Origin of the sequence: Natrinema sp. CGMCC1.2065, assembly GCF_051225675.1 — an archaeon.
In the GTDB taxonomy this organism is placed as follows: domain Archaea; phylum Halobacteriota; class Halobacteria; order Halobacteriales; family Natrialbaceae; genus Natrinema; species Natrinema thermotolerans.
The window spans coordinates 447230-504176 of record NZ_JBPJSJ010000001.1; the positions used below are offsets into that span (position 1 = coordinate 447230).

The window sequence follows — 56947 nt, forward strand, 5'->3', positions numbered from 1 at the left end:
GCAGAACAGATCCGAGAAGCACGACGCATCGGCGATGTCTCCGAGATGGTCAACGTCTCGGTCAAAGACCGCACCCGCGAAGTGATCGTCAACGCCGACGCCGGCCGCGCGCGACGACCGCTTCTGGTCGTCGAGGACGGCGAACCGCGCATCTCCGAGCAGGAAATCGAGGCGCTCCAGGAGGGTGATCTCGAGTTCGAAGATCTGGTCGATCACGGCTACATCGAATTCATCGACGCCGAGGAGGAAGAGGACATCCTCGTGGGCGTCGACGAGGACGATCTGACCGAGAACCACACCCACCTCGAGATCGACCCGTCGCTGATCTTCTCGATCGGTGCGGGGATGATCCCCTACCCCGAACACAACGCCAGCCCCCGCATTACGATGGGGGCGGGGATGATCAAGCAGTCGCTCGGCCTGCCGAGCGCGAACTACCGCATTCGGCCGGACACGCGCCAGCACCTGCTGCATTACCCGCAGCTCTCGATGGTCAAGACCCAGACGACCGAACAGATCGGCTACGACGAGCGGCCCGCCGCCCAGAACTTCGTCGTCGCCGTGATGAGCTACGAGGGGTTCAACATCGAGGACGCGCTGGTCATGAACAAGGCCAGCGTCGAGCGTGCGCTCGCTCGCTCCCATTTCTTCCGGACCTACGAGGGCGAGGAACGCCGGTATCCGGGCGGCCAGGAGGACCGCTTCGAGATCCCCTCCCAGGACGTTCGCGGGGCCCGCGGCGAGGAAGCCTACAACCACTTGGACGAGGACGGACTGGTCAACCCCGAGACGACGGTCGACGAGAACTCCGTCCTGCTCGGGAAGACGTCCCCGCCGCGATTCCTCGAGGAGCCCGACGACATGGGTGGACTCTCACCCCAGAAACGACGCGAGACCTCCGTCACAATGCGCTCGGGCGAGTCGGGGATCGTCGACACCGTCACGCTCATGGAGGGCGAGGACGGCTCGAAGCTCTCGAAGGTCTCGGTGCGTGACGAACGGATCCCCGAACTCGGGGACAAGTTCGCCAGCCGCCACGGCCAGAAGGGGGTCGTCGGCCACCTCGCACCCCAGGAGGACATGCCCTTCACCGAGGAAGGTGTCGTCCCCGACCTCGTGCTGAACCCCCACGCCCTGCCGTCCCGGATGACCGTCGGCCACATCCTCGAGATGATCGGCGGCAAACTCGGCTCGATGGAAGGTCGCCGCGTCGACGGGACGCCCTTCCTCGGCGAGGACAAGGACGAACTCCGTGAGGGGCTCGAGGAGGCCGGCTTCGATTCCGCCGGCAAGGAGACCATGTACTCGGGCATCACGGGTGAGAAGATCGAGGCCGAGATCTTCGTCGGCGTGATCTTCTACCAGAAGCTCTACCACATGGTCTCGAACAAGCTGCACGCCCGCTCGCGCGGGCCGGTGCAGGTGCTGACCCGCCAGCCCACCGAGGGGCGGGCCCGCGAGGGCGGGCTCCGTATCGGGGAGATGGAACGCGACGTGTTCATCGGCCACGGGGCGGCCATGACGCTGAAAGAACGACTCCTCGACGAATCCGACCGTGAGTTCATCCACGTCTGTGCCAACTGTGGGATGAGCGCGGTCGAGAACGTCGAACAACGGCGTGTCTACTGTCCGAACTGCGACGAGGAGACCGATATCCACGAAATCGAGATGAGCTACGCGTTCAAGCTCCTCTTGGACGAGATGAAGGCGCTGGGTATCGCACCGCGACTCGAACTGGAGGACGCCGTCTAACCCATGCAAGACACGACACCCAAAGACATCGGAGCGATCAACTTCGGGCTCATGGAGCCCGAGGAGTACCGGGAGATGAGCGCGACGAAGATCATCACCGCCGACACCTACGACGATGACGGCTTCCCCATCGACATGGGGCTGATGGACCCGCGGCTGGGCGTCATCGACCCCGGCCTCGAGTGCAAGACCTGCGGGAAGCACTCGGGTTCCTGTAACGGCCACTTCGGTCACATCGAGCTGGCCGCGCCGGTGATCCACGTCGGCTTCACGAAGCTCATCCGACGGCTCCTGCGTGGCACCTGCCGGGAGTGTTCCCGCCTGCTGCTGACCGAGGACGAGCGCGACGAGTTCCACGACCAGCTCGACGAATCGCGGAAGCTGAGCCGGGATCTCAACGACGTGACGAAGGCCGCCATTCGGCAGGCCCGCAAAAAGGACCGATGTCCGTTCTGCGGCGAAATCCAGTACGACATCGACCACGAGAAGCCCACGACCTACTACGAGGTCCAGCAGGTCCTGACCAGCGAGTACTCCCAGCGAATCGCCGGCGCGATGCAGGGCGACGAGGAAGAGGGCATCGAGCGGACGACGCCGGACGAACTCGCCGAGCAGACCGAGATCGAACTCACTCGGGTCAACGAGATCCTCTCGGGCTCGTTCCGTCCCCGGGAGAGCCAGCGCAAGGCCATCGAGAAGGCCCTGGACATCGACCTGACCGAGGAGGACACGAACAAGCTGATGCCGAGCGACATCCGGGACTGGTTCGAAGCGATCCCGGACGAGGACATGGAGGTTCTGGGGATCAACCCCGAGCGCTCCCGTCCCGAATGGATGATCCTCACCGTCCTCCCGGTACCGCCGGTCACCGCGCGGCCGTCGATCACGCTCGACAACGGCCAGCGCTCCGAGGACGACCTCACGCACAAGCTGGTCGACATCATCCGGATCAACCAGCGGTTCATGGAGAACCGTGAGGCCGGCGCGCCCCAGCTGATCATCGAGGACCTCTGGGAACTGCTGCAGTACCACGTCACGACGTTCATGGACAACGAGATCTCGGGAACGCCGCCGGCGCGACATCGCTCCGGCCGCCCCCTCAAGACCCTCTCCCAGCGCCTGAAGGGCAAGGAGGGTCGCTTCCGCGGCTCGCTGTCCGGGAAGCGTGTCAACTTCTCCGCCCGAACCGTCATTTCGCCGGACCCGACCCTCTCGCTCAACGAGGTCGGTGTCCCCGATCGCGTGGCCAAGGAGATGACCCAGACGATGAACGTCACCGAGCGCAATCTCGAGGACGCCCGGCGGTTCGTCTCCAACGGGCCGGAGGGCCACCCCGGCGCGAACTACGTCCGACGGCCGGACGGTCGTCGGCTGAAGGTGACCGAGAAGAACTGCGAACAGCTCGCGGAGAAAGTCGAGGCCGGCTGGGAGGTCAACCGGCACCTCATCGACGGCGACATCGTCATCTTCAACCGCCAGCCGTCGCTGCACCGGATGTCGATCATGGCCCACGAGGTCGTGGTCATGCCGTACAAGACGTTCCGGCTGAACACCGTCGTCTGTCCGCCCTATAACGCCGACTTCGACGGCGACGAGATGAACATGCACGCGCTGCAAAACGAGGAAGCCCGCGCCGAAGCGCGCGTCCTCATGCGCGTGCAAGAACAGATGCTCTCGCCGCGGTTCGGCGAGAACATCATCGGGGCCATTCAGGACCACATCAGTGGGATGTACCTCCTGACCCACGACAACCCCCGGTTCAACGAGACGCAGGCGCTTGACCTGCTGCGTGCCACCCGTATCGACGAACTGCCCGAACCCAGCGGCGTCGACGACGAGGGCGAGCCGTTCTGGACCGGTCACGACGTCTTCTCGGAACTGCTTCCCGACGACCTCGATCTGGAGTTCACCGGCACCGTCGGCGACGAAGTCGTCGTCGAGGACGGCCAGCTCCTCAAGGGGACCATCGCCGAGGACGAGGTCGGCGAGTTCGGCGGCGAGATCGTCGACACCATCACGAAGGTCTACGGCAACACCCGCGCCCGGATCTTCGTCAACGAGGTCTCGACGCTTGCCATGCGGGCGATCATGCACTTCGGGTTCTCGATCGGGATCGACGACGAGACCATCCCAGATGAGGCCGAGTCCCGCATCGACGAGACGATCGCGGACGCCAACGACCGCGTCGAAGAACTGATCGAAGCCTACGAGAACAACGAACTCGAGAGTCTCCCCGGGCGGACCATCGACGAGACCCTCGAGATGAAGATCATGCAGACGCTCTCGCGTGCGCGTGACAATGCGGGGAACATCGCTGACGAACACTTCCAGGACGACAACCCCGCGGTCGTCATGGCCAACTCCGGTGCGCGTGGGTCGATGCTCAACCTGACCCAGATGGCCGGTGCCGTCGGTCAGCAGGCAGTTCGGGGCGAGCGGATCAACCGCGGCTACGAGGACCGCACCCTCTCGCACTACGAACCGAACGACCTCTCGGCCGAGGCCCACGGCTTCGTCGAGAACTCCTACACCAGCGGGCTCACGCCTCGGGAGTTCTTCTTCCACGCGATGGGTGGCCGCGAGGGCCTGGTCGACACTGCAGTCCGGACCTCGAAGTCCGGCTACCTGCAGCGGCGGCTGATCAACGCCCTCTCGGAACTCGAGACCCAGTACGACGGGACGGTCCGGGACACCTCGGATACGATCGTCCAGTTCGAGTTCGGCGAGGACGGCACCTCGCCGGTCAAGGTCTCCTCCGACGAGGACAACGACATCGACGTCGAGGCGATCGCCAGCCGCGTCCTCGATTCGGAGTTCGACTCCGAGGAAGACCGCGAGGAGTTCCTCGGCTCCAAGCCGCGCCCGACGAACCTCTCGGAACACGCCGACGATCGACTGACCGAGGGCACGGAGGTGAGCTCCGATGACTAACGTCGAGTACGACGTCGACGACGACACCATCGCGGTCGTCGAGGACACCGACCTCCCGCGGCGACTCAAGGACAACGTCTACGAGACCCTCGAGGACCGCGGCGACGCGACCGTCGAGGACGCCGACGAACTGGCGAAGGCCGTCGAGACGCGGTATCTCGACACCCGCGTCGATCCGCTCGATCCCGTCGGCACCGTCTCGGCCCAGTCGATCGGCGAACCCGGGACCCAGCTGACGATGAACACGTTCCACTACGCGGGGGTCGCCGAGATCGACGTGACTCAGGGGCTTCCCCGGCTGATCGAGCTGGTCGACGCCCGGAAGACCCCGGACACGCCGATGATGACCGTCTACCTCGAGGGCGAGTACGCCACCGAGCGCGAGAAGGCCCACGAGGTCGTCTGGAATATCGAGGCGACGCAGATCCTCGCGCTGGGTGACGTCTCGACGAACGTCGCGGACATGCGCGTCCAGATCTCGCTCAACGAGGACACCCTCCGAGAGCGGATGATCACGCCCGAGGAAGTCGCCGAGATCATCGAGGACTCACTCGGCGTCAAGACGGTCCAGCAGGGAACCGAGATCCAGTTCGGCCCCGAGGAACCGTCCTACCGGGACCTCCTCCAACTCGTCGAGGAACTGCGCGACATCACGTTCAAGGGAATCGAGGAGATCTCCCGCGTCGTCATCCGCCGCGAGGAACTGGACAACGGCAACGAGGAGTTCGTCCTCTACACCGAGGGATCGGCCTTCGGCGACGTCTTGGAGATCGAGGGCGTCGACGCCTCACGAACGACGTGTAACAATATCCACGAGATCCATCGAAACCTCGGCATCGAGGCGGCCCGCGAGGCCATCATCGAGGAGACGAACAACACGCTGGCCGAGCAGGGTCTCGACGACGTGAACGTCCGCCACCTGATGCTGGTCGCGGACATGATGACCAACCGCGGCGAGATCGAGTCGATCGGTCGCCACGGGATCTCGGGCTCGAAGGAGTCCGTGCTGGCCCGCGCGGCGTTCGAGGTGACGGTCAACCACCTGCTCAACGCCGCGATCCACGGCGAAGTCGACGATCTCGACGGCGTCACGGAGAACGTCATCGTCGGCAAGCCGATCAAGCTCGGCACCGGCGACGTCGATCTCCGGATGGGGTCGACCACCTCCGGCAGCGGTCAGGCCGACTGATCGATGGACGTTACCCTCGACGACGACGCCCGGCAGTATCTGGCGGCCTTCGAGGACGTGACCGGTGTCGACGGGCGGGACTGTCTCGTCACCGACGGCGGTGACAGTCTCCTGATCGTCGTCGAACGCGGCGGCATGGGCGAGGCGATCGGTCCCGATGGCCGTACCGTAAAGCGGTTCGAGGATCGTGCCGATGCGCAGGTCCGACTCGTCGAAGACGCCGACAACGCCGCGGAGTTCGTCGCCAACGCGCTCGCACCGGCGGCGGTCTACAACGTCACGATCAGCGAAAACGACGATACCGTCGCGTACGTCGAGGTCGCGCAAGCGGACCACGGCGTCGCGATCGGCACGAACGGTCGCACGATCGACGCCGCCCGCACCCTCGCAAAGCGCCACTTCGGAATCGACGACATCCAGCTGTTGTAGCCCGTTTTTGGTTTCTCTCTCGAGGCGGAGCGACGCGACCTCCGACGCGGAGGTCGGCCGATCAGAACGCTTTTCGCCGCGATTCCCAGCCCAAGTCGCCGACGTTCGCGCCGCAACCGCCACAGCCGCGGCCGGCGTCACCGAAGACGTCCTCGTTCCACTCGGTGACCTCGGGATCGTCCGGAACCCAGTCGGGGTCGAGGTCGAGGGTCTCGATCTCGTGTTCGACCAGTGCGGCCAGTAGTTCCGCGAGTGCGGCGTAGAACGCCCCGTCGTCGTGGCTGCCGACCTCGTCGGCGAGCCGCCAGTACCACCGGCCGAGGTGGTCCTCGAGGAACGAGCGCCGCGCGTCGACGACGATCGCGACGCCCTCGTCGTCGCCCCTCTCCCGGAGCGAGGCCTCCCGGAGACAGAGCGCACTCAGGAACTCCGTCAGGTAGCAGACGTGATCCCCGCGGTCGGTCCCCTCGTCGGCCAGTGAGAGGTCGAACGCCTCGTAGCCGTCATCGTGCCCTCGTTCGAGCGGATCCGCCGGACGATCCCCTTCGAGATCGGATCGCTGCCGTCGGGCAGTTCGATCGCCCGGAACGGCTCGAGGGAGTCGCTCTGCTGTGCCATATCGGCGTGTAGGCCACACAGCGCGTAAAAACCGGACTCGCGTTCCCGCCGGGTGAAAAACGGCTGTCGCGGGTTTCGATCCACTGCGTGTCCGATCGTTTTCGGGACCCGCTCGCCCGGCGAGCGGCGCTGGGCCACCTTTTCCAGTCGCTCGAGCAGCGAAACTCCCAGCGTCGGCGGGGGCATGCATCTCGGACGATCCCGATAGTCCGCTATCGTGAATGTCGGATCCAAATGAATAAGCCGGGCCCACCGATAGGCAGACTCACATGACGAATACGAGTGCAGAATCAGCCGACGAGATCGCCGTCGATGGCCTCGAGATCGCGCCGGAAACCGGCTGGAACGCCCTGTATCTCGACGGAGAGTGGGTTCCCGCGGGTGACCGTGACCTGATCGACGTCGAAAACCCCGCGACGCGGACGTCCCTGACGACGGTCCCCTCGGGCACCGAGGACGACGTCGACGAGGCATACGCGATCGCGGAGGAAGCGCAAGCGGAGTGGGCACAGCGACCGCCCCAGGAGCGTGCCGGGATCGTGTCCGAGGCCTGTCGGTTGCTGGGCGAGTACGCCGACGACCTCGAGACGTTGTTCGCGGTCGAGTGCGGCGGTGTCGGGCTGAAAGCGGACTTCGAGACCCAACTCGCACAGGGGACGATGGAGGTCGGTGCCGGACTGGCGATGCGCGACGGCGGTCGCCGCAAGGACTCGGTCACGCCGGGCAAGGAGAACCTGCTCGTGCGCGAACCGGCCGGCGTCGTCGGCGTCATCACGCCGTGGAACTTCCCGCTGTATCTCTCCAGTCGCGTCGTCGCACCCGCCATCGCGCTCGGCAACAGCGTAGTGCTAAAACCGGACGAACACACCCCGATAACGGGCGGCCTCGTCCTCGCGAAGGTCTTCGAAGAGGCCGGCCTCCCGGCGGGCGTTCTAAACGTCGTCCCCGGCTACGGTCACGAGATCGGCGACCACTTCTCGGGTCACTCGGTCCCGTCGGTGATGTCGTTTACCGGCTCCTCGGAAGTCGGACGCGGCGTCGGCCAGCGTGCCGTCGGTGCGTACACGGAACCCGCACTCGAGCTGGGCGGCAACAACGCCCACATCGTCCTCGAAGACGCCGACCTCGAGCGGGCGATCGACGCCGGCGCGTTCGGCTCGTTCACCCATCAGGGACAGGAGTGTATTTCGATCAACCGCCATCTGGTCCACGAATCGCTGTACGACGAGTACGTGGCGGGGCTGGCCGACCGCGCCGAGCAACTCCCCATTGGCGATCCGCTCGAGGAGGGGACCCTCGTCGGCCCGGTCATCAACGAGAGTCAGCGCGACAAGATCGTCGGCTTCCTCGAGGAGTCGGTCGAACGCGGCGCGACGGTCGAGGCCGGCGGCGACTACGAGGGACTGTTCGTCGAGCCGACGGTACTGTCGGACGTCACCAGCGACATGCCGGTCGCCTGCAACGAACACTTCGGGCCGGTCGCGCCGGTCGTTCCCTTCGAAACCGACGAAGAGGCGATTCGGATCGCCAACGACACCGAGTACGGGCTGTCGGGATCGGTTCACTCGGCGGACGTCGCTCGAGCGCGTGACGTGGCCGACGCGATGGAGACGGGCATGGTCCACATCAACGACCAGCCGCTGAACGACGAACCGCACGTCGCGTTCGGCGGTGTTGGCGCATCAGGAATGGGTCGGTACAACGACGAGTGGATCCTCGAGACGCTGACGTCGGTCAAATGGATCTCGGTCCAGCGCGAACCGAGAGAGTATCCGTACTGAGTCGGTCTCCCCGTTCCGAAACCGGAACGACCGGGTCGACCGGCTACGTCGCCGGTCGCGACACGACCCCCATCAAAGCCATTCGACGCGATACTCACAGCGGTGATCGCCGTCCGATCGACACTGGTCGCCGACTTCCTCGACCTGGACGGGGTTGTCGGCGAACTTCTTCGCGACGCCCTTGATGAGCCCCTTATCGAATTCACACGGATAGGGGTTCTCACAGATCATCACACCCGCGTTCGGACCCTCTTGTTGGAACTCGTAGGACCCGATCTCGCTGCCGCGGTGGTTCTGGTGGTAGGCCGTATCGATCGCCCGTAACGCGTTATCGACTTCGGACAGGTCCGGCGGAAATTCGACGTGTTCGGGGACGTTCTGGCCCATGTTTCGCATCCTGACGTCGCCGTATTCGTCGCGCATATCGTACAGCATGGCAAGCGGGACCTGGAGCGGATACCATTCGTCGGGTTCGATCTCCTCGAGTCCGTACTCGGCGAGTTTGGACGTGATCTCTTTCCCCACGAACGCGGAGATCGATTCGCCGGCAGCGATATACGACAGGGGACTCCGCCCGATCACTTCCGCGTCCTCGAGTGAGGCTTCGAATCCGATTCGGTCATCGACTGCCTGCAGTTCGTCGCTGGACTGGGACTCCTCGTCGGCGCTCCCGACGAGTCGCTTGATCCAACTGTTCAGTGTGGCCATAACGAGTACAGAACAGCCCTAGTCTATCTAATAACTTTAGCTATCGATCCGGTAAGATTATATGTCTCGGGTTGCCCCGACTCGCGATCGGCGACGTTCCGGTCGCTTCGGATCGCAGTTGTCGGACGGTTCGCGGCAACGAACCCACCCCCGATCGCGCTTCGAGACGAAAGGCGGGCCACGACTCGACGCGCAGCGAGGCGAACGAGGTGTCGATTGCCGGACTGCGTCGGGAACGAGTGGTCGTCGCGAACGGCACCGATACCGATCCGAACGCAGCCGATCCGACGCCAGCGAGCGCCTCCGGCGACGAAACGCGCTGAAATCGCTTCGTTCCCCCTCGTCGCCGATTCTCGAGCCGTAACGCGCGACTCGAAACGGGTCGCTTAAGTGCCTCCGTCGGATAGCGACGCCCATGGCAAACGGCAAATACGCCGCGCGCAAGCTCAAGAAGGACCGCCAGAATCAGCGGTGGTCCGACTCGGACTACGCGCGCCGCGCCCGTGGACTTCGCGAGAAGTCCGACCCCCTCGAGGGCGCACCTCAGGCCCGCGGTATCGTACTCGAAAAGGTCGGCATCGAGGCCAAACAGCCTAACTCGGCGATTCGGAAATGCGTCCGGGTCCAACTGATCAAGAACGGCAAGCAAGTCACCGCGTTCTGTCCCGGTGACGGTGCTATTTCGTTCATCGACGAACACGACGAAGTCACCATCGCCGGGATCGGTGGGGCCAAGGGTCGTGCGATGGGTGACCTCTCCGGTGTCAACTACAAGGTCGACAAGGTCAACGGCGTCGCACTGAAGGAACTCGTTCGCGGGAACGCGGAGAAACCGGTGCGATAACCATGGCGGCAGAAGACCAACCCGACCCGGACGCGCCGGCCGGCGGCGCGGACGTTTCGGCCAAGCTGTTCGGCGAGTGGGAGATCGGCGAAATCGAGTACGCTGACCCCTCGACCGAACGCTACATCACGGTATCACCCGTCGCTCACACCGCGGGTCGCCACGCCAGCAAACAGTTCAAAAAGTCCGAGATCTCCATCGTCGAGCGCTTCATCAACCGCTTGATGCAGACCGAGGAGAACACGGGCAAGAAACAGCAAGTCCTCAACTACGTCAGCGACGCGTTCGACATCGTCCACGAGCGCACCGAGGAGAATCCGATTCAGATCCTCGTGACCGCTGTCGAGAACGCGGCCCCGCGCGAGGAAACCGTCCGCCTGAAATACGGTGGTATCTCGGTCCCGAAAGCCGTCGACGTCGCTCCCCAGCGCCGCGTCGACCAGGCCCTGAAGTTCCTCGCCGAGGGCGTCTACAACGACTCGTTCAAGACGACCACTGACGTCGAGGAGGCCATCGCGAACCAGCTCGTCGGCGCGTCCAACTACGACGTTGGCACCTACGCCGTCAGCCAGAAAGAAGAGAAAGAGCGCGTCGCGGCAGCCGCACGCTAACGCGTTATACCGTTGCGTTTCGGTTTTCTTCGGACGGGATAGCTTCGCCTTCCGGTAGCGAGCGGGCTGCTCGTGACCGCGGGCCATTTTCGACGGACATAGCGGTTCGAGATCGCTTCTCCGAGTCGAGCCGCTTCCGCCGGCCGACTCGAGGCCGAAGATAATTCCGGTCGGTTCTTGCACCCGCGTTCTACTGATGTTCCACATCATTGATATTATTAGTTTGGCATATCTTATATTAAGATAGATTTATGTCAACAGACAACTATTAGTCAAATGTACCATGACGGATGTTACACAGTACCTGAAGAACCACCCACGACTGATCGGCGCGCTGTTTACGATCCTGTTGTTACTCGGACAGACAGGCAACGTCGCAGCGACGAACGCGAGTACCTTCGTCGGCCCCTAAACCGGAAACCGCGGACCGGGAGCTGAGTTCGTGTGCCAGTGTTGACCGCCGTCGGGTATCGACCGCCGTGATCGATTCCGTCCGTCGGACTCGAGTCAGTCGTCGACGAGGTCGGTACTCCACTGGACGTGTCCGTTCCGTATTACAGGGAACAACGCCTCATCGAAAAGCGCCTCGAGTTCCGACTCCGTCACCGAAATCGGCCCCGTCTCACCGGGAACGACGAAATACGACTCGACCGAATCGATGTGTGGCGACAGGACGCTTCCGTGCCGTCTGTTTGCCGCCGTGTACGCGACGATGTTCGCCGTGAGCGTGTCACGTTCCCCGGAGACCAGACAGACGTTCGGGATTCGCGTTTCGGACTGTGTGATCGTCGTTCTTCCATCACCGACTAACTGGTACTGTTGCCCGACGATGTTTTCCTGCCGGGCGATGTCCAGCGTGCTGTAGAGGGAGAACCCGAGGTTCAACAGCTGGGAAACGAGGACGCCGACGCTGACTGCGCCGCTGTTGACGACGTTACTGAGCGTGACGATTCCGCCGATACTCCCCCGCTCGACGAGATGCAGTCCCTGCTCGTGGGATCGACATGCGTTCAATAAGAACGCTTTTATCCCGACGGTATCGACTGTGTGGGCATCTAACTTCCCGTCCGAACACTGGAATCCCTCGTCGTCGATGTGTCCGATGTAGTGTAAGAAGTCGCTGTCTTTCGCGAGAACGGCCGCGAGGTCGTTCGTGGTGAGATCGTAGTGGATCGTCGTCTCGAACGGGAGTCGCGTCCGGCTCCCGTAGGTTCCGTTGACGCTTTCGAGTTCCTCGCGCATATCCGGGTCGTTACAGACGACCTCGATTTCGATGGGGCCGTCTTTCGGCGTTCGCCCGATATCGTTCCGGTAGGCCGTGACAGACGTGGTGCTGACGATTTCCGTATCGTCGATACCGGTCCACGACTGCTGGACCGTCGGGACGGCCGACTGGTCGGTTGCCGTCTCGACGCGTGTGTCCCCACGGACGGAACTGGGTTGTGTGCTTCGCACGAAATCGTCCCGCGTGAACGCGTCGATCGCCCGTTCCGCGACCGGCTCCGGCCCCGCCCGGTCTCGGTCGCTTTCTCTCGTCGTGACGACCGCGAGATCGTCGGCGAGAAACGGGAGAAACGGCACGTGATCGGCGGTCGGCTCGAGTCGTGTCTCGAACTGCCAGTCCGGGAGATGGGGTTCCAGTTTCTCGTATGGAATCTCGAGATAGCGCTCGAGCCGTTCGGCCAACGGTCGGTCGTACGTGTCCGCGATATCGAGGTCGATCACCGGTTCGATCGATCGTCGTTTGCGTGACGGGAGCGGCGTGTTTCCTTCGGTCCTGACGACACAGTCGAGGAGGAACGTTCGTTGCAGGGCCCGCTTGACTGCCGGTTCGAACCCGTCCGAACCGTCGAGTGACTGCGTGTATCCGCTTTCGGTGACGATCCGTGGACTCGATCCCGGAACGACTTCCGCATCGAGATAGTACGCGAGCGGTGCGACGACGAACACGTGCCGGAGCGTCTCGGGAACCGCTATCCGAACGCTGTGATCTCGATCGAGTGGGGCCGGTATCCGGAGTTCGTCGCCGAGTTCGAGACGGGGCGGATGCCCCCGCAGCGTCGGATACGCCCGTTCCGGTGACGTCGTCTTCAACTCCGAGCCGAACGCCGACACTGCGGCCATCAGATCGGTCGGCGCAGTCGTCGTCGTAATCGTTCTCGCCGGGCGCTTGTGTAACGATCTGGCCCCGAGGTGGACGGCCGTCTCCGTCCCGAAGGTGAGATACGTCTTCTCCCGGTCCGAAAACACCTGTACGGAACCGGTAACACGAGCGTATACTTTCAGCGGACCGGACAAATCAAGCGTATACTCGTCCGGCGGGAGCCCCACCTGCTCGGTCGGGCTTACCTCGGTGAGCATCAGCCCGTCCGAGTCCCGAACGAGGACCGTATCGGGCTTCGGTAACGTGATCGAATCGGTCGTCACCGTCACTGCGGACCCGATCGGAAAGCCGATCCGATCAGTATCCGCTGCCGATGGGGTTACCGGACTTCCGGTCTCGAGATGGTAGCGGTGTCGTTCGATCGGATCGATTATTTCTACGCCGCGTCGTGTGGGCTCGAATTTCGGTTTCATTGGAACGGTCACTCGTGCGGTCGCCCGCGAACCGCCGGGGTCGTCGCTCGGAACTGGGCTGGCTCCGAGCCGTTACTCGGCGCCGACCGATACCCAACCGGAACGGCGGTCGCCGTCTTCGATCGTCCAGCGCTCCTGGTAGTCGCCGTTCCGCTCGCGGAGTTCGACGATAATATCGAAAAGCGGCGAGAGAGTCTGGACGATTCTGGCGTCGCGCTCGACCGGCAGGTGGTAGTGGGCCATCCCATTGACGTCCCGCGTTCGTCCGTTGATGAGATGAAGGAATTTGAACACTCGCTGGCGACCGTCCGCCTCGAGCAACGGGAGCAGCGAGTCGATCCCCAGCCTGACTTCGCCGGGTTCGAGCGCGGCGGTACTGGTTTCGAAGTTCTCGATCCCCTGTTCGATGGCGAGTCCGAGGTCGGCGAGCGACTCCGCTTCGGTCGTTTCCGTCCCGACCGACGGTGTCTCCCCCGGCTCGGCCGTTGTGACGTTGCGAGCCTGCGTCTCGTAAGCGATGACCGAGAGGGCCGCCGACCCGGCCTCGTCGATGTGGTGTGTGGCGTGGTGTGGGCCCGCCGTCGTCGAGACGAGGACGCGTCGCCGGACCCGACCGGCATCACAGCCAAGCAGCCGTCGACAGGCGTCCCGACACTGATCGGGTTGGACGGAGCCGACGACGAGAACGCTTGCCCCCCGGCGTTTCAACCGCGATAACTCGTCGGAGAATCCCCTGTCAGTAGCCCCCACGCCGTCCGTTCCCGAGAACATTCTCTATGTTCCACACGTTCTTGGCATCAAACAATAAACGTTCGGGCCGAACTGTAGGCTGGCTCGAGCGATGGGCGTCGCGTTGTGCGCTGTGGGTGTCGATGCCGGACCCGCACGTCACGACGGTACTCAATCGGCCGCAAGGCCGTCACCGCCGACGTACGACCGGGTCGCATCGACCAGCACCTGTCGGTACGTACTCGCGTCGGTCTCCCGCCCGAGTTCCCGGAACCGCCGTTTGAACCCTTCGAAGTCGATCTCCGGGGCGTCCATCGCTGCCGCGTGCGCGAGATCGTAGAGTCGGTGGTCCCTGTCGACGAGGTCGTGTCGCTCCGCGAGCGCGAGCGCGAAGGCCGCGTTCACCGCCGTGATCTCGGGGTCGGCGCTGGCGGACAGCCGCTCGAGGCCTGGACGGGGCGGCGTTTCGGGCCGATCGGCGACCGCCGCGGCCAGACTCGACTCGAGGAAGGAGAGCAGTTTCTCGCCGGGACCGACCGAGAGGGTGATGTCGTCGGCGTAGATGTCTTTCATGTGGTTGGCGATCTGGTAGCAGTGCGAGAGCTTGCGGCGTTCGACGCTCTTGCCGGCCAGTGCCAGGTAGAGAACCTCCTCGGTCGACTGGGTGTGTGAGGGGTGGTCCTGTTCGTGACGCGCCATGTGTGCGAACTCGTGGAGGGCGAGTTCGCGGGCCATCGCGCTCGAGGCGGCCTGTCGCGAGATGTTCAGGACGTGGCGATCGTCGTAGTGGGCGGCCCAGGTCCGTTCGTCGGGATCGTCCCGAAGCTGGACGTGGACCGGCAGCGAGAGGTCGTGTTCGGTTTCGAAGAGGTCCCGGGCGCTGAGGAATGGAGAGGTCGGGCCCGGTCCCTGCACGCGAATATCCATGTGTAGTTCTACCAAGAGCCGACGGGATTTGACTCTTTTGTGCGTTCGCACATCATCGACTCCGTCGCGTTCGTCGTCTCACATCGCGGGCGGCAACCGACTCGCGGCCGGATCGTCATAATATTGGGAGTGATTCACTCACTCAAATTGGATATTCCAACGTTCAAACCGGGAACGACGGCGGATTTCGGCGCCGACGAAACACTACCCTTTTGACCCCGCTGCCGGTAATGAGGGGTATATGGGCCGACGCAAGAAGATCGTCCAAGAGTGTGAACGGCTGATGGACGAACCGAAGAACATTCGGAACATCGCCATCGCCGCTCACGTCGACCACGGGAAAACGACCCTTACGGACAACCTGCTGGCCGGTGCCGGCATGATCTCCGACGAGACCGCCGGTGAACAGCTCGCGATGGACACCGAGGAAGACGAGCAGGAACGCGGGATCACCATCGACGCGGCGAACGTCTCGATGACTCACGAGTACGAGGACGAAAACCACCTCATCAACCTCATCGACACGCCGGGCCACGTCGACTTCGGTGGCGACGTCACCCGCGCGATGCGGGCCGTCGACGGTGCCCTCGTGGTCGTCGACGCCGTCGAAGGGGCCATGCCCCAGACCGAGACGGTGCTGCGACAGGCACTGCGAGAGGGCGTCAAGCCGACGCTGTTCATCAACAAGGTCGACCGCCTGATCTCCGAGCTGCAGGAGGGTCCCGAGGAGATGCAACAGCGTCTCCTCTCGGTCATCCACGACGTCAACGAACTCATCCGCGGCATGACCGAGGAGATGGACGACATCGAAGACTGGACGGTTTCCGTCGAAGACGGTACCGTCGGCTTCGGCTCCGCGCTGTACAAGTGGGGCGTCTCCATGCCGTCGATGCAACGCACCGGGATGGACTTCGGCGAGATCATGGAACTCGAGCGCGCCGACAAGCGCCAGGAACTCCACGACCGGACGCCGCTGTCGGACGTCGTCCTCGACATGGTCTGTGAACACTTCCCGGACCCCCTCGAGGCCCAGCCCCGTCGTATCCCGCGCATCTGGCGCGGTGACGACGAGAGCGACCTCTCGGAGTCGATGCGCCTCGTCGACGAGGACGGCGACGTCGTCCTGATGGTTACCGACATCGGGATCGACCCCCACGCCGGCGAGATCGCCGCGGGACGTGTCTTCTCGGGTACTCTCGAGAAGGGCCAGGAGCTGTACGTCTCCGGGACCGCCGGCAAGAACCGCATCCAGTCGGTCGGGATCTACATGGGCGGTGAACGCGAGGAGGTCGACGAGGTTCCCGCCGGGAACATCGCCGCCGTCACGGGTCTCAAAGACGCCATCGCCGGCTCGACCGTCTCGAGTGTCGAGATGACGCCGTTCGAGTCGATCGAACACATCTCGGAGCCGGTCATTACGAAGTCCGTCGAGGCCCAGAACATGGACGACCTGCCGAAGCTGATCGAGACGCTGCGACAGGTCTCCAAGGAGGACCCGACGATCCAGATCGACATCAACGAGGACACCGGCGAACACCTCATTTCGGGACAGGGTGAGCTTCACCTCGAGGTCATCACCCAGCGTATCGAGAAGAACCAGGGTATCCCGGTCAACACCGGTGAGCCGATCGTCGTCTACCGCGAGCAGCCCCAGGAGCCCAGCGACGAAGTGGAGGGCATCTCGCCGAACCGGCACAACCGCTTCTACATCTCCATCGAGCCGATGACGGACGACCTCGTCGAGACCATCAAGCGCGGCGAGGCCTCGATGGACATGCCCGAGCAGGAACGCCGTGAGGCCCTGCAGGAGGCCGGCATGGAGAAGGAGACCTCCCAGAACGTCGAACACATCCACGGGACGAACGTCCTCATCGACGACACGAAGGGGATTCAGCACCTGAACGAGACGATGGAACTCGTCATCGAGGGGCTCGAGGAAGCCCTCGACAACGGCCCGCTCGCCAACGAGCCGGTTCAGGGGACGCTCATCCGCCTGCACGACGCACGGCTCCACGAGGACACCATCCACCGTGGCCCGGCACAGGTCATCCCCGCGACCCGCGAAGCCGTCCACAAGTCGCTGATCGACGGCCAGATCAAGATGCTCGAGCCGATGCAGGACGTCCGCATCGACGTGCCCAACGACCACATGGGCGCGGCCTCGGGCGAGATCCAGGGCCGTCGTGGCCGCGTCGACGACATGTACCAGGAAGGCGATCTGATGGTCGTCGAGGGCATCGCGCCCGTCGGCGAGATGATCGGCTTCGCCTCGGACATCCGCTCCGCGACCGAGGGCCGCGCCTCCTGGAACACCGAGAACGCCGGCTTCGAGGTCATGTCCAACTCCCTCCAGCGCGACAAGATCATGGAGATCCGCGAGCGCAAGGGCATGAAGCTCGAACTGCCGCCGAGTATCGACTACATATAAGGCCGCCGTTCGAAACGGACAGCCTCGCACCCACGTGCTGATCGGACGCGTTCGGTTCTCTCCGATCAGCCGCGCTTTCTATCGACCGCGAGTGGAGACGCTCTCACGGCTCGTCGACACCGTGTTCCAGTTTCGCCCGTCGTTCCGACGAAACCCGTCGTGACGTGGAACTGCGTGATGGCTCTCGAGGAGTCCTGACGTTGTCGTGTCGCAGCCGTTGATTCGCCACGACCCGTTCTCGATGCATCGTCGATCGGCATATTGACTGGCTGTTACTTTAATAAATCTAAAAACGGTTGAAAATTATTTGTAATTTATAATCGAAAATATTTATCACTGGAGGCATAGTTTGTTGCGCCACTCACACGCAAATAAGTCGCGTTGCGAACGCGGTCGGTCAGTGCAGGTAACCGACGAGTGGCAATGCTGTGAGTCCGCCAGCGCCGGGCGTCGTACGGCGTCAGAGAGCAACAATGAATCGACGCAAGTTCATCGCGAGTACAGGCGGTATCGGCACGGCAGCTATCGGCACTGCAGTAGTGCTTTCGGGTTCAGCAGCAGCAGAAATCGGCGACTATCGGTTCACCGGAACTAGCATCAGCGGGGAAAGTGACGACGGGTCCCTCTCGGACATCCGTGCAGGTGCGACCAACGTCGTCTTCCAGTACGAAGGACTGGACGAGAACCCAGGGGAAGCGACGGTCGAACTCCAGGTAGTCCACGGCGGCAACGCGGCGACGATCGACGAGGCGACGACTTCGGTCAGCGGCACCAGCCAGTCGGACGTTTCCCTCGGAGAGGACCTTTCGGGGAGCGTCCTCGATCACGACGGTCTCTCCGCATCGGATTTCCGAGCGGCAGAAGACGGCAGTGTGACTGAAAAGAACGTCGCCCTCCGCCTCGTGGTCAGCGTCAACGACGTCAGCGGCTCGAGCGAGACCGATCTGAACGTCGTCATGCGCAACGCGGCCGCGGACGCCGGAATCGGTGGCGAAGCCGACGGTGAGGTCGTCACGGAAGAAGAGGACGAAGATCCCGGCGATGACGGCCCCGTCGCGGAGATCAACGCCATCATCGAGGACATCAACGCGGAACTCGCAAACGTCGAGCCGGTCGGGACGATCGAGGACACCGACGACGAGACGATCGGCGCGCTCATCGAGGAGATCTTCACGCAGGTCACGGCCGAGATCGAAGCGCAGGCCGGCGTCGAGTACGACGTCAGCACGCCCGCTGAGGCGCGGGAAGCGGCCGAGGAGGCCTCGTTGCCGCCGATCGCGGACGCGCTGAACAACGCGGCCAATGCCGTCGAGGAGATCGCGACTATCGCCGACTACACTATCGACGACGGCGGTGACGACGGTGGCGACGACGAACCGGTCGCGGAGATCAACTCGATCGTCGAGGACATCAACGCACAACTCGAGAACGTCGAGCCGGTCGGGACGATCGACAGCACCGACGACGAGACGATCGGCGCGCTCATCGAGGAGATCTTCACGCAGGTCACGGCCGAGATCGAAGCGCAGGCCGGCGTCGAGTACGACGTGAGTACGCCTGCGGAGGCACGGGAAGCGGCCGAGGAGGCCTCGTTGCCGCCGATCGCGGACGCGCTGAACAACGCGGCCGACGCCGTCGAGGAGATCGCGACTATCGCCGACTACACTATCGACGACGGCGGCGACGGTGACGACGGCAACGGTGAGGACGGCGATAGCGAAACGGTCGCGGAGATCAACTCGATCGTCGAGGACATCAACGCACAACTCGAGAACGTCGAGCCGGTCGGGACGATCGACAGCGCCGATGCCGAGACGATCGACGCCCTCGCCGAGGAGATCTTCACGCAGGTCACGGCCGAGATCGAGGCCCAGGCCGGCGTCGAGTACGACGTGAGTACCGTCGAGGAGGCCCGTGCAGCCGCCGAAGACGCTACGCTGCCGCCGATCGCGGACGCGCTGAACAACGCGGCCGACGCCGTCGAGGACATCCGGAACTTGGCCAGCCAGTAACGCCGTTAGTATCGGTGCGGGCGACTGACCCGGGGGCAGTAACCCGGCCATCGACGGTGATTCCGTCGCGGTGATCCCCCGAACTGGCCGCCGGCGCGCGTTCGCGGCGATCGTCCGCCGTCGGCACCCCTACCCGTCGAGTCAGCAACGGACGACCCAGTCGTCGACGAGGATCCGATCGCACAGTATTTCTCACCTCCACTGGTCAGCATATCCCGCCCCAGACGTATCGACTCCGGACCCGAGATCACCGTTCTGACGGGCTATAGTAGCTCTTGAAAGTCAATGCACACCCGATCGCAGGACAACGTTGCGATCGGTGTGTAAATCGTTTCAAGAGCTACTATAGGTGATTCCGGACAAGGGAGACCCGCGGGAGCGCGCTACTCGCGTTCGCCTGCACCCAGCGCCGACTCGCCGACCTTCTCGTGGCCTTCGATGACCTCTTTGCCGCCCATGTACGGCCGCAGCGGCTCGGGGATCGTGACCGTGCCGTCCTCGTTCTGGTAGTACTCGAGGATGGCCACCATCACCCGGGGGATCGCGAGTCCCGACGCGTTCAGGGTATGCAGGTACTCGGCCGACTCGTGGCGCTCGGGTCGGTAGCGCAGGCCGGCGCGTCGGGCCTGGAAGTCCTCGAAGTTCGATGCGCTCGAGACTTCGAGCCAGCGCCCGCCTTCCTCGGGGCCGTCGTCCATGTCGTCGCCGGGGGCCCAGACCTCGATGTCGTAGGTCTTGGCGGAGGCGAACGTGAGATCGCCGGTACAGAGTTCGAGGATGCGGTAGGGCAGGTGGAGCCGACGGAGGACCTCCTCGGCCTCGTCGAGCAGGTCCTCGAGGCGGTCGTAGCTGTCCTCGGGTTCGACGAAGTTGACGAGTTCGACCTTGTTGAACTGGTGGACGCGGACGATGCCCCGGGTTTCGGTGCCGTGTTCGCCGGCCTCACGCCGGAAGTTCGGGGTGTAGGCCTGGTGTTTCAGCGGGAGGTCGTCGTCCAGCAGGATCTCGTCGGCGTACATGTTGGTGACCGGGACCTCCGCGGTGGGACAGAGCCAGAGGTCGTCGTGGTCGTACTCCTCGTCGTTGTTGCCGCCCAGTCGGTAGGCGTCGTCGGCGAACTTCGGCAGCTGGCCGGTTCCCTGCATCGACGAACTCTTGACCGGGACCGGCGGGAAGACGTCGACGTAGCCCTGCTCGCGGTGGACGTCCATCATGAACTGGATCAAGGCGTGTTCGAGCTGTGCGCCCTCGCCCTTGAGGAAGTAGAAGCCGGCACCGGTCGTCTTGGCGGCCCGTTCCTCGTCAATGATGTCGAGTTCCTCGCCGAGTTCGTAGTGGGGGGTGACCTCGTCGGGGAGGTCGTGGTCCTCGTCGAAGCCCCAGCGGCGGTCCTCGACGTTGTGGCGCTCGTCGACACCCAGTGGCACGCTCTCGTCGGGGAGCTGGGGGACCTCGAGCAGCCGCTCCTGGAGTTCGTCCTGCAGTTCGATGGCCTCGTCCTCGACGTCCTCGATCTCGGCTTTGAGGTCCTGGGAGCGCTCGATGGCCTCCTCCCGTTTCTCGTCCTCGCCGTCGGCGACGAGCTGTCCGATCTTCTTGGTGATCTGGTTGCGCTCGTGGCGCAGGTCGTCGCCGCGGGCTTTCAGCTCCCGCCAGCGCTCGTCGAGTTCGAGTAACTCGTCGATATCGACGTCGGCCCCACGGTCATCGAGGGCCGAGCGCACCTCGTCTGGGTTCTCGCGTAGATCGGTCCGGTCGAGCATGCTCGTGCGTTCTCTGTGCCCGGGCAAAACCGTGTCGGAAGGCTGGCTCGCGGTCGGCCGCGGGATCGGCGGGAAACGCTTTTTTCGTCGGCGGGCGGACTCTCGAGGTATGGATCCGCTCGAGGGCGAGACATCGTCGGCATCGATCGAGTACGAGCCGGTCAGTGTCAAGGACGTACTCGTCGAGATGAAAGACACCGCGGAGCTGTTGATCGACCTCTCGTACTCGGCGGTCCTCCATCGCAGCGAGGAACTCGCGACGGAGGTCCTCCGACTCGAGGAGCGAATGGACGTCCTCGAGATGCGCGCGCGGATGAGCCTGCTGATGGCCGCCCGGAAACCGGCCGACGCCGAACAGCTCGCGCCGGTGCTTGGCATCGTCGGGGCTGCCGACGAGATCAGCGATGCCGCCGGCGACATCGCGAAGATCGTCCTCGAGGATATGGGGCTGCCCGAAGCGATGCGGGCGGCCCTGCCCGACGCCGCGGAAGCCCTGCTCCGGGGGGTCGTCGCGGCCGACTCCCCATACGCCGGCCGGACGCTGCAGGACATCGACCTCGAGTCCGAGACCGGCGTCCGAGCCATCGCGCTCCGGCGGGGCAGCGAGTGGCTACTCAACCCGGGGCCGACGACGCGGATCGAGGCCGACGACGTCGCCTTTCTCCGGGGGCCCGAGTCGGCGATCGGCGACGTCTGTGAGACCCTGACCGGGGAGGTCTACGAAGCGCCCACGGTCGAGAGTCCCGATATCGACGATCTCGAGCGGGCGGTGGACACGATCATCCACATGAAGGACTTCTCGGAGCTGGCGGTCGATCTGGCCTACAGCAGCGTGCTGTTCGACAGCGAGGAACTGGCCGAGGAGGTCCGCAACCTGGAGGTCGAGGTCGACGCGATGCAGTCGCGGTTCGAGGCCTGGACGTTGCGGGCGGCCGCGGACGCGACGGATCCGGTCGTGTTGCGCGGGCTGATCCAACTGGGCAGCAGCACCGAGCGAATCAGCGACACCGCGATCGAGATCAGCGAGGGCGTCCTTCGCGATATCGACGTCCATCCGGTCGTCCAGTTGGCGGTCCAGGAGAGCGACGAGATCATCGCCCGCATCCCGGTCGAACGGGACAGCGACCTCGACGGGACTGCGGTGACCGAGGGCGTTCCCGACGCCGACTCGACGATGTCGGTAATCGCCATCCGCCGGCCGGACGAGGGCTGGCTGCTGGTGGCCGACGCCGATGCCGAACTGCGCGGCGGCGACGTATTGATCGCGAAAGGGACCCGGACGGCCGCCGCCGCCTTCCGGGATCTCGCGTCCGCGTAGCCACGCGGAGGGCGGGTTCGGGCCCCACCTGGTCGCTCGCCCTTTAAGTAGTTCTGGTCGCAAGGTGAAGATACGACGGGAAAACGGTCCTTTCTCGAGTCGGCTGTGACCGGTGAGACGCCAGTCCGGCGTTCGAGCCTTGAGTTCCGTTCGGGACGGTCTCAGTTCAGGACGACGATCGCAACCCCCGAGAGGACGATCACGCCGAGGATGTCACAGACGTTCGTGACGACCGGGATCGTCGTGTCGTCGGGGTCCAGCCCCTGTTTGTAGGAGACGTAGGTCGCGAGGACGCTGAGGACGATCGCCAGCCCGGCCAGCACCATCCCGCTGACGACCGAGATGACCATGAGGTCAACGAGCGCCATCGGTTCGGCGATGAACTGGCCGACGAGCCAGGCGACGATCCCCAGCGCGGTAAAGATCGTCGCCGCGAGCCCGAGTATCGCCAACACGTTCGTCCACAGCACCTCGTCGCGGGGGTCGAACTCGAGCAGGCCCAGGTGGAGCCGCGTCGAGAGCCGCGAGGAGAGGATCGCGCCGAGGTTGCCGCCCATGCCGATCATCACGGGCACCAGGACGAGCAGCGTGGGATTTGCGAGGTAGGTTGCCTCGAGTTCCTCGAGGACGTAGCCTGACCCCATCTCGAGGATCGAGAGTGCGATCAGGATGGGAAACATCGTGGCGACGATGCTCCGGACCGACCAGGTGTTGACCGACTCGTCGGGATCGGTCGCGCCCATCAGAAGATCACCCCGACGACGGTGATCGCGACGAACAGGAAGACGACGCCGAAGATATCGCCGAGTGTGGTGACGATCGGCCCGATCAGGTTGTCGGGATCGAGCCCGTACTCGTAGCTGGCAAACACCAGCGCCAGCATGCCGAAGATCAGCGTGAACGAGGTCAACACGCCCGAGACCAGCATGATACCGACGAGTTCGATCAGCCGCGCGGAGTCGCGACCCAGCAACTGGAGAATTCCCCACGAGAGGACGGCGATGAACACCGAGATGCCGATCCCGTTGATAAAGGAGGCCGCGACGGCGTTGACGAGTCGCCGGTCCCACGAGAACTCCGGATCGATCATCCCCTGATGGAGGCCACTCGAGATGCGCGCGCCGAGCGCCCCGTAGACGTTCCCCCGAGTCGCGAGGAATGCGGGCAGGAGCAACAGGAGGCCGGGGAACCGCTCGAATCCCGCGGTCATCCCCTCCGAGCCGAGGACTGAGCCGGCGAAAACCCCGCCGGCGAGGCTGACCACGAGGATCGGCAGTGACTCGCGGTAGATGCGCCACGCGTCTTGGCGAGCCGCCATAGCGTCGTCTAACGCAGGCCGGACATATACCTACCACGGGTCGAACCCGAGCGGATCGCGCGAACCCATGGGGATAGGTACCGTATCTGAGGGATCGTCAACGTGTTTCGACCGGGCCGGCGTGGTGCCCGGAGCCGGGCCTCAGAGGGCGGCGACGAGCGCCCACGCGAGGCCGATCGCGGCGAGCGACCCGGCGAGACCGGCCGCGGCGTTGCCGATCGCGAGGGCGCGGTCGCCGTCCTCGTACAGTCGAACGGTCTCGACGGAAAACGAGGAAAACGTCGTGAACGAGCCACAGAACCCGGTCGCGACGAGTCGTAGTGTCGACTCGCTCGCGCCCGCGAAGACGACGAGCCCGAGCAGGAAGCTCCCGACGACGTTGACGACGAACGTCGCCAGCGGGAGCCGCCCGCTCTCGAGGCGACTCGAGACCCAGTGGCCGACCAGGTACCGACAGACCGCCCCGATCGCGCCGCCGGTGCCGACGACGTGGGCCGGCTCGGGGTCGACGGTGACGGTCGCGCGGGCGAGCGCCTCGAGCAGCGGGGCGCTCAGCAGTGCCGGGCTCACGCCGTCTCACCACCGGCGGGTCGGGGACCGCCGAGGCGACGCGCGAGCGAACGACCCGCGAGTACCCCGGCAAGTCCGAAACCGTAGTTGGCGGCGACGATGCCCAGCAGGGCAAGCGGCGTCGACGCGAGCGCGGCCTGCAGCGCGAACGTGCTGTAGGTCGACAGCGAGGAGAGGAATCCGGTCGTAAAGACGAGTCGCGCCCGCGACGACAGCCGGCCGACGGCCTCGGCCTCGTAGACGACGACGGCGAGGACTGCACTGGCGACCGCGTTGACGAGGACGATCGACGCCGTATCCGGGACCACACCCATCGCGAAGAGCCGGAGGTTCGAGCCGGCGAACCCGCCGATAGCGATCAGTGCGACCGTCTCGAGTCGAACGAGGGGATGTGAGTCTGCCATGGCTGGTGGTGGCAGGGACCGTCAGCCGACCGGCGCCCACGACGCGGGGGCGTCACGGCCCGGTCGCGACGGTCGGCAGTTGGGTCAGGCGGGCCCCATCGCCCGGATACGACGCGGTTCGTCCAGGCGCGAAATGAACGTTGCGAACACCGTCACGCCGCGACGAGCGAGGAGGGAAAGACCCAAGGTTAGACTCGCTCTAAACCGAGCCATGGCCGAAGACGTCCCCGCGGACGGTGGTCGGTCGGCGTTCGCGCGAGCGTCGTGGGCGAACGTCCTCGGTAACGTCGTGAAGATCGTCGCCGAGGGAAGCGCGGGGCTTGCCTTCGGCAGCGTTGCCCTGCTCGCCGACGCGGCCCACTCGCTGGCGGATCTGGTCGCCAGCGTCGTCGTCCTCGTCTGGGGGCGGAGTTCATTCGACGAACCCGACACGACGCATCCACACGGGCACGACCGGATCGAACCGCTGACGGCGCTTTTCGTCGGGGCGATGATCGCACTGCTCGGGCTGAACCTGCTCTACCGGTCGGTCGAGGGACTCCTGGCAGGCCCCGATATCGAGTTCAGCGTCCTGTTGCTCGCGGCGCTTGGCTTCTCGATCGGCGATATGTACCTGGTCTATCGCTACACCGTCCGGATCAACGACCGTCTCCAGTCGACCGCACTCGCCGCGCTCGCGAAGGACTGTCTGAACGACATCTACACGTCGATTGCCGCCATCGTCGGCGTCCTCGGCGTGCTGGTGAACTACCCGATCCTCGACCCGATCGCCGGCGGCCTCGTCAGCCTGCTCGTCGTCTATCAGGGCGTCGAGATCGGCCGGGAAAACGTCGACTACCTCATCGGTGCTGCTCCCGGGCCCGAGAAACGGGGGGAGATCACTGGGGCCCTCCGTCGCCACCCGGCCGTCGAGGGCGTCCACGACCTGACGGTCTTCTACGACGGTACCGTCCTCGAGGTCGAGGTCCACGTCGAGGTCGACGGTGACATGCCGTTCCGGGAGGCCCACGACATCGAGTCGGCGTTGGTCGATCGCCTCCGGGGCCTCGAGGACGTCGGTGACGCACACGTCCACCTCGATCCATCGGGGATCGGCGAGTGGAAGGAGTCGGCCGAGCGGTGACGGGCAGTCGCCTCACTGCGAACGCTCGGCCGCATCGACGTCCGCGTCGGTGGACGCCGCGCGCTGTAAGGTCACCCCGAAGACGCTGCCGTCCGGGCCGGTCTCGACGAGTTCGACGCTGCCCCCGTACCTGTTCGCGAGGATCCGCGAGAGGTAGAGCCCGAGCCCGTGGTTGGTCGATCTGCGTTCGAACAGCGTTTCCCTGTCGGCCTCGGCAATTCCCGGGCCGTCGTCGGCGACCCTGACGACGACGGTTTCCGGCCCCCGCTCGGCGGTGACCCGAACGCGGGCCCGGCCCTCGTTGTGTTCGATCGCGTTCTCGAGGAGGTTCGCGAAGATCCACTTGACGCCTTCGTTAGCGCTGACGTGGGCAGTTTCCGGCAGGTCGGCCTCGATGTCGACGTCGTCGAACCGGGTGCGATACTCGAGGAGTTGGGCCTCGAGTACCGCGACGAGATCGACCGCGGTCCCGCTCTGTGGCCCCCGATTCGCGTCCAGCATCGCCCGAACGTCCTCGATGACGCCGACGAGGTTGTCACTCTCGCGTTCGATCGTCTCGAGGCGGTCGCGGACCGCCTCGCGGTCACACTCCGCCTGCAGGAGCGTCGCATGGCCCCCGATGATCTGGGAGGAGTTGAGGACCTCGTGTCGCAACAGGTCGTTCAGGTACGCCAGCAGCTCCTGTTCGTCCTCGAGTTGCCGGGCGCGGACCGTGGCGGCCGTCGCTTCGACCTCCCGCTGGATGGCCCGCGCTTCGACGTAACCGACGGCGAACCCGCCGACAGCGCCCGTGTTGAGCGCGAAGTGGGCCCAGGTGGTGTTGGCGGCCACCGAGTCGGCGGGAAAGAAGACGATCGATAGCATGTTGACCGCCAGAAAGGCGACCGCACCGCCGAAACACCACTTGCATACTCGGCTATACCGGCTCTCATCGATGTCGCTTTCCGTGAGCCGGTGGCCGCCCCAACCCAGTCCGACGGCGGGGACGCCGATCGAGAGCAGGGTGGTCAGGTAGGCGGTGGCCCCGATCGTGTCCGCGAAGGCGAGCCACCAGCCGACGAGGCCGGCGATCGAGAGCCCGCCGAACGCGGTGACGAGCCAGGGCAGCGACGACCGCTCGAGCCACAGTGGGGTGCCGACGAGTCGGCTCGAAGCCGGCGTATCGTGGCTCATATCGGCTCCGATGACGGTGGCGATTCGCGGACGATGCGGGTCATTTACACTGTCCATGAGAGCGAGGTGTGAAATCTGTACCGGCTCTGGACCTGGGGTCGCCGCGACGCGAGCTTTTATCGGGTCCCATGACGGCGTTTCGATATGGCAATCGGAGACGTCCGCGAGGTCACCGCCGGCGACTGTTCGGACTGCTACTACCTCGATACGGGAATGTACGAAACCAGCGGCTACGGTGCCGTTTACATCCTCGACGATGACCGCCCGGCCGTCGTCGATACGGGCATCGGTACGAACTACGACCTGCTTCGGGAGGCGCTCGCCGAGGTCGGCATCGACCGCGAGGACCTCGCGGTCATCGCGCTGACGCACGTCCACCTCGATCACGCCGGCGGGGCCGGCTTTCTCGCCGCCGACTGTCCGAACGCCGACGTCTACGTCCCCTCGCTGGGGGCCGATCACATCGCCGACCCCTCCCGACTGGTCGCGGGGACGAAGGCGGCCGTCGGCGACCAGTGGGACCACTACGTTGAACCGGAACCCGTCCCCGAGGACCGGATCGTCGCGATCGAGGACGGGGACCATATCGATCTCGGGACACACGAACTGCGAGTCCACGCGGCACCCGGCCACGCCCCCCATCAGGTCGTCTACGAAGATCCCGCAAACGACGCGGTCTTCGTCGCCGACGCCGCCGGCATCTGGGTCCCCGACGTCGAACGGATCAGGCCGACCTCGCCGCCCTCGAACTTCGACCTCGAGCAGTGTCTCGCGGACGTCGAAATGCTGCAAGCCCTCGACCCAGCCGTCCTCCTGTACCCGCATTTCGGCCCTCGATTCGTCGGCGACGACGCCGAACGGGCCCTCGACGAATACGCGACCGTCCTCGAGGAGTGGGTCGACCTGGTCGCCGACAAACGCCGTGAACTCGCCGACGACGAGGCGGTGCTGGAGTACTTCGCCGACGAGGCCGAGCTGGCCGACGTCTGGGGCAGGGAGAAAGCCAGCGAGGAGGCGAAACTGAACACGCGTGGCGTGTTGGGCTATCTCGACCACCGGGAGTGACCGGGTAGCGTCGCCGCCATGGCGACTCGGTTCCATCGCTCGGAGCCGATTTCGAAACCAGCGCTCGGATCTTTTCGGTTGAGCGCCCGGTTTCGGGGCGCTCGCCGGTTCTCTCCCGCACGGCAGCGACGAGCGATAAACGTAGTGATAGATGAAACAAGTTTCATCACGTTTTATCGCACGGGAGCAACTCTCACACACATATGAACTGGCGGGACGCGGAACGAGAGTACGAGGACGAGGTCATCGGCGAGACGAATCTCGCACGCATGTTCGAGGACGCGGCCGAGCGGTACACGAACCGTCCAGCCCAACAGTACAAGGGCGGTATCTACGATCGGTCGCTGACGGACGACGTCGTCCCCGCCGCGACGCCCGGCGAGTTCCGGACCCTCTCCTATGCCGAGATGCGCGACATCGTTCGCAACCTCTCGGCCGGCTTTCGCGAACTGGGGGTCGAAACGGGCGATCGGGTCGGTATCTTCTCGAACACGCGCATGGAGTGGGCCCAGACCGACTTCGCCCTGCTGTCTGCTGGCGCGGCCGTCACGACGGTCTATACGAGTTCCTCGCCCGACCAGGTCGCGTACCTGCTCGACGACCCCGACGCCGACGGCGTCGTCGTCGAGAACGAGGACCTGCTCGAGAACGTCCTCGCGGTCGAGGACGAACTCGATCTCGAGTTCATCGTCACCATCGACGAGGTCGACGGCTACGACGATCGCGACGACGTGCTGACGCTTGGCGAGGTCTACGACCGCGGTGAGGACGCCTTCGACCTCGAGACCTACCAGGAGCGCATCGATGGGATCGATCTCGACGATCTGGCGAGCCTGATCTACACAAGCGGGACGACGGGCAAGCCAAAGGGCGTCCAGCTGACCCACTGGAACTTCCGATCGAACGTCAACGGCTCCCGGAAGCGGTTCGGTCCGCGGCCGGACAAGGACGACGACGTCCCCGTCCTCGACGAGGAGTCGGTAGCGATGTCGTATCTGCCGCTGGCTCACGTCTTCGAGCGGACTGCAGGCCACTTCGCCCTGTTTGCCGGCGGCACCTGTATCGCCTACGCGGAGAGCCCGGACACGCTCCAGGAGGACTTCAGCACCGTCCAACCGACGACGGCCACGAGCGTTCCCCGCGTCTACGAGAAGATCTACGACGGCATCCGCGAGGAGGCCAGCGGCTCGAGCGTCTCCCGGCGGATCTTCGAGTGGGCGACCGACGTCGGCGTCGCGTACCAGCAGGCGGAGTCGCCGGGGCCGATCCTGAAGGCCAAGCAAGCCCTAGCCGACAAGCTCGTCTTCTCGACGGTTCGGGAAGCGCTCGGCGGCAACATCGAGATCCTGATCAGCGGCGGCGGGAGCCTCTCGCCGGAGCTGTGTCGGCTCTATCACGCGATGGGGCTGCCGATCTTCGAGGGGTACGGGCTGACCGAAACCTCGCCCATCGTCGCGACGAACCCGCCCGAGGGCGCGAAGATCGGGACCATCGGGCCGACGCTGTCCAACGTCGAGGTGAAAGTCGACGAGGCCATCGCCGATCAGGACGCCTTCACGGACGACGCCGGCGAGGTCGGCGAACTCCTCGTCAACGGCCCCAACGTCACGCAGGGCTACTGGAACAAGCCCGGTGCGACCGAGGGCGCGTTCACCGAGGACGACGACGGCACGCGCTGGTTCCGTACCGGCGACATCATCCACGTCCGCCCCGACGGCTACCTCGAGTTCCGCGATCGCGTCAAGCAGATTATCGTCCTTTCGACGGGGAAAAACGTCGCGCCCGGCCCGCTCGAGGACGCCTTCGCGGCCAGCGAGGTCGTCGAGCAGGCGATGGTCGTCGGTGACGGCGAGAAGTTCATCGGTGCCCTGCTGGTACCGAACACGAACCACGTCCGCGAGTGGGCCGACGCGGAGGGAATCGACCTGCCCGACGACCCGCAGGCGATGTGTGACGACGAGCGCGTCCGCGATCATATTCAGGAAGAGGTCGATCGCGTCAACGAGAACTTCGAGAAACACGAGACGATCAAGCAGTTCGAACTCGTGCCCCAGGAGTTCACCGAGGAAAACGACATGCTCACCCCGACGATGAAAAAGAAGCGACGGGTCATCCTCGAGCGGTTCGAGGATCGGGTCGACCGGATCTACGAGGACGCCTGATCGGTCCGGCTTGCCGACGGCCGACGCGTTCGATCCCGCTCGGCCGCGATCGACGCGGCAGCAGTTACCCTCGGCCATTCGTACGGATTTCTCACAGGAGTTAACCGCATGGACTGATTCCTTCCAACCGAATGGACGGACGAGTCGCACCGGGACGGCGATCGGGTATGGAGCGCCGGGTCCGACAATGACGGGTGCAGAGGCCAGTGGCGACCTTCTGATACTGGTCGCCATGATCGTCGGACTCGGTGTCCTCTCACAGTTGTTGTCGGCACGGTTTCGGGTGCCGAGTGTTCTCTTTCTCATCACCGCGGGGGTCGCGATCGGCCCGGAGGGGCTCGGCGTATTGACCATCGACTCCTTCGGCGAGAGCGGACTCTCGACGATCGTCGGGCTCTCGGTAGCCATCATCGTCTTCGAGGGTGCGTTCCACCTCAAGGCCGAGAAGATACGGGAAGCGCCGGCAGCCGTGATCCGATTGACGACGGTCGGTGCGGCGATCGCCTTTCTGGGAACCGCCGGCGCAGTCCGCTTTTTCCTCGGGGCGAACTGGGACATCGCGCTGTTGATCGGCGCACTCTTGGTCGCGACGGGACCGACGGTCGTCACGCCGATCCTGAAGGTCGTCCCCGTCCGTGACCGGGTCGCAGCGACCCTCGAGACGGAGGGGATCGTCAACGACGTGACGGCGGCGATCCTCGCGGTCGTGCTGTTCAAGTCGATGACCGTCAGAGAGGCCCACGCGGACGTCTACCTGCAACTGTTCGCCGAGCGGCTCGGAACGGGCCTGCTCGTCGGCGTCGTCGTCGCCGCGGTCGTCTGGGCGGTGTTGCAGTACGTCGACATTTCGCCAGACGATGCGCCGCGGAACGCACGATTGCTGACGTTAGCGGGGGCGATCGTCGCCTTCGGGACGGCCGATTACGTTTTCGCCGAGGCGGGCGTCGCGGCCGCGGCGACGGCCGGCCTGATCCTGGGCAACGCCAACCTCCCCTACGAGGAGGAGATCGAGGCGTTCAAGGGCGATATCACCCTGCTCGTTCTCTCCTTCGTCTTCATCACCCTCGCGGCACTGCTCGAGTTCGACCAGCTGTTCGCGCTCGGCCTCGGCGGCGTGGCGGTCGTGGTGGCCGTCATGCTTGTCTTGCGGCCGTTTCTGGTCTTTCTCTCGACACGGGGTGGCCGGTTTACGTTCAGAGAGCGGCTCTTTATGAGCGCCGTCGGGCCGCGGGGGATCATTCCGGCCTCGGTCGCGACGCTGTTCGCGATCCGACTCCAGACCGGCGCAGCGCCGACCAACCCGGCCGGTGCGGACCTGCTCGTCGGGACGGTCTTTCTCGTCATCCTCGTGACGGTCGTCCTCGAGGGCGGCCTGGCCCGGCAGATCGCGGAGACACTCGACGTGATACCCATGCGTGTACTCATCATCGGCGGCGGCCGCGTCGGTCGCTCGCTGGCAGAACGACTCGAAGCGCGCGGCGAAAACGTGGTCCTGATCGAGGCGGACAAGACGGTCCTCGAGGAGCTTCGCAACGACGGGTTCACCGCCCGCGAAGGCGACGGCACCGACACCGAGGTGTTACGCGAGGCGGGCGTGGAGAACGCCAAGACCGTCGTCGCGGCGTCCGGCGACGACGACGTGAACCTCCTCGTGGCCCAGCTCGCGAAATCGAACTTCGACGTCGAGAACGTGATCGCTCGGGCGAACAACCCGTCGAACGCGTCGGCGTTCGAGGACCTCGGCGTCCAGACGATCTCGGCGGCCGAGTCGACCGCGTGGGCGATCGACAATCGGATCGAGCGGCCCGCGCTCTCGGACTGGATGTCCGAACTCGGTCGCTCCGGCGACGTACAGGAGATCGAGATCACCGACGAGGATCTCGTCGGGCAGCGGATCGTCGACGTCGGGGGCGAACTCCCGAACGGCGTTCTCATCGCGCTCGTGAGCCGGAACGGGACCAGCGAAGTGCCGACCCCCGACGTCGAACTGCAGGCGGGGGATCACATCACGCTCATCGGCCGCACGGAGGCCGTTCAGGAGGCGATCAACCAGTGTGGCAAACCGGTCTAACACTCGGCTTCTCGCGGACGGACTGACTGATCAGGTCGCGACGAGGCCGACGGCGACGACCGCGAGGACAAGTCCCGCGACGTTCGTCGCGCTGAGCTGTGCCCCGAAGTAGAAGACGCCGACGATGGCCGGGATCACGAAGTAGAGCGCGGCGATCGCGGAGACGATCGCCATGTTGCCCCGGGCGAGGCCGGCGTAGAAGCAGATGGAGGCGGCCGCGAGGAACGCGCCGGAGACGAGGGCGGCGGCGACGTCGACGCGGGTGCCGGAGACGGGACGGCGAAGCGAGAGGACGTAGCCGCCGGCGATGACGAGGCTCGCGACGTACGAGAGGAACACGGCGTTGACCGGCGAGAGCGAGCGGGTCGCGACGCCGCCGGCCACCGCCCAGCCGCCATAGAGGAGCAACGCGCCCAGTGCGAACAGGATCGACGTACTGACCATGCGGCCGGCTTCGCCGTGATTCGGAAAAACGTTGCGTTCGCGCCGACTGTCTTACGCGTCGTCGCGATCGTCCCCGCGACGATCGGGGGCGTCTATCGGCCGATGCTCGGCTTCGCCGGGGAGAATATCGCCCAGCGAGCCGCCAAGCGCCATCGCGGTGAAGACGACCGAGACCTGACAGAGATTGACCCACGGCTCGTCCCACGCGATCCGCCCCCACAACGTCATGAGCCCGGCCGCGGTCGAGAACGCGATGAGCAGGACCCAGACCGGGCGACGCGGCACGAGGCCGAAGTAGGGGTTATGGATCTGCACCTCCCTGAAGTCGGCGACGTAGAGAATGCCGACGACGAGCCCGACGGTAAACAGGAGGTTCGCCACCAGCAGTGCCGGATGGGTCGCGAGGAACGCGCCGATACTGAAGACGCCGTCCTCGACCAGCATCGGGAGCCCGATGACGACGCTGCCCACGAACGCTTCGGCCTTGTCCTTGTAGGTGAACCGGGTGATGACGTTCCCGACCGCCGCATTGTGCGAGAGCCGGCCCAGTAGCCGCATCGTCCGCCGTACCTCCGTCCGCTCGTCGGCCGTGTCGACCGTCTCCTCGAGCGTCTCGAGTTGCTCGTAAACGTCGTCGATGGTCGCGCCCTCGAGCGACTCGTCCGGTTGGGACATACCGGGACCAGACGTTGCGAGTGGATAAATCCGGGCCGACTCGGGATCCGCCGGCCCGATCGCAGCCGCCGCCCGAACGGCTCAGCGTCGAATCCCGCCCGAAAAACCGATACCGTTTTGCGGCCGTGTCCACCACTGTGGTACTATGAAACACTCACGGGGACCGCTGTGTTCGATCGATGTCGGGGACCGAACCGTCGAGACCGAAGACATCGACGACGTCCTCGAGTCCTATGTCGGCGGTCGGGCGCTCGGCACGAAACTCGCCCACGAGCGGATCCCGTTCGATGTCGATCCGCTCGGAGCCGACAACCGCCTGTTCTTCGCGACGGGGCCGCTTCAGCACTCGACGATGAGCTTCACCGGGCGGACGTCGGCGACGACCGTCTCGCCGCTGACCGACGGGCTGCTCTCCTCGAACGCCGGCGGGTTCGTCTCGCGGAACTTTACGGGGACCGGCTACAGTGCCGTCGAGATTACCGGCGCGAGCGACGACCTCGTCGTCGTCCACGTCACCGACGACGGCGTCGAGTTCGAGGCCGTCCCCGACCTCGAGGGGGCGACCGTGCCCGAGACCTGCGAGTACCTCGAGGACGAACACGATCTCGGGCCGGAACACACCGCCGTCATCGGGCCGGCCGGCGAGAACGAGGTCCGCTTTGCCTCGGTCATGACCTCGGAAGAACGGGCCTTCGGCCGCGGCGGGCTCGGCGCGGTGCTGGGGTCGAAAAACGTCAAGGCGATCACCTTCGACGGCGACTCGACCCGCGAGGTCGAGATCCCGGCCGTCCAGATGGAGATCCACGGCGAGGCCGCGCAGGCCGACCACCCGATGAAGGCACAGGGGACCACCTCGGTCGCCGAGTACGCCAACATGGTCGAGGCCCTCTCGAGTTACTACTTCGAGGACCTGTCCTTCGAGGGGATCGACGGGATCAGCGGCGACCGCGTCGAGGAGAAGAAGTACAAGAAAGGCACCTGCTCGTCGTGTGCCTTCGCCTGCAAGCTGCCGACCCGCGACGAGGAATCCGGCCTCGAGACGGAAGGGCCGGAATTCGAGACGCTGATGGCCTTCGGCTCGAACTCGGGCGTCGACGACATCGTCGACGTGATGCAATCGAACAAGCTCTGTGACGTCTACGGGCTCGACACCATTTCGACGGGTGACACCATCGCGGCCTACCTCAAGAGCGAGGACGAGTTCGGCAACGTCGATCTCATCCACGACCTCGTCGAGCAGATCGCCCACCGCGAGGGCGTCGGTGATACGCTCGCGGAGGGCGTCGACCGGATCCACGACGACCTCGGGGTCGAGAACTGGTCGGTCAAGGGCATGGAATTTGCCGCCCACGACGGCCGCACCCTGAACGGACAGGGGCTGGCCTTCGCTACCTCGAACCGCGGTGCCGACCACATGTACGCCGAGTTCTACCCCTACGAGTACCCGCTAGTCGGCGAGGAAGACGCGTTCCAGAAGGAGGGTCTCGAGGGCAAGCCGCCCAAGCTCGTCGAACTCGAGAACCTAAACGCCGTCAAGGACAGCGCGATCTTCTGTAAGTTCTCCCGGGACTTCCTGACCGAGGAACGCATCGAGACGCTGCTCGATGCCGACTACGACGACCTGCTCGCCCTCGGTGGCGAAGTCGTCGCCATGGAACGGCACTTCAACAACCAGCGCGGCTTCGACCGCGGCGACGACCGGCTCCCCTACGAGCTGCCCGACTTCGAACAGGGCCTCGAGGAGTACTACGCCGAGCGCGGCTGGAACGACGACGGCACCGTCCCCGACACGAAAGTCGGCGGAGGCAGTGCGGCACCGGCCGACGACTGATCGCGACTCGATTTGCCCCGGTCGGCGCGAGCGGTTCGAGCCCGCTCACTCGATCGGAATTCGCGTTACCGTCCGTGCGGGCGTTCTGATCGGGACCGACTCGGTCCGCTCGGCGGCGTTGCGCTCGCCCTCGAGCGTCGCGAGCCGTCGCTCGATCCCGTTGTGGTGGCCCGCGCCGACGACCGCGACGACGTCGTGACCGTCACGACGGAGCGCGTGCAGTCGCTGCGCCATCGCACGATCCCGGCGGTCGATCAGTACCGCCGCCACCTCGGGGAACAGCCGCCGTAGGTGGTCGATCGCCGGCTGGACGTCGTCGCCGTGTGTGATCTCCGCGACGGGCTGCTCGAGCAGCGCCAGCTGGTCGGCGTACGCGTCCGGTCCCAGCGACTGCGCGCGGAGCATACTTCGAGGGATCGTCAACGGCCCGACGCGACGGGCGAGTTCCCGCAGGGTCTCCGCCACCGGATCGTCGATCAGCGCGACGTCGGTTCCGCGCTCGGCGGCCGTCTCGATGGCGGCCTCCATATCGGTGTAGTCGGGATCGAGTCCGGCGAGGCGAACGACCGTCCGCTGGAACGCACGCACCGCGCTGTAGGCAGCCGCGGCCGGCGGCGACAGCTCGCGGGTCAGTTCGGCGAGGTCCGGCCCGCTATCGGCCTCGAGGCGCTCGAAGCGCGACTCGTCGAGTTCGACGGCCACGAGGTCCGGCTCGACCGCACGGATCCGTTCGCGGACCCGCCGGCAGTGGCTCGGCGAGAAGTGGACGCTGGGGACGAGGGTGACTGTGCCGTGGTCGGACATCCCCTGTGGGTTCACCGGCCAGCGGCTTGAAGCCACGACCCCGCCCGCTACTCGTCGTCGGTTTCCTCGAGTTCCGGCTCGAGGCGGTCGTCACCGCGTGACGGCAGCGACGTGTCGTCGGCGCGCGAGGGGTGGATGTTGACGTTGTGTCCCCGATAGGGGTCGCTCTCGGGGTCGTAGGAGAGTTCGCTGCGCTCGAAGATGTAGATGAAAAACCCGATCAGCGGGATACAGAAGGTGATCGCCGCCCACTTCCACTGGGGCTCGAGTCCCACCCGACCGGCGTCCCAGTAGGCGACCGCGGTGAGCCCGAGATGCCAGGCCAGCGGGATGCCGACGATGATCGCGAGGAGGCCGATGCGCATACGCGGCCTACGGACTCGAGGCTACTAAACGACCCGCCACCTGACGGTGGCTCGAGGACGGTGGCAGTGAGAGGACGGGGTGCTGTTAGCTCTCGTTGGCCCCGAATCGTCCGAACGCGTACTCCAGACCGAACATGACAAGCGCCATCGTGAGCGCTCGAAGGAGGAGGAGGTCTCGACTCAACAGGAACCCGGCTGCGAGGACGCCGATACCGGTCATTAGCCCCAACACGGCCGCATACGGTCCGCGAGAGAGCCCTCGGAGCCACGCATCAGTGCGCTCGTAGAGACGTTTCACACCGCGCATCTGTAACTACAACAACTCGAGCGTAAATATCCTATCGGAGCAACAGTACTTTTTGTCTCAGGCGACGCTCCCGCGTTGTCCTCGCAAAATCTGGACCAAAAAGTCCAGTCCCCGCTGCTTAGTTAACGTCGAATTCGATCGCCGCACCCTGGCCAAAGCCGACACACAGCGTCGCCAGCCCGAGGCCACCGCCGCGCTTCTGGAGTTCGTGGATCAGCGTCACGGGCAGACGCGCGCCCGAGGCACCCAGCGGGTGACCCAGCGCGATCGCTCCGCCGTTGACGTTGAAGATATCGGGGTCGATGCCGAGTTCGTCCCGCGAGTACAGCGACTGGCTCGCGAAGGCCTCGTTGAGTTCCACGAGGTCGTACTCGTCGATGTCGCGGCCGTTGCGCTCGAGCAGGCCCTTCGTGGCCGGGACCGGGCCGATCCCCATGACGGTCGGGTCGACGCCGGCGACGTTGTTCCGGCCGACCTCGGCCATGATCTCGAGGTCGTGTTCCTCGGCGAAGTCCTTGCTGGTGACCAGCAGGGCGGCCGCGCCGTCGGAGATCTGGGAGGCGTTGCCGGGCGTGACGGTGCCGTCCTCCTTGAAGACGGTGGGGAGTTCGGCGAGCGTTTCCGTGGTCGTGCCCGGTCGGATGCCCTCGTCTTCCTCGACGGTGCCGTCCTCGGTTTCGATCGGGACGATCTCGTCGTCGAAGCGGCCTTCCTCGGTCGCCTCGGTGGCTCGCTGCTGGCTCCGGGCGGCGTACTCGTCCTGTTCCTCGCGACTGACGCCGTACTCCTCGGCGACTTTCTCGGCGGTCATCCCCATCTGGAGATCCCCGAGGTCGTACAGCTCGGAGATCTTCGGGTGGATGTGGCCGTAGCTCTCGCCCATCGCGACGCGGCTCATGCTCTCGACGCCGCCGGCGATGATGGCGTCTCGGTTGCCGGCCGCGATGGCGTCGGAGGCGGAGATGACCGACTGCATCGAGGAGGCACACCAGCGGTTGATCGTCGTCGCCGGCACCGACTCGCCGAGTTCGGAGAGCAAGGCGATGACGCGGGCGAGGTTGTTGTCCTGTTCCTCGCGCTGCTGGGCACAGCCCCACATCAGATCGTCGATTTCCTCACCGGAGAGGCCGGTTTCGGCCAGGATCTCGTCGATCAGTGGCACCGAAAGGTCCTCGCTGCGAACGTCGGCGTACACGCCGTCTTCTTTCCCCTGTGGCGTCCGCACTGCCTTGACTACGACTGGCGTCTGTGACATATACTACCGCATGCCCCTCACGGACTTAAATCCGGTCGAACTCCGGCTGGCGGGAAAAGTGTTTACGGGCCGAGTAACCGGTCCCCGACCGCCCGTCGTCGCCGACCCACGGCCCGCCGGGGTCGACGACGGGGGTCGATCGCGCCGCCCTCGAGCCGGTCGGCTCGAGAACAACCCTTATCTCGGATAGCTGGTAATACGCGGGCATGGACGAGGACGGACTGGACGCGTCTCGGTTCGAGGGCGACGACGCCGAATCGGACCGCGATCCCGAACCCGAACCCGCTGGGACGGCAGACGAGGACGGCGACGGCGGCTCGATGCCGGGGGTGCCGGACCCCGACCCGCAGGACGACGACGTCCCCGAGGACGTACAGAAGTATGCCCGGTTCACGAAGATGGACGGCGCGCAGTACGACCGGGTCAACGAGTTCCTCCGGGACCGCACGTACATCACCGCCCGCGAGTGGGCCATCGCGCGGCTCTGTTCGGACTTCCGGACCGAGACCGGCGTCGAGATGACCAAGATCGGCGAGAACCTCCCCGAACTCGTCCCCTTCATGACCGACACCTACTCCCCGCAGGCGGTCAATCAGGCACGAGCCTCCTTCGAGGAGAAGGTCCGAACCGCCGGCGCGACCTTCCTCTACGGCGCAATGTGTGATTTCTTCACCGCCGAGGAACTCGACGACGTGATGTACGAGGCCACCGAGGTCGCCAAGTTCCTCCTCGAGGTCGAGGGCGTCGACCTCTCGGTCGAGGAGGAACTCGAGGCCGAGGAACGCATCTCGACGGTCATGCGGGAGGTCCGCGAGGCCAGCGAAGAGTTGCGCGCGGCGGACCTCGCCGAGAGCGAGGAGTAGGCGAGTGACAGAAAACGGTAATATGGCTGTAGTGAGTCGACACGGATATGAACGACTCTCGTGACGAACGGTCGGGCTCGGCCGACGACGGCGACCGCTCGCCCGGACTGATCGGTGCCGGCATTGGCGTCCTCGAGTTGCCGGTGTTTGGCTATCTCGGGCTCGTACTGTTCGGCCAACCGATCTTCGGCGCGTTCGTCGGGCTCGTGATGGGGCTCGGAACGTACCTTTCTTTTCCCGCCCTCGTGGCGGACGACGACTCCAGCGAGATCGAGACGACTCCGGAACCCGTCGGCGACCAGCTCCGTCGATTCCACCGCACGGCGGCCGGGCTCGCGCTCCCGCCGGCGGGGATCCTGTTGCTCGCGTGGCGGTTCGTCAACGAGAACGTCCTGCTTGGGGTCCTCGCGACGGCCGTGATCGGCCTGGCGATTTACGCCCCGCTTGCAGTGTTGCTGCCGCGCCGACTCTCCTGACGCGGCCGATCGTTGCGCTTGCGCGTCCGCTACTTATGCCCGCTCGAGGGCTATGCCACTCGCATGACGGACCTTCCACTGGCACCCGACGGCGGCTGGGAATCGCTCTATCTCGCGGGCGACTGGACCGACAGCGGCGATCGCGACGCGATCTCCGTCGAGAACCCCTTCACGCGCGAGGCGATCGCGTCCGTCCCGGCGGGGACCGAGGACGACGTCGACCGGGCCTACGAGACCGCCGCGTCGGCACAGGAGGCGTGGGCCCAGCAACCGCCGCAGGCCCGCGCGGGCGTGATCAACGCGGCCGTCGAGTTCGTCGGCGACCACCGCGAGGAGGTCGCCGAGCTACTGGCCCGCGAGTCGGGGAGTACGCGAGTCAAATCCGAGGCCGAGTTACAGACGGCGAGGGGGATGATGCAACAGGCGGCCAGCTACCCGTTCCGGATGGACGGCCAGCACGCGGACTCGATCACGCCGGGCAAGGAGAACGTCGCGGAACGAGTGCCGGTCGGCGTCGTCGGCGTCATCTCGCCGTGGAACTTCCCGCTGCATCTCTCGATGCGGGCGGTCGCGCCCGCGATCGCGGCCGGGAACGCGGTCGTCCTCAAACCCGCCTCGAACACGCCGATCACGGGCGGACTGCTGCTCGCGCGGATCTTCGAGGCCGCGGGCGTCCCCGAGGGGGTCCTCAGCGTCGTCCCCGGCCGCGGCTCCGAGATCGGCGACGCGGTCGCCGGCCACGAGGTCCCCCGGACCATCGCCTTCACCGGCTCGACCGAGATCGGACAGGGGGTCGCCGCCACGGCGGCTCGCAACTGCGCCCTGCCCGCCATGGAACTCGGCGGGAACAACGTCCACGTCGTCACCGACGACGCCGACCTCGAGCGGGCCGTCGACGGCGGCGTCTTCGGTTCCTTTCTGCACCAGGGCCAGATCTGCATCTCCATCAACCGCCACCTGGTCCACGAGGACGTCTACGACGAGTACGTCGACGCGCTGGCCGACCGGGCCGCGTCGCTGCCGACCGGCGATCCGACCGACGACGACACCGTCATCGGCCCCATCATCGACGAGAGTCAGCGCGATCAGATCCTCGAGTACGTCGAGGAATCGGTCGACGCGGGCGCGACCCTCGAGACCGGCGGCGACCACGATGGACTCGTCGTCGAACCCACAGTCCTCTCCGACGCCGACAACGACATGGCCGCGGCCTGTAACGAACACTTCGGCCCCGTCGCGCCCGTGATTCCCTACGCGAGCGACGACGAGGCGATCGAACTGGCCAACGACACGATCCACGGTCTCTCGGGGTCGGTCCACAGCGAGACCATCGAACGGGCCCGCCGGATCGCGGACGGGATCGAGACGGGAATGATCCACATCAACGACCAGCCGGTCAACGACGAGCCACACGTCCCCTTCGGCGGGATGAAGCAATCGGGCATGGGCCGGTACAACGGCGAGCAGATCCTCGAGGAAGTGACGACGACGAAGTGGATCTCGATCCAGCACGAGCCTCGCGAGTACCCGTTCTGAGTGCCATTTGGTCCACGGATCCACGGCGGTTCCGACCGTCTCGGTCCGTCGCTGTGTCCGATTCGATCGGGGTCCGCCCTCGCCGCTTCGTCTCGCTTCTCCCGGTTGGAAGCGTGGTCCTTATGACAATATAAGTTCACCAACTAGTAGGCATGGAACGCCGAACCTACCTGGTCACCGCTGGCATCGGCACCTCGTCCCTCCTTGCGGGCTGTCTGAGCGACGGTCCGAGCGACGACGAATCCGACGGCGACGACGAATCCGACGGCGACGACGAACCGGACCCCGATGGCGACGAGTCCGAACCCGAAAGCGAACCGGACCACGAACAGGTCATCGAAACCTACCTCGAGGCCGCTCAGGCCGAAGATCCCGACGCGATGGCCGCGGTCGTCCACAGCGCGAGCCCGTTACAGGGGCTGCTCACCGATCCGGAGTGGGAATTCGAATCGAGCGGCTCCGCCGATCTCGACGCCCTCGAGACCGAGGTCGTGACGGCCGACGGCTCCGTCGCGGACGTCCGCGAACTGGAGGGTGCCGAGTTCTGGTTCGCGGAGTCCGACCTCGAGGCCGAGATCGACGACGCGGAGATCGTGCTGGTCCGCGCCGAACTGGACGATGCGGCCGTCGGCGACAGTGCCGGCGTCTACGCGCTCGTGACCGAAGGCGACGAGTGGAAGATCTTTTGGATCGACAGCGAGGACGACACCCCGGAAAACCCCGAGGAGGCGTTCGAGCCGGAGATCATCGACACCGACGACGACGTCGTCGAGCGGATCGAGTGGGGCGTCGACGCGGTGAACGCCCCCGAAGGCTCCGACTCCGACACCGGATACTACGCCCGCGTCCACCTTACCGACGAGCCCGGCCGCAAGGCCGATCTGATCCGCATCGAATCGACGATCGCCGACTCGACGTTCGAGTTCTACGGTGAAGACAAGACCGAGCCGTCGACGTCGTGGGCGGGGACTTGGGCGAACGTTCGGCTCAACGCCGACGGCGATCAGATCGTCGTGACTGCCGTCCGCGGGGATACCGAGACGGTCGTCCATCGGGAACACTACGAGCCGTCGGACTGATCCCGTCGATCGGGATCGCGGATTTCGGCTCGAGGGCTGTCGTTGTGCTGCTCGCGGATTGCTCGCAGCGACATGCGAGGGTTGGGATTTGAACCACGGGAAGACGGTCGCTCACTCCGTTCGCGCTGCGACTTCCCTGATTCGAATCCCGCGTCTCGCAGACACGACTCTCACTGTCGTTCGAGTCGGTATGCGAGGGTTGGGATTTGAACCCAAGGACTCCTACGAGAGCGGGTCTTAAGCCCACCGCCGTTGGCCTGCTTGGCTACCCTCGCACAGAAGGCGTTCGATGGTTGTTCCGGGGTGGGGATGTGCGTTTCGGTGTGCGTTCGCGCCGTCGGCCTACCAGTCGACGCTCAACGTGCCGTCGCCGTGGGGATCGGGCGCGATCTCCTCGTCGGTCCGGCGGTCGACGACGTGGATGCAGCCGTCGTCTTTCTTGGCCGGACAGACCTCCGCAGCGCGGACGTTGTGATCGAGGTCGTCCTCGGCGATGAAGTACTCCTCGGGCTGGGCCATTCCGGAGGCGATCGACATCTCCCAGTTGTCGCTGACCTCGGCGCACTTGCCCGCACCGAAGCACTTGTTGGCCTCGAAGATGATCTTGTAGGGTTTCTCGTCGACCGGGGGCGCGTCGCCGGAACCGACGTCGCTGGCCTGCTGGATACCGTCGTCGTCGCTCATGTGTCCCCGTTCGAGCGAGCGGCCTTTCGCGTTACGGTTGGCGCGAGTCACGGTATCGATTCCACCCGCCGTGAACCAGCGACGCCACTGCTGGGTTCGATTCGAGACCGGTTCGTCCGCTCGTCGTCGTGGCTGCTCTGTGGCAGGTGATTCGTCTCTCGGTATCGGGTGGCCGATCGCATCTCCCAGAAGTACCAATACGGTCATGTTATTTCACAACGTACAATATTGTTTCTAAAGAACAATACAATATCGGAGACAGGATCGCTGTTGCTACAAAACCTGCTGAGTGCGTTCACACTTTGGCCTAGTCGTGAAACGCATGGATACTGTGTCGAACCTCGTTTTGTTTCGGCAGTATTGCCCAGAAGATGTGTTTATACAGTGAATCAGGAATTGAGGAACTCATATACTCGACAAGGCTTATCGAGTGTCGGTACGTCTGCCGTTTCAAAATAGTTTTATGGTCTCTATCTCTTTGCCAGCTATTGTTTGGTAAATATGCAATAGTGTATGCGGGCCTCGGTATAGTTGTCGGATAGCTATATTACCACATGAGAGCCTCCGTTTCCGTGACGTGACCCCGCCGCATCGACCGGGACGGAGCAGCTGACCCGGCGTTGAAACCCACGATCACGATTACAAACATATGTGTGTAATGGATGTCAGAACAGCGTGGACTCGAGCGATCCGATCTCGTCTCGAAGCAGTTGTGCCAACTCCTCGGCCGTCGACTCGTCGGTCGCCATGCGATAGGTCGGTCCGCCGACCGAGAACGCCCCGACGACCTCGCCGTCGGGGTCGGTTACGGCCGCCCCGATGGACCGATAGCCGTCGATCAGTTCCTCGTCGTTGACTGCGTACCCGCGACGGCGGATCGCCTCGAGTTCGTCGAACAGTTCGGCCTCGTCGGTGATGGTGTGGTCGGTCGTCGCCGGCAGCCCCCAGCGCTCGAGAATCTCGCCGACCCGGGATTCGGACATCGACGCCAGCAGGGCCTTTCCGGAGGCGCAGTTGTGCATGTAGAACCGGTTGCCCGCCCGGAACGGGCTGGATTCGGACAGACTCCGTCGGGACGACTCGCCGATCGCGTACTCGAGGGAGTACGCGCGGCCGTTCTCCTCGACGATGAAGTCGGCTTCGTGGCCGGTCGTTTCGGCGAGGGAGTAGACGTGCCGGCGCGCCGTCGCGTACAGCGGGTTTCGTCCGCGTGCGTGTTCGCCGAACGCGAGGAACTGGAGACCGACGTGGAAGGTGTCGCCGTCCCGGACGAGGAACCCCTCGTCGACCAGCGTGTGGAGGTGGTTGTGGACGGTGCTTTTCGCCAGCTCGAGGCGGTCGGCCAGTTCGCTCAGCGTGGCACCGTCGCTCTCGCGGACCGCGCGAACGAGTGCGAGCGACGTTTGCGTCGTCTTGACCGGCCGAGGGCGATCGTCGGTCATCGTTCGAAGTCGTCGTGTCGTCCGTGCATAAGGGTTCGGAATGTGTGAACCGTGTTCTGGAAGGATCGTCGAATTCACGGTTTATTTCTTGATGATTTACGATGCCAAATCGGTATTTGGGTAGTACCCTATCCGTCTATATATGCGCCACAGTACCACAGGCGATCGGTGGTGTGGCGTGCCGGGCTCCAACTCCCGTCGGTGGCCGTCCGTTCGGAATGCGTGAACGGAAGACGGCGAACTCGATCGGCGCGGTCGATTCCGGCCGTTATCTCCCTCGTCGGCTCGGATTCGGTGTTCCGGTGTTCGCACCTTCGGAACGTGCTGCCGTCGGCGACCGCGGGCGATCCGCACGACTGGTTCGGGGCGGTGATCCGGTCGACCGGCGCTAATCGGCGCCGCAGTGGTTCGTCCACCCGCAGTGCTGACACCACTCCTCCGGTGTGTCTGTCAGTCGCCCACAGAGCGGACAGTTCGTCTCAGTCATCGTCGGTCGTAATGTCGGCGGACAGTCCCTGAGCCATCTCGATGTCTTTGGAGTTGTTCAGCGTCCAGGCGGTGCGCTCGGTGACGGCCTCGATCACTTCGCGACCGCTCGGGTAGCCGTTCCCGGACTTGTTGACGCCGCCAAAGGGCAGGTGAACCTCCGCGCCGATACACGGCAGGTTCCCGTACGCGAGTCCGACCTCGGCGTTGTCGCGGTAGTAGTTGACCTCGCGGTAGTCCTCCGAGATGATCGCTCCCGCGAGTCCGTACTCGGTGTCGTTGTGGATCTCGACGCCGTCCTCGATGTCGCCCGAGTACGTCATGAGCGCGACGTGGGGGCCGAAGACCTCCTCTTGTGTACATCGGAGGTCGGCGTCCGGGTCGGCCTCGTAGACGAACGGGCCGATCCAGTGGCCGTCCTCGTGGCCGTCGGGCACTTCTGCGTCGGCCAGTTCGTCGCGGTCGACGAGGACGTTCACGTCTTCGCTTCGCGCGAGTTCGTTGTACTCGAGGACCTTCTCCTTGTGTTCGCCCTCGACGAGCGGCCCCATGAACGTGTCTTCGGCCAGCGGGTCGCCGACCGCGATGTTCTCGGCGATCTCGACGAAGCGCTTTTTGAACTCGTCGTAGACATCCTCGTGGACGATCAGCCGTTCGGCGGAGACACAGCGCTGGCCGGTGGTCTTGAACGAACTCATGACCGCCGAGTGGACGGCCGTATCGAGGTCGGCCTCGTCGCTGATGACGACGGCGTTCTTGCCGCCCATCTCGCAGGCCGCGAGCTTGCCGGGCTGTTCGGCGACGGTTTGAGCGACCTCTTGACCGACCTCGGCCGAACCGGTAAAGAGAACGGTGTCGACGCGTGGGTCGTCGACGATCGAGGCCCCAGCGTCGCCGAAGCCCTGTACCATGTTGAACACGCCGTCGGGGATCCCCGCGTCCTCGAACATCTCGGCGATGATCTGGCCACACCACGGGGTCTGCTCGGCGGGCTTCCAGACCACGGTGTTGCCCTCGACCAGCGAGACGGCCATGTGCCAGAACGGGATCGCGACGGGGAAGTTCCAGGGCGTGATACAGCCGACGACGCCCCGGGGCTTGCGGCGCATGTACGCGTCCTTGCTCCCGATCTCGGAGGGGACGACGTCACCGTGTGGGTGGCGGGCGTTGCCCGCGGCCCACTCGACCATGTGTGCGGCTTCGACGACGTCGGCTTTCCCTTCGGAGATCTCCTTGCCACACTCCTTGGTGACGATCTCGCCGAGTTCGTCCGTCCGCTCGCGCAGTTCGTGGTAGATATCCCAGAGGAACTCCGCGCGGTCGATGTGCGACAGGTCGCGCCACTCCTCCTGTGCCGCCTCCGCGGCCTCGAGGGCTCGATCGACGTCGGATTGCGTTCCGCGGTGGAAGGTGCGCAACGTCTCGCCAGTCGCCGGGTTCTCGCTTGCGAAGGTTTCCTCGCCCTCGCCGTCCGTCCATTCGCCGTCGATGTAGTGTCGGTCGGGTTGCTCTGTCGTCTGCTGGCTCATACAGTACGGATGACGGATCACGGCGGAATAACCACGGCCTCCCATGGTCGGGCGCGCCGTCCCCGGTGACGATCGACGATGGAGATCGCGACGCGACCCGTGCTTTCGGCTCGCGGCGCGGTACGGGTCCGACACGAGTCCACGACCGGTCCATGATATCGGTATTCAGTATGTTTATAGTCCTCACGGCGTACTGTCCGAGTAGAATCGACACATGAGCAGTACGAGTTCGACGACGACCACGACAGGGGCGACCGACGGGACGCGACTCACGCTCGATATCTGGCATCCGAACTGCTGGGGCCTGCAGGCGACCGAGGCAGTCGACGCCGGCTTGCTCGTCCACACCGTCCACCGAACCGTCGAGGAGACGGTCAAGGGTCACTTCACCGTCTACGCCGACACGACGGCACAACTCGACGAGTTCGTCGCGTTCGCGGCCGAGTCTCCGCTAACGCACTCGACGGTTGAACTCGGCCAGCGCCCCACGACGGCACCGAACCCGGGGAACGCGACGCGCGAACTGTTCGTCGAGTACGAGCCCGAACACAGTATCAGCGACACGCTCGTCTCGCATGGCTTCATCCACGACGCGTCGGTGCGCGTCGAGGGCGGCGTCGAACACTGGCCGGTCTTCGTCGCCGGCGGTCGCGACGAGATCCGGCGTCGACTCGAGGCCATCCGGGCCGAGACGGACGCGGAGATTTCGATCAGTCGGGTCGCGACGCCCGACGGCGGTCCGTCGGAGACCGCCGATCGGACGGATCTCCTTACGCCGCGCCAGCGTGAGGCGTTCGAACTCGCCTGCGAGCGGAACTACTACGCGTGGCCCCGCGAGATCAGCACGCGCGAACTCGCGGACGAACTCGGCGTCTCGAAGACGACGCTGCTCGAGCATCTCCGGAAGGCCGAAGCGAAACTGCTCAACCCCGACGACGTCTGATCGCTATGTATTATTTCGCGTTTTGACGGGCGAATCTTTTGGTCGGGTATCCATTTAGGTGCCTGTCGTCCCAGCAGTCCGGTATGATACCACCGATCGCGAGCCGGTTCGTCGCCGGAACGACTGCGTCAGGCGCTCTGGACCACGTTTCGGAGTGTAACGAAGCGGGGATGGGCGGCATCCTGAACCTCCTCGGCGAACACTACGACGATCCCGAACCCGCCGCGGAGGACGCCGACGCGTACTGTCACCTCGTCTCCGAACTGGCCAGTCGTGGCCTGAACGGCAGCGTCTCGGTCAAACCGTCCCAGATCGGTATCGACGTCGGACCGGACATCTTCAGGGAAAACTTCGAACGAATCGTCGAGACGGCGGCGGCCGAGGACGTGTTCGTCTGGTGTGACATGGAAGACCACACGACGACCGACACGACGCTCGACGCCGTCGAAGCGACGGCCCGGGACCATCCCCACGGCGTCGGCGTCGCGATTCAGGCGAACCTCACGCGGACGCGCGATGACCTCCGTCGCCTCGCTGACGTTCCCGCCGCCGTCCGGCTGGTGAAAGGCGCCTACGACGAACCGTCGTCGGTCGCCCTCGACTCGAAATCGGCCGTCGACGACGCCTACGAGGACCACCTCGAGTTCCTGTTTCGCGAATTCGACCAGGGTGTCGCGGTCGGGAGCCACGACCCGGCAATGCTCCAGGTCGCGGTCGACCTCCACAAGGAGTACGGGACGCCGTTCGAGATCCAGATGCTGATGGGGGTCCGCGAGGACGCCCAGCGCGAACTCGCCGCAAAGGGGTACGAGGTCAATCAGTACGTCCCCTACGGCGGCAAGTGGATGCAGTACTTCTACCGACGGATCCGCGAGCGCAAGGAGAACGCACTGTTTGCGCTCCGCGCCGTTGTCGGCGTCTGATCGGACTACGGGGTTCGCGACGGCGTCGTCTACCAGCTCGCTCGAGCGTCGGCCCTCTGATTCTTCCGCACTGATACGTCCGATATAAAGGGTGCAAATTCGGTATATTTATTTGTGGGTAGTAAGCACACGCCACTATGCCAGAGAGTGGATCAGTCGAATTGATCTGGTTATTCGGACCGTTCGTCCTGTACCTAGCGATGCTCGTCGTCTACTACGTCTGGGAAGGGAAGCGAGAGAAACGACTCCGCGAGCGCTACGAGGAGGCGAAACATGGCCAGTGAGGGGTTAGCCGGCTCGGCCGGGAGCTGGGTCCTCGGAACGTTCGCCGTCTACCTGCTTGTCCTCCTCGGTATCGGACTGTACTCCTCGCGTCTCATGGATTCCGTCGACGACTACGTCATCGGCGGTCGGAGCGTCGGCCCGGTCGTCACCGGCTTCTCCGAACGTGCCTCCGAGATGAGCGGCTGGCTCACGCTCGGTGTCCCGAGCGACGCGTTCGGGACCGGCGTGATGGCCTTCTACAACGGGCTCGGGATGATCCCCGCCGACCTGTTCGCGTGGGCCGGCATCGCGAAACGCCTCCGGAAGTACACCGAGATCGTGAAGGCAGTTACGTTACCGACCTTCTTCGAGACACGTCTGCAGGACGACACCGGCTACGTCAAAGGCGTCTCCGCGTTCGTCCTGATGCTCTTCGAAGGCGGATACGTCGGCGCACAGATCGTCGCCGCCGGGACGTTGCTCGAGGTCCTCACCGGCGTCTCGTCGCTGGTCGGGATCCTCGTCGGCGGCGTCATCGTCGTCGGCTACACCATGCTCGGCGGCTACTTCGCGGTCGCGTGGTCGGACTACGTCCAGGGTGCGATCATTCTGGTCGCGTTCATCATCCTGCCGATCATCGCCTTTACCAACTACGGGCTCCCGTTCGGCGACCTCGCGTCCGTCGGGAGTTCGTACACGAGCGTCACGGCCGGCATGACCGGTTGGGCCGCGATCTTCGGGATCATCAGCTACGCCGCCATCGGGCTCGGCATTCCCGGGAACCCGCACGTGATGGTCCGATTCATGGGGATCGACGAAGTCGAGAACATTCGTCTCGCGGCGCTGGTCGCCCAACTGTTCATGTTCGTCGCCTACATCGGCGCCGGCTTCGTCGGGCTGTACGCGCTGGTCGTCTTCGGGCAGGGCGGCATCGAGGACCCGAACAACGTCATGCCGCTGCTCACGCTCGAGTTCTTCCCCGGTGCGATCGCGGGGATCATCCTGGCGGCCGCTCTCGCCGCGATGATGTCCAGTGCCGACTCGCAGCTGCTAGTCGCGACGAGTGCCATCGTCGAGGACGTCTATCACGGCTACGTCAACCCGGACGCGAGCCAGGAGCGGCTCGTTCGCTACTCCCAGTACGTCACGCTCGGACTCGGCGCAGCCAGCGTCGCGTTTGCGCTCCTCGCACAGAACACGCCGATCTACACGCTCGTCCTCGACTACGCGTGGGGCGGCCTCGGCGCGGCCATCGGACCGACGCTCATCGCGGCCGTGTGGTGGAAACGGGTCACCGCGACGGGCTCCGTCGCGAGCATGATCGTCGGGACCACGACGATGGTCATCTGGACGCAGCTGTCGACCATCCTCGAACTGCTCGGCCTCATGGGGGCCATCGAGGGGTCGTCGTTCCTCACGGGGCTGGTCGGCGTCTACGGGCTCTTCCCCGCGTTCATCCTCTCGACGGCGACACTCATCGTCGTCTCGCTGCTGACGACGCCGCCCGAGGGCGTCGACGATCACTTCGATTCCTTCAACAAACCGCTCTCGTCCCTCTCGAGCGCCGACGATCCGACCGGGACTCCCGACTACGTGACCGACGGCGGTCGCGACGTCGAACCAAAGGCCGTCACGGAAACCGACACCATTCGCGCACACGTGACCGCCAGCGAGTACTGGGACGAGGGTGACGAGTAAATGAGCGACGCGCGCCGACGCTCGGTCGAGCCCGCGACGCTCACGGGCGAGTCGCATGACCGAGCCGCCCTTACCGTCATCGAACCGACGGTGACGCGCGAGGACGTCGACTCGAGCGGTCGCGTCGGTGCCGTCGCGTACCCGTATCGGATCTACGACGCCGTCGCGACGATCGAACGACCACTGCTTTCGGACCGCGACATCGAGTACGTCGTCAGCGTCGACCGCGCTCGCCGGCTCGCCGTCAGGGCCGACGTGTTTCCCGACACCGTCACGGAAACCGTCGACGACGTCCTTCTCCTCCCGTCGGAACTCTCCGACGCGCAGGTCCGAGACAAGGCCGAAGACGCGGTGTTCACGTGGACGCTCCGGAAAGTCGCCGTCGGCTCCGCGCCGGACCTGACCTTCGAACGGTCGGTCGACGCCCACAAACTGTTCTGGATCGCGTCCCGCCCCGACGGGGACGTCATCGTCGATAGCGTCCGCGGCACGGAGATGCCACTGACGGAGTGAGCCGGGACGGGGATCGACTCGGCCGCCGCCCCACGCGGCGCTCGTCTCGAGTCTGCCCGTCTCCACCGACCCTGAGAAGTCGAGATCCGCGTGCTGATTCCGCGTTCCGGTTCGCTTCTTCTTCCTCAAACCCACCATTCTCAATCACATATTGGAATATTGGTGTTATCTGACCGTAGCGAACCAAGCAGCGATACACACCGATCGATCGTGTACCGTCGGTGAAGACTACGCTAAGGGCACAAGCGCACCGTAAAATTCTTCTAACGGAGTTTCACTCGGTTTCTCGAGACGAGGACGAAAGTCGGTCGCCACGTCTCGGAACGGAACCCCTATTTTCGCCACTGTCCTCGAGATATCGGTGGTTCGACGCCGGAAGGCCGGCTTTCTCTCTCGACGCCTGGTCGACTACATCGAGCGATCCCACGTCCGTCGCCGACCGGGGACCTGTGAGCGGTTGACGGCCCTCGAAAATGAACTCAAAATGGTTGGTAAGAGGACGTCTACTCATGCCGACATACTTTCGTGACAGTCGTCGTCGGTCCGCCGTTCTAGTGTCACTATAGTAGCCACTGAAACGATTTACACACTGATCGCGACGCAGTCGTGCGATCAGGTGTGCAATGACTTTCAGTGGCTACTATAGGTATCGAACGCAACCGGTCTCGTTCATCGAGAGCAGTTCCGGGCGATCCGGCCGGTGTCGAAGCGGCCCTCGGTTACGCCGGAACGTCTGCTGCCGGCGTCGGCAGATCGTACGTGACGCCGGTCAGTTCGCTCGAGACGCGCCAGAGCCGTCGGGCGGTGTCTTCGTCGTAGGAGCGGTCCGAGGAGGCCTGGCGTTCGGGCGTACCGCGCATGTTCATCAGGCCGCCAGGGCCGTAGTAGGCTCCGCCCTCGGCTTCGGGCGCGGTGGCGGCGTACAGGGTCGGGAGCGCGCCCATCGCGGCCGATTGGGCTGCGACGGTGTTTAGTACCCTCATCGCGGCTTTGCGGAGTCGGCTGCCGCTCTGCTCGGGGCCGCGCAGCTGTAACTGGGTGTTCGCGTAGCCGGGATGGACCGCCATGCTCGCCGCGTTCGCGTCGGCGGTGAGCAGCCGGCGCTCGAGTTCGTAGGCGAACAGGACGTTCGCCAACTTCGACTGGGCGTAGGCGTCCCACTTGTCGTAGGACGTCTCGTGCTGGAGGTCGTCGAAGTCGATCTTGCCGTTCTCGTGGACGCCGCTCGAGACGGTGACGACCCGCGAGTCGGGCTCGGTCTCGAGCCCGAGGTTCTCGAGCAAGAGTCCGGTCAGCGCGAAGTGGCCGAGGTGGTTGACGCCGAACTGGGTCTCGAAGCCGTCGTCGGTCTCCGAGCGGGGAATCGCCATGACTCCGGCGTTGTTGATCAGGACGTCGATCGATTCCTCGAGCCGGCCCGCGAAGTCGCGAACGGACGCGAGGTCGCCCAGATCGCAGGCCTCGACGCGGAGGTCGGCACCGGGGATCTCCCCGCGGATATCGTCGGCCGCGTCCGCGCCGCGCTCGGTGCTGCGACAGGCCATGATCACCGTCGCACCGTTGCGCGCGAGTTCGCGCGTGGCCTCGAGACCGATGCCGCTGTTCGCGCCGGTGATGACGATCGTCCGTCCGCTCTGGTCGGGGATGTCTTCGGCTGTCCAGCCCATGGTGGTCGTACGGGCCGGCGGCCCTAAAACGGACGCGCCGATCACGCCTCGATTCCACGCGACGCCCACGGCGTGCGTGCGGTCACATCGCCCGGCCGAACGGCTCGAGCGAGTTTACTCGTAGTCGACGGAGACCGACTCGAGGACGACGTCCTCCTGGGGCTGGTCGTTGGCGTCGGTCTCGACGTTTCCGATCTCGTGGACGACGTCCATGCCGTCGGTGACCTTGCCGAACACGGCGTGGCGGTCGTCGAGGTGGGGCTGGGCGTCGAGCGTGATGAAGAACTGCGAGCCGTTGGTGTCGGGCCCGGAGTTGGCCATGCTCAGGATGCCCTCGTCGTCGTGGCGTAGTTCGTCGTGGAACTCGTCGTCGAACTGGTAGCCGGGACCGCCGCGGCCGGTCTCGGTCGGGTCGCCGCCCTGAATCATGAAGCCCTCGATGACGCGGTGGAAGGCGACGTCGTCGTACAGGGGCTCGCCGTCGATCTCCTCGCCCGTCTCGGGGTCTTCCCAGGTCTTGCCGCCGGTCGCGAGCCCGACGAAGTTGTCGACGGTTCGGGGGGCCCGCTCGTCGTAGAGTTCGACCTCGATATCGCCGCGGTTCGTATGCAGGGTGGCAGTAACGTCTCCCATACCATGCGCGACGGCGGGCCGAGGGAAAACGGTAGTGGTCTCGAGACGGCGGGTACCGATTCCGACGGCGCTGTGACGGTCTCGAACGACGAGGGCCGGCCGCAGTTACATACCGTCGGCCGTGGAACGACCGATATGACTGACGGCGCACACACGGCGGAACGGGTGACGCTCGCGCGGCTCCCGTCGGGCGTGGCACTGACGACCACCGTCCACACCTATCGCGGCGCGGAGCCGGGGCCGACGCTGTACGTGCAGGCGGCCCAGCACGGTCGCGAGATCAACGGCACCGAAGTCCTCCGGCGGTTCCACGAGCGACTTCCCCTCGAGTCGCTGTCCGGAACCGTGATCGCCGTCCCCGTCGCGAACCCGCTAACGTTCGACCGGGTCTCGTATACGACGCCGGAGCAACTCGACAGCGTCCACCCGAACATGAACCGGATCTGGCCGGGCGACGCCGAGGGCAGCCTCCACCAGCGGCTGGCCGCCCGCCTCTGGGAGTACGTCACGGCGGCTGACGCCGTCGTCGACCTCCATACGGGGAGTCCCGACATGCTACCCCACGTCGTCTATCGCGAGGGCGACGAGCGCTCCCGCGGTCTCGCGGCGGCGTTCGGCACCGATCTCCTGCTGGCCGAGGGGGCCGGCGAAGACGCCCCCGACGAGTGGCATCGACGCGGTTTCGAGGGGAAGCTTCGGGTCGCCGCCGCCGAGGCAGGTATCCCGTCGATCACGCCGGAACTCGCCCACAACAAACAGATCCTCGAAGACGTCGTCGAGACAGGCGTGACGGGGCTGTTGGCCGTCTGTCGCTCCCTCGAGTTGCTCCCCGGCACGGTTCCCGAGCGCGACCAGCGGATCGCCCGCAACCACCTCGGGCAGGTCTCCGCCGACGCCGCCGGCCTCTTCCGGCCGACGCCCGGGCTCGCCGTCGGCGACGAGATCGCCGAGGGTGAGCCGATCGGGACGGTATACGACCCGACGACCTACGACGCGCTTCAGGAGGCCCGAACGGAACGAGGCGGACTTCTCTATGCGCTCACGCGCGAGGCGACGGTGACCGCGGGCGATCAGCTCGCAAGCGTGGCCATCCCCGCCGAGCGGTGATCGGATCGGCGCTCAACCGTCCACGATAGCCGGGAGCGCCGACAGCGTCTCGATATCGTACGTCGGCGTGACCGAGAGTTCGTCGTCGCGACAGTGCCGGCGACGGACGAACGCGGAGTCGATGCCAGCGCGGTGGGCCGCGATCACGTCGTGTTCGCTGTCGCCGACGTAGAGTGCCGAGTCGGCCTCGAGATCGGCGAGAGCCCGCTCGAGGAAGTGGGGATCCGGCTTCTTCACCTGCAGGCTCTCGATCGTCTTCGGGCGACCGTAATAGGTCTCGAACAGCGAGTCGAGATCGAACGCATCCAGGACGAATTCGATCGTACTGTGGTGGTTGTTGCTCACGACGCCTCGGTCCTGTGGAAGGTCCGCGATCGTCGCCACGTCGTCGTATCGGTCTCGAGTACCGGCCCTGAACGCCGCGAACTGGGAGCGTTCGTCGTGGCGTTCGCGGGCTTCCCAGAACGTCGTCGGCTCGAGGTCGTAGTCGGTACAGATGTCGTGTCGGACTTCGACGGTCACGCCGCTCACGATGTCGTCGAGGTGATCGGGGGCGACGTCGTCGACGCCCGCTTCCCGAAATGCAGCCTGCGTCGCCTCGAGTTGGGTTTCGGACGCCGGCGGCTCGACGAGTATCCCGTCGCTGTCGAATAGCACTGCGTCGTATCCTGTCACGTGGTTACGCAATTCAGAACGGCGAATTGGGCGTTTCGATTCACCGGCTTGCAGCGGTTCCGAACGACGACACGGGGTCGCCGTACTCACGGAACGCCGTTAGCACGTCGAGAATCCGCCGTCGACGACCAGCCCGTGGCCGCTGACGAACGAGGCCTCGTCGCTGGCAAGAAAGAGGATGGCGTTCGCGATCTCCTCGGGCTCGCCCAGTCGCTTGAGCGGGTAGTCCTCGATCATCTCCGCTCTGGCTACCTCCGGGTCGTCCTGCTGTGCGAGAAAGCCCTCGAGCATCTGTGTCTCGGTGAAGCCGGGACAGACGGCGTTGGCGCGGACGCCGTAGGGGCCGGCCTCGGCCGCGACCGTCCGAGTCATGTTCAATACGGCGGCCTTGGTCGTCGAGTAGGCCGCCTGCTTGGGGAGCCCGAGAATGCTCGCCAGCGAACCGACGTTGACGATCGAGCCGTGGCCCTGGTCTTTCATGTGGGGCAGCGCGGCCGAACAGCCGTTCCAGACGCCCTTGATGTTGATATCGATCACGAAGTCCCGGGTCTCGTCGTCGAGGTCCTCGAGGTTCCCGCCGGGATGGCCGGTGCCGGCGTTGTTGACCATGACGTCGATGCCGTACTCCTCGGCCACGGTGTCGACGACGTCGTGGAACCCCTCGCTGTCGGTGACGTCGAGTTCGGCGAACTCCGCCTCGCCGCCGGCCGCCTCGATTCGCTCGACGGTCTCCTCTCCGCCCTCGATATCGACGTCCGTGACGATGACGCGTGCCCCTTCCTCGGCACACCGCTTGGCGGTCGACCGACCGATCCCCGACGCCGCACCTGTGATAACTACTGTCTTGTCTTCGAGTCGCATACCGTCCGTATCGGACGGCCGCTACATAAATTCGTTCATAATTTGCCGGCAGTACTCTGCCGATGTTCATCGGAACTCTCCGTCACGAAAACAGTGTAATCCCTTGCTCGAGTCCGACCGGCCACTCGCGGTGAGTCCGGCCAGTCCCGTCAACAAATACTGGATAGTCGACACCATTCGAAACCACTATTTTATTTATAACTTTGATGGATCGGTCCGCGGCCGCTCGGTTCTCTCCCGGATCGATGCCACAGCGGCTATACGATCCTGCCCGAAAACCGTTGTTGACTGTGGGAATACGTACGAACAGTGTAGCGGTAGCGACGAATAGGGGCTGGAACGCCGTCCGAGCCGATTGCCCCGTCTCGTTTCCGAGTAGTCAGGCTAAAGGACACCATTCGTTCGATTTGGAACTATTTGGAACGACCCACGGACGATACCGGATTTTCGAACCAATCGCTCGAGGAGGAAGTTCTATCAGTAAAATAGTATACTTTGTACTCCGTTAGATAGGGTTTCGAACACCACTCGATGGGACCGGCGCCCCGGTCGCTCGTCGGCCGGCGACTGCCTATCGAACGCCGGCGGGGCCGCGGCGACCACCGGCCGACCACCGATGTCCTATTACAACCGTATGGCTGTAAATCCCTTGGGGAACGACCGCTTTTCGTGCCCGTCCACGGTTGCTGGGTTCCAACCGGCGTTCGTCTCGCTCTGTACTGCTGCGTTCGGCCTGACTGAACGGCTACGAGAACATCACGTTCACTTCGATCGTGTTCGCCGTCGACAGCAACCGGTCACGCAGGTCGTTTTCCTCCCACTCGTTCTCGAGGCGGTGTTGTGGGCCGGCGACGGTGACCGCCCCGTAGACGGTGCCGTCGTTGCCCAAGATCGGAGCGCCGATCGCGCTGATTCCCCGGAGGTACTCCCCGTTGTTGTACGCGACGCCGTCCTCCCGGATCGCGTCGAGTTCGTCGTAGAGCGTCTCTCGGTCGGTAATCGTGTTTTCGGAAAATGCCGGGAGCCCCCACTGTTCGATCACGTCTTCGACGCGCTCCTCGGGAAAGTGAGCGAGCATCGCCTTGCCGCCGGCCGAACTGTGGAGATAGGTGTGCGTGCCGACATCGATGTCGCTGGTAAAGGAACGAGTCCCCTCGCTGACGTTGATGACCGTCCCGAGCCCGTTCTGGTGTGTCGAACAGAGGACTCGCTCGCCGACCTGCGCCGACAGTTCGTCGATCGGCGCGTCGGCGGCCTCGTACAGCGGCTCGGCGTGTTTGACGTGTTCCCCGAAGGAGAGAAACCGGAGGCTTAGCCGGTATTCGTCGCCGTCCTGGACGACGTATCCTTTCGACCGCAGCGTCGTCAGATGGGCGTGTACCGT

Annotated in this window: 50 protein-coding genes, 1 tRNA gene and 1 pseudogene (2 of these 52 cut by a window edge); 26 read left to right on the forward strand and 26 right to left on the reverse strand. The window is 64.9% G+C overall.

Annotated features, from left to right (window positions below):
- The 4 genes in view from rpoB to ACSBP4_RS02270 are tightly spaced (at most 3 nt apart) and all read left to right on the forward strand, a layout consistent with a single transcriptional unit that may run on beyond the window.
- A protein-coding gene (gene rpoB, locus ACSBP4_RS02255; RefSeq protein ID WP_006649785.1) for a DNA-directed RNA polymerase subunit B crosses the window boundary here: on the forward strand, window positions 1-1752 show its 3' portion. Its footprint begins 78 nt before the window's first position; 1752 of the gene's 1830 nt are visible here — the last part of the coding sequence; its start codon lies off the left edge, out of view; its stop codon occupies window positions 1750-1752.
- A 3-nt stretch (window positions 1753-1755) separates the two neighbouring features.
- Window positions 1756-4683, forward strand: a complete 2928-nt coding sequence (locus tag ACSBP4_RS02260) for a DNA-directed RNA polymerase subunit A' (RefSeq protein ID WP_006649786.1) — start codon at window positions 1756-1758, stop codon at window positions 4681-4683.
- The gene (rpoA2, locus tag ACSBP4_RS02265) at window positions 4676-5872 is read left to right on the forward strand and encodes a DNA-directed RNA polymerase subunit A'' (RefSeq protein ID WP_435551253.1); all 1197 of its coding nucleotides are present in this window, start codon (window positions 4676-4678) and stop codon (window positions 5870-5872) included. The genes ACSBP4_RS02260 and rpoA2 overlap by 8 nt, the downstream gene beginning before the upstream one ends.
- 3 nt (window positions 5873-5875) lie before the next feature.
- The gene (locus ACSBP4_RS02270) at window positions 5876-6301 is read left to right on the forward strand and encodes a NusA-like transcription termination signal-binding factor (RefSeq protein WP_435551254.1); all 426 of its coding nucleotides are present in this window, start codon (window positions 5876-5878) and stop codon (window positions 6299-6301) included.
- A 61-nt stretch (window positions 6302-6362) separates the two neighbouring features.
- Here the strand turns inward: ACSBP4_RS02270 and ACSBP4_RS02275 are convergent.
- Window positions 6363-6800, reverse strand: a pseudogene (locus tag ACSBP4_RS02275) (molecular chaperone TorD family protein); the annotation flags it as partial.
- A gap of 388 nt (window positions 6801-7188) precedes the next feature.
- Here ACSBP4_RS02275 and ACSBP4_RS02280 point away from each other — a divergent pair.
- Window positions 7189-8700 carry an aldehyde dehydrogenase family protein gene (locus ACSBP4_RS02280; RefSeq protein ID WP_435551255.1) on the forward strand — a complete coding sequence of 504 codons (1512 nt, stop codon included), beginning with the start codon at window positions 7189-7191 and terminating at the stop codon, window positions 8698-8700.
- A gap of 72 nt (window positions 8701-8772) precedes the next feature.
- Here the strand turns inward: ACSBP4_RS02280 and ACSBP4_RS02285 are convergent, their stop codons facing one another.
- A complete protein-coding gene (locus tag ACSBP4_RS02285) occupies window positions 8773-9408 on the reverse strand; it encodes a 4-vinyl reductase (RefSeq protein WP_049965455.1) in 636 nt (211 codons plus the stop codon).
- A gap of 415 nt (window positions 9409-9823) precedes the next feature.
- Here ACSBP4_RS02285 and ACSBP4_RS02290 point away from each other — a divergent pair, with 415 nt between their 5' ends.
- The 3 genes from ACSBP4_RS02290 (at window position 9824) to ACSBP4_RS02300 (ending at window position 11275) form a co-directional block, all read left to right on the forward strand.
- On the forward strand, window positions 9824-10252 hold the full coding sequence (locus tag ACSBP4_RS02290; RefSeq protein WP_004267302.1) for a 30S ribosomal protein S12: 429 nt from the start codon (window positions 9824-9826) through the stop codon (window positions 10250-10252).
- Window positions 10253-10254: 2 nt separating this feature from the next.
- Window positions 10255-10863, forward strand: a complete 609-nt coding sequence (locus tag ACSBP4_RS02295; RefSeq protein ID WP_006649796.1) for a 30S ribosomal protein S7 — start codon at window positions 10255-10257, stop codon at window positions 10861-10863.
- Between the two features lie 283 nt (window positions 10864-11146).
- Complete coding sequence (locus ACSBP4_RS02300) at window positions 11147-11275, forward strand: DUF7503 family protein (protein ID WP_006182851.1); 129 nt, start codon at window positions 11147-11149, stop codon at window positions 11273-11275.
- 95 nt (window positions 11276-11370) lie between these two features.
- Here ACSBP4_RS02300 and ACSBP4_RS02305 read toward each other — a convergent pair whose 3' ends face one another.
- The 3 genes from ACSBP4_RS02305 to ACSBP4_RS02315 form a co-directional block, all read right to left on the reverse strand.
- A complete protein-coding gene (locus ACSBP4_RS02305) occupies window positions 11371-13440 on the reverse strand; it encodes a hypothetical protein (RefSeq protein ID WP_435551256.1) in 2070 nt (689 codons plus the stop codon).
- 72 nt (window positions 13441-13512) lie between these two features.
- Entirely contained in the window at window positions 13513-14211 is a 699-nt protein-coding gene (locus tag ACSBP4_RS02310; protein ID WP_435551257.1) for a DUF7504 family protein, read from the reverse strand.
- Window positions 14212-14340: 129 nt separating this feature from the next.
- Window positions 14341-15096 (reverse strand): DUF5781 family protein, encoded by a 756-nt coding sequence (locus ACSBP4_RS02315; RefSeq protein ID WP_049965459.1) that lies wholly within the window; start codon window positions 15094-15096, stop codon window positions 14341-14343.
- Window positions 15097-15337: 241 nt separating this feature from the next.
- Between ACSBP4_RS02315 and ACSBP4_RS02320 the strand changes: the two genes are divergently transcribed.
- Together ACSBP4_RS02320 and ACSBP4_RS02325 are read left to right on the forward strand one after the other, a co-directional pair.
- On the forward strand, window positions 15338-17524 hold the full coding sequence (locus tag ACSBP4_RS02320; protein WP_006649801.1) for an elongation factor EF-2: 2187 nt from the start codon (window positions 15338-15340) through the stop codon (window positions 17522-17524).
- 473 nt (window positions 17525-17997) lie between these two features.
- Entirely contained in the window at window positions 17998-19536 is a 1539-nt protein-coding gene (locus tag ACSBP4_RS02325; protein ID WP_435551258.1) for a hypothetical protein, read from the forward strand.
- A 383-nt stretch (window positions 19537-19919) separates the two neighbouring features.
- Here the strand turns inward: ACSBP4_RS02325 and serS are convergent, their stop codons facing one another.
- Window positions 19920-21299: a serine--tRNA ligase gene (gene serS / locus ACSBP4_RS02330; RefSeq protein WP_435551259.1), complete on the reverse strand. Its 1380-nt coding sequence runs from the start codon at window positions 21297-21299 to the stop codon at window positions 19920-19922.
- A gap of 109 nt (window positions 21300-21408) precedes the next feature.
- On the opposite strand from serS, the gene ACSBP4_RS02335 reads away from it, so the two are divergent.
- Window positions 21409-22617: a potassium channel family protein gene (locus tag ACSBP4_RS02335; RefSeq protein WP_435551260.1), complete on the forward strand. Its 1209-nt coding sequence runs from the start codon at window positions 21409-21411 to the stop codon at window positions 22615-22617.
- Window positions 22618-22778: 161 nt separating this feature from the next.
- Here ACSBP4_RS02335 and ACSBP4_RS02340 read toward each other — a convergent pair whose 3' ends face one another.
- The 4 genes from ACSBP4_RS02340 to ACSBP4_RS02355 form a co-directional block, all read right to left on the reverse strand.
- Complete coding sequence (locus ACSBP4_RS02340; protein ID WP_006649805.1) at window positions 22779-23360, reverse strand: magnesium transporter; 582 nt, start codon at window positions 23358-23360, stop codon at window positions 22779-22781.
- Complete coding sequence (locus ACSBP4_RS02345; RefSeq protein ID WP_435551261.1) at window positions 23360-23935, reverse strand: magnesium transporter; 576 nt, start codon at window positions 23933-23935, stop codon at window positions 23360-23362. The genes ACSBP4_RS02340 and ACSBP4_RS02345 overlap by 1 nt, the downstream gene beginning before the upstream one ends.
- A gap of 141 nt (window positions 23936-24076) precedes the next feature.
- Window positions 24077-24505: a fluoride efflux transporter CrcB gene (crcB, locus tag ACSBP4_RS02350; protein ID WP_435551262.1), complete on the reverse strand. Its 429-nt coding sequence runs from the start codon at window positions 24503-24505 to the stop codon at window positions 24077-24079.
- A complete protein-coding gene (locus ACSBP4_RS02355) occupies window positions 24502-24909 on the reverse strand; it encodes a CrcB family protein (protein ID WP_435551263.1) in 408 nt (135 codons plus the stop codon). Before ACSBP4_RS02355 ends, crcB begins: the two co-directional genes overlap by 4 nt.
- A 211-nt stretch (window positions 24910-25120) precedes the next feature.
- On the opposite strand from ACSBP4_RS02355, the gene ACSBP4_RS02360 reads away from it, so the two are divergent.
- Complete coding sequence (locus ACSBP4_RS02360) at window positions 25121-26032, forward strand: cation diffusion facilitator family transporter (protein ID WP_006649809.1); 912 nt, start codon at window positions 25121-25123, stop codon at window positions 26030-26032.
- A gap of 12 nt (window positions 26033-26044) precedes the next feature.
- On the opposite strand, the gene ACSBP4_RS02365 is transcribed toward ACSBP4_RS02360, so the two are convergent.
- A complete protein-coding gene (locus tag ACSBP4_RS02365) occupies window positions 26045-27205 on the reverse strand; it encodes an ATP-binding protein (protein WP_435551264.1) in 1161 nt (386 codons plus the stop codon).
- 144 nt (window positions 27206-27349) lie between these two features.
- On the opposite strand from ACSBP4_RS02365, the gene ACSBP4_RS02370 reads away from it, so the two are divergent.
- The 3 genes from ACSBP4_RS02370 (at window position 27350) to ACSBP4_RS02380 (ending at window position 32503) form a co-directional block, all read left to right on the forward strand.
- Entirely contained in the window at window positions 27350-28270 is a 921-nt protein-coding gene (locus ACSBP4_RS02370; protein ID WP_049965467.1) for an MBL fold metallo-hydrolase, read from the forward strand.
- A 203-nt stretch (window positions 28271-28473) separates the two neighbouring features.
- Complete coding sequence (locus ACSBP4_RS02375) at window positions 28474-30432, forward strand: AMP-dependent synthetase/ligase (protein WP_049965468.1); 1959 nt, start codon at window positions 28474-28476, stop codon at window positions 30430-30432.
- Between the two features lie 187 nt (window positions 30433-30619).
- Window positions 30620-32503 carry a cation:proton antiporter domain-containing protein gene (locus ACSBP4_RS02380; protein ID WP_373632430.1) on the forward strand — a complete coding sequence of 628 codons (1884 nt, stop codon included), beginning with the start codon at window positions 30620-30622 and terminating at the stop codon, window positions 32501-32503.
- A 30-nt stretch (window positions 32504-32533) separates the two neighbouring features.
- On the opposite strand, the gene ACSBP4_RS02385 is transcribed toward ACSBP4_RS02380, so the two are convergent.
- Both ACSBP4_RS02385 and ACSBP4_RS02390 read right to left on the reverse strand, forming a co-directional pair.
- On the reverse strand, window positions 32534-32947 hold the full coding sequence (locus tag ACSBP4_RS02385) for an EamA family transporter (RefSeq protein WP_006649814.1): 414 nt from the start codon (window positions 32945-32947) through the stop codon (window positions 32534-32536).
- A gap of 51 nt (window positions 32948-32998) precedes the next feature.
- Window positions 32999-33622, reverse strand: a complete 624-nt coding sequence (locus ACSBP4_RS02390) for a DUF2391 family protein (RefSeq protein ID WP_435551265.1) — start codon at window positions 33620-33622, stop codon at window positions 32999-33001.
- Between the two features lie 145 nt (window positions 33623-33767).
- Between ACSBP4_RS02390 and ACSBP4_RS02395 the strand changes: the two genes are divergently transcribed.
- Entirely contained in the window at window positions 33768-35453 is a 1686-nt protein-coding gene (locus tag ACSBP4_RS02395) for an aldehyde ferredoxin oxidoreductase family protein (protein ID WP_435551266.1), read from the forward strand.
- A gap of 45 nt (window positions 35454-35498) precedes the next feature.
- Here the strand turns inward: ACSBP4_RS02395 and ACSBP4_RS02400 are convergent, their stop codons facing one another.
- From ACSBP4_RS02400 to ACSBP4_RS02415, 4 genes are all read right to left on the reverse strand, one after another.
- Window positions 35499-36257, reverse strand: a complete 759-nt coding sequence (locus ACSBP4_RS02400; RefSeq protein WP_435551267.1) for a TraB domain-containing protein — start codon at window positions 36255-36257, stop codon at window positions 35499-35501.
- Between the two features lie 47 nt (window positions 36258-36304).
- Entirely contained in the window at window positions 36305-36622 is a 318-nt protein-coding gene (locus tag ACSBP4_RS02405) for a hypothetical protein (RefSeq protein ID WP_049965474.1), read from the reverse strand.
- Between the two features lie 85 nt (window positions 36623-36707).
- Entirely contained in the window at window positions 36708-36929 is a 222-nt protein-coding gene (locus ACSBP4_RS02410; protein ID WP_006649819.1) for a hypothetical protein, read from the reverse strand.
- A gap of 118 nt (window positions 36930-37047) precedes the next feature.
- Window positions 37048-38184: a thiolase family protein gene (locus tag ACSBP4_RS02415; protein ID WP_373632437.1), complete on the reverse strand. Its 1137-nt coding sequence runs from the start codon at window positions 38182-38184 to the stop codon at window positions 37048-37050.
- A gap of 206 nt (window positions 38185-38390) precedes the next feature.
- Between ACSBP4_RS02415 and ACSBP4_RS02420 the strand changes: the two genes are divergently transcribed.
- The 4 genes from ACSBP4_RS02420 to ACSBP4_RS02435 all read left to right on the forward strand — a co-directional run bounded on the left by ACSBP4_RS02420 (window position 38391) and on the right by ACSBP4_RS02435 (window position 42138).
- On the forward strand, window positions 38391-39047 hold the full coding sequence (locus ACSBP4_RS02420; protein WP_006649821.1) for a DUF5806 family protein: 657 nt from the start codon (window positions 38391-38393) through the stop codon (window positions 39045-39047).
- A 47-nt stretch (window positions 39048-39094) separates the two neighbouring features.
- Window positions 39095-39523: a hypothetical protein gene (locus ACSBP4_RS02425; RefSeq protein WP_006649822.1), complete on the forward strand. Its 429-nt coding sequence runs from the start codon at window positions 39095-39097 to the stop codon at window positions 39521-39523.
- Window positions 39524-39586: 63 nt separating this feature from the next.
- Window positions 39587-41059 (forward strand): aldehyde dehydrogenase family protein, encoded by a 1473-nt coding sequence (locus ACSBP4_RS02430; RefSeq protein ID WP_435551268.1) that lies wholly within the window; start codon window positions 39587-39589, stop codon window positions 41057-41059.
- 152 nt (window positions 41060-41211) lie between these two features.
- The gene (locus ACSBP4_RS02435; protein WP_435551269.1) at window positions 41212-42138 is read left to right on the forward strand and encodes a hypothetical protein; all 927 of its coding nucleotides are present in this window, start codon (window positions 41212-41214) and stop codon (window positions 42136-42138) included.
- 191 nt (window positions 42139-42329) lie between these two features.
- Here ACSBP4_RS02435 and ACSBP4_RS02440 read toward each other — a convergent pair.
- From ACSBP4_RS02440 to ACSBP4_RS02455, 4 genes are all read right to left on the reverse strand, one after another.
- A tRNA-Leu gene (locus tag ACSBP4_RS02440) sits at window positions 42330-42413 on the reverse strand.
- Between the two features lie 67 nt (window positions 42414-42480).
- Window positions 42481-42822 carry a ferredoxin gene (locus ACSBP4_RS02445; RefSeq protein ID WP_049965479.1) on the reverse strand — a complete coding sequence of 114 codons (342 nt, stop codon included), beginning with the start codon at window positions 42820-42822 and terminating at the stop codon, window positions 42481-42483.
- A 665-nt stretch (window positions 42823-43487) separates the two neighbouring features.
- Complete coding sequence (locus ACSBP4_RS02450) at window positions 43488-44264, reverse strand: IclR family transcriptional regulator (RefSeq protein WP_435551270.1); 777 nt, start codon at window positions 44262-44264, stop codon at window positions 43488-43490.
- Window positions 44265-44743: 479 nt separating this feature from the next.
- Window positions 44744-46279, reverse strand: a complete 1536-nt coding sequence (locus ACSBP4_RS02455; RefSeq protein WP_435551271.1) for an aldehyde dehydrogenase family protein — start codon at window positions 46277-46279, stop codon at window positions 44744-44746.
- Between the two features lie 214 nt (window positions 46280-46493).
- Between ACSBP4_RS02455 and ACSBP4_RS02460 the strand changes: the two genes are divergently transcribed.
- From ACSBP4_RS02460 to ACSBP4_RS02480, 5 genes are all read left to right on the forward strand, one after another.
- A complete protein-coding gene (locus ACSBP4_RS02460; RefSeq protein WP_049965481.1) occupies window positions 46494-47222 on the forward strand; it encodes a helix-turn-helix domain-containing protein in 729 nt (242 codons plus the stop codon).
- An 83-nt stretch (window positions 47223-47305) separates the two neighbouring features.
- Entirely contained in the window at window positions 47306-48145 is an 840-nt protein-coding gene (locus tag ACSBP4_RS02465) for a proline dehydrogenase family protein (RefSeq protein ID WP_435551272.1), read from the forward strand.
- 137 nt (window positions 48146-48282) lie between these two features.
- The gene (locus ACSBP4_RS02470) at window positions 48283-48429 is read left to right on the forward strand and encodes a hypothetical protein (RefSeq protein ID WP_162834893.1); all 147 of its coding nucleotides are present in this window, start codon (window positions 48283-48285) and stop codon (window positions 48427-48429) included.
- The gene (locus ACSBP4_RS02475) at window positions 48419-50107 is read left to right on the forward strand and encodes a sodium/proline symporter (protein ID WP_049965482.1); all 1689 of its coding nucleotides are present in this window, start codon (window positions 48419-48421) and stop codon (window positions 50105-50107) included. Before ACSBP4_RS02470 ends, ACSBP4_RS02475 begins: the two co-directional genes overlap by 11 nt.
- Window positions 50108-50620 (forward strand): hypothetical protein, encoded by a 513-nt coding sequence (locus tag ACSBP4_RS02480; RefSeq protein WP_006649831.1) that lies wholly within the window; start codon window positions 50108-50110, stop codon window positions 50618-50620.
- Window positions 50621-51339: 719 nt separating this feature from the next.
- Here ACSBP4_RS02480 and ACSBP4_RS02485 read toward each other — a convergent pair.
- Both ACSBP4_RS02485 and ACSBP4_RS02490 read right to left on the reverse strand, forming a co-directional pair.
- Complete coding sequence (locus ACSBP4_RS02485; protein WP_435551273.1) at window positions 51340-52287, reverse strand: oxidoreductase; 948 nt, start codon at window positions 52285-52287, stop codon at window positions 51340-51342.
- A 114-nt stretch (window positions 52288-52401) separates the two neighbouring features.
- On the reverse strand, window positions 52402-52920 hold the full coding sequence (locus ACSBP4_RS02490) for a peptidylprolyl isomerase (RefSeq protein ID WP_006182813.1): 519 nt from the start codon (window positions 52918-52920) through the stop codon (window positions 52402-52404).
- Between the two features lie 135 nt (window positions 52921-53055).
- Between ACSBP4_RS02490 and ACSBP4_RS02495 the strand changes: the two genes are divergently transcribed.
- Entirely contained in the window at window positions 53056-54027 is a 972-nt protein-coding gene (locus ACSBP4_RS02495) for a succinylglutamate desuccinylase/aspartoacylase family protein (protein WP_435551274.1), read from the forward strand.
- Window positions 54028-54039: 12 nt separating this feature from the next.
- Here the strand turns inward: ACSBP4_RS02495 and ACSBP4_RS02500 are convergent, their stop codons facing one another.
- The 3 genes from ACSBP4_RS02500 to ACSBP4_RS02510 form a co-directional block, all read right to left on the reverse strand.
- Window positions 54040-54702 (reverse strand): HAD family hydrolase, encoded by a 663-nt coding sequence (locus ACSBP4_RS02500; RefSeq protein WP_435551275.1) that lies wholly within the window; start codon window positions 54700-54702, stop codon window positions 54040-54042.
- A 99-nt stretch (window positions 54703-54801) separates the two neighbouring features.
- Window positions 54802-55563 (reverse strand): SDR family NAD(P)-dependent oxidoreductase, encoded by a 762-nt coding sequence (locus ACSBP4_RS02505; RefSeq protein WP_049965577.1) that lies wholly within the window; start codon window positions 55561-55563, stop codon window positions 54802-54804.
- Window positions 55564-56308: 745 nt separating this feature from the next.
- Window positions 56309-56947, reverse strand: the 3' portion of a protein-coding gene (locus ACSBP4_RS02510; protein ID WP_049965485.1) for an IclR family transcriptional regulator. 135 nt of this gene lie beyond the right edge of the window; 639 of the gene's 774 nt are visible here — the last part of the coding sequence; the start codon falls outside the window, past its right edge; it ends in the stop codon at window positions 56309-56311.

Coding starts and splice junctions, on each gene's coding strand:
- ACSBP4_RS02260 (WP_006649786.1), top strand. CDS start 1,756: ATGCAAGACACGACACCCAAAGACATCGGAGCGATCAACTTCGGGCTC.
- rpoA2 (WP_435551253.1), top strand. CDS start 4,676: ATGACTAACGTCGAGTACGACGTCGACGACGACACCATCGCGGTCGTC.
- ACSBP4_RS02270 (WP_435551254.1), top strand. CDS start 5,876: ATGGACGTTACCCTCGACGACGACGCCCGGCAGTATCTGGCGGCCTTC.
- ACSBP4_RS02280 (WP_435551255.1), top strand. CDS start 7,189: ATGACGAATACGAGTGCAGAATCAGCCGACGAGATCGCCGTCGATGGC.
- ACSBP4_RS02285 (WP_049965455.1), bottom strand. CDS start 9,408: ATGGCCACACTGAACAGTTGGATCAAGCGACTCGTCGGGAGCGCCGAC.
- ACSBP4_RS02290 (WP_004267302.1), top strand. CDS start 9,824: ATGGCAAACGGCAAATACGCCGCGCGCAAGCTCAAGAAGGACCGCCAG.
- ACSBP4_RS02295 (WP_006649796.1), top strand. CDS start 10,255: ATGGCGGCAGAAGACCAACCCGACCCGGACGCGCCGGCCGGCGGCGCG.
- ACSBP4_RS02300 (WP_006182851.1), top strand. CDS start 11,147: ATGACGGATGTTACACAGTACCTGAAGAACCACCCACGACTGATCGGC.
- ACSBP4_RS02305 (WP_435551256.1), bottom strand. CDS start 13,440: ATGAAACCGAAATTCGAGCCCACACGACGCGGCGTAGAAATAATCGAT.
- ACSBP4_RS02310 (WP_435551257.1), bottom strand. CDS start 14,211: ATGTTCTCGGGAACGGACGGCGTGGGGGCTACTGACAGGGGATTCTCC.
- ACSBP4_RS02315 (WP_049965459.1), bottom strand. CDS start 15,096: ATGGATATTCGCGTGCAGGGACCGGGCCCGACCTCTCCATTCCTCAGC.
- ACSBP4_RS02320 (WP_006649801.1), top strand. CDS start 15,338: ATGGGCCGACGCAAGAAGATCGTCCAAGAGTGTGAACGGCTGATGGAC.
- ACSBP4_RS02325 (WP_435551258.1), top strand. CDS start 17,998: ATGAATCGACGCAAGTTCATCGCGAGTACAGGCGGTATCGGCACGGCA.
- serS (WP_435551259.1), bottom strand. CDS start 21,299: ATGCTCGACCGGACCGATCTACGCGAGAACCCAGACGAGGTGCGCTCG.
- ACSBP4_RS02335 (WP_435551260.1), top strand. CDS start 21,409: ATGGATCCGCTCGAGGGCGAGACATCGTCGGCATCGATCGAGTACGAG.
- ACSBP4_RS02340 (WP_006649805.1), bottom strand. CDS start 23,360: ATGGGCGCGACCGATCCCGACGAGTCGGTCAACACCTGGTCGGTCCGG.
- ACSBP4_RS02345 (WP_435551261.1), bottom strand. CDS start 23,935: ATGGCGGCTCGCCAAGACGCGTGGCGCATCTACCGCGAGTCACTGCCG.
- ACSBP4_RS02355 (WP_435551263.1), bottom strand. CDS start 24,909: ATGGCAGACTCACATCCCCTCGTTCGACTCGAGACGGTCGCACTGATC.
- ACSBP4_RS02360 (WP_006649809.1), top strand. CDS start 25,121: ATGGCCGAAGACGTCCCCGCGGACGGTGGTCGGTCGGCGTTCGCGCGA.
- ACSBP4_RS02365 (WP_435551264.1), bottom strand. CDS start 27,205: ATGAGCCACGATACGCCGGCTTCGAGCCGACTCGTCGGCACCCCACTG.
- ACSBP4_RS02370 (WP_049965467.1), top strand. CDS start 27,350: ATGGCAATCGGAGACGTCCGCGAGGTCACCGCCGGCGACTGTTCGGAC.
- ACSBP4_RS02375 (WP_049965468.1), top strand. CDS start 28,474: ATGAACTGGCGGGACGCGGAACGAGAGTACGAGGACGAGGTCATCGGC.
- ACSBP4_RS02380 (WP_373632430.1), top strand. CDS start 30,620: ATGACGGGTGCAGAGGCCAGTGGCGACCTTCTGATACTGGTCGCCATG.
- ACSBP4_RS02385 (WP_006649814.1), bottom strand. CDS start 32,947: ATGGTCAGTACGTCGATCCTGTTCGCACTGGGCGCGTTGCTCCTCTAT.
- ACSBP4_RS02390 (WP_435551265.1), bottom strand. CDS start 33,622: ATGTCCCAACCGGACGAGTCGCTCGAGGGCGCGACCATCGACGACGTT.
- ACSBP4_RS02395 (WP_435551266.1), top strand. CDS start 33,768: ATGAAACACTCACGGGGACCGCTGTGTTCGATCGATGTCGGGGACCGA.
- ACSBP4_RS02400 (WP_435551267.1), bottom strand. CDS start 36,257: ATGTCCGACCACGGCACAGTCACCCTCGTCCCCAGCGTCCACTTCTCG.
- ACSBP4_RS02405 (WP_049965474.1), bottom strand. CDS start 36,622: ATGCGCATCGGCCTCCTCGCGATCATCGTCGGCATCCCGCTGGCCTGG.
- ACSBP4_RS02410 (WP_006649819.1), bottom strand. CDS start 36,929: ATGCGCGGTGTGAAACGTCTCTACGAGCGCACTGATGCGTGGCTCCGA.
- ACSBP4_RS02415 (WP_373632437.1), bottom strand. CDS start 38,184: ATGTCACAGACGCCAGTCGTAGTCAAGGCAGTGCGGACGCCACAGGGG.
- ACSBP4_RS02420 (WP_006649821.1), top strand. CDS start 38,391: ATGGACGAGGACGGACTGGACGCGTCTCGGTTCGAGGGCGACGACGCC.
- ACSBP4_RS02425 (WP_006649822.1), top strand. CDS start 39,095: ATGAACGACTCTCGTGACGAACGGTCGGGCTCGGCCGACGACGGCGAC.
- ACSBP4_RS02430 (WP_435551268.1), top strand. CDS start 39,587: ATGACGGACCTTCCACTGGCACCCGACGGCGGCTGGGAATCGCTCTAT.
- ACSBP4_RS02435 (WP_435551269.1), top strand. CDS start 41,212: ATGGAACGCCGAACCTACCTGGTCACCGCTGGCATCGGCACCTCGTCC.
- ACSBP4_RS02445 (WP_049965479.1), bottom strand. CDS start 42,822: ATGAGCGACGACGACGGTATCCAGCAGGCCAGCGACGTCGGTTCCGGC.
- ACSBP4_RS02450 (WP_435551270.1), bottom strand. CDS start 44,264: ATGACCGACGATCGCCCTCGGCCGGTCAAGACGACGCAAACGTCGCTC.
- ACSBP4_RS02455 (WP_435551271.1), bottom strand. CDS start 46,279: ATGAGCCAGCAGACGACAGAGCAACCCGACCGACACTACATCGACGGC.
- ACSBP4_RS02460 (WP_049965481.1), top strand. CDS start 46,494: ATGAGCAGTACGAGTTCGACGACGACCACGACAGGGGCGACCGACGGG.
- ACSBP4_RS02465 (WP_435551272.1), top strand. CDS start 47,306: ATGATACCACCGATCGCGAGCCGGTTCGTCGCCGGAACGACTGCGTCA.
- ACSBP4_RS02470 (WP_162834893.1), top strand. CDS start 48,283: ATGCCAGAGAGTGGATCAGTCGAATTGATCTGGTTATTCGGACCGTTC.
- ACSBP4_RS02475 (WP_049965482.1), top strand. CDS start 48,419: ATGGCCAGTGAGGGGTTAGCCGGCTCGGCCGGGAGCTGGGTCCTCGGA.
- ACSBP4_RS02480 (WP_006649831.1), top strand. CDS start 50,108: ATGAGCGACGCGCGCCGACGCTCGGTCGAGCCCGCGACGCTCACGGGC.
- ACSBP4_RS02485 (WP_435551273.1), bottom strand. CDS start 52,287: ATGGGCTGGACAGCCGAAGACATCCCCGACCAGAGCGGACGGACGATC.
- ACSBP4_RS02490 (WP_006182813.1), bottom strand. CDS start 52,920: ATGGGAGACGTTACTGCCACCCTGCATACGAACCGCGGCGATATCGAG.
- ACSBP4_RS02495 (WP_435551274.1), top strand. CDS start 53,056: ATGACTGACGGCGCACACACGGCGGAACGGGTGACGCTCGCGCGGCTC.
- ACSBP4_RS02505 (WP_049965577.1), bottom strand. CDS start 55,563: ATGCGACTCGAAGACAAGACAGTAGTTATCACAGGTGCGGCGTCGGGG.